This is a genomic window from Arenimonas fontis (genome assembly GCF_008386465.1).
Taxonomy (GTDB): Bacteria; Pseudomonadota; Gammaproteobacteria; order Xanthomonadales; family Xanthomonadaceae; genus Arenimonas; species Arenimonas fontis.
Map to the genome: position 1 here is coordinate 1 of NZ_VUOD01000014.1, position 41,087 is coordinate 41,087.

Here is a 41,087-nt window from a genome sequence, read left to right on the forward strand (position 1 = left end):
ATCGAAGTCCGCGCCCGTCACCTGCCACGGCGGAGAGACCCCCAAGGCAGCCTCAAACAGCTTGTCAGTCATACCCGATCCCGTACCTGCTCAGGTCCAGCTTACCCACTCGAAATTGAAAAGAGGCTGTTTCGTTTGAGGCCGTTTCGGACCTCGTGTTCACTATGGTCAGACCAGGAGATCCTGAAGACGTGGAAGCCCACGGGACTTGGTTCAAATAGCGGCGTGAGGGACCTGATCGGGCGTCGACGACGTCCGCGGTATCTTTCGCTCAAAATTTGTAGTTGACTCCAGAGTTAGCACGTTGTCGGTACGCAGGACCTGCGGCAGGCCGTGGTCGCGCTTGAGCTGCTCGAAGATGCGGACCAGGCGCGTGGACGAGATCGAGGTGTCGACCTCGATGTGCAGCGCCTCGCGGTTGAAGTCGTCGACCACGTTGAAGGTCCGGAAGCGGCGGCCACACGCCAGCGCGTCGGCCATGAAATCCGCTGACCAGACGGCATCGGGCAGCAGGGGAACGTAGAGCGGTACGCGTTCGCGCTTGGGCAGCCGCTGCTTGGCCTTGCGGCGCAGATTGAGCTTCATCGCCTTGTACACTCGGTAGATTCGCTTGTGGTTCCAGTCCGGACGCGCACGGCGCAGGACCTTGCAACACTTCCAGAAGCCGCGGCTCGGGCGATTCTCGACCACCTCGGCCAGGGCCGCGATGATCTCGGCATCCCGTACCGTCCAGTGCACCGGCGGCTGGTACCACGCTGCCCGCGACAACCCAACGCAATCACAGGACCGGCTCAGGGGCCGCGTGTGCACCTCGACCAGGTACCGCACGGCCTCGCGCTTCTGCTCCGGCCCTACAGTTTTTTTGCGATCAGATCCTTCATCGCGGCGTTGTCGAGCGCCAGCTCGGCGTACATCCGCTTGAGCCTGGCGTTCTCCGCTTCCAGGTCCTTGACACGCCGCAGCTCGGAGGCCTCCAGGCCGCCGTACTTCGACTTCCACTTGTAGTAGGTCGGAACGCTGATGCCGGCCTGCCGGCAGATGTCCTTGACCGGCACGCCGGCGTCGGCCTGCTTGAGGATCGAGACGATCTGGGTCTCGGTGAAACGGGACTTCTTCATGGAACCTCCTGGCTGGGGAAAACATGCCAGAAAGTTCTACTTATGGGGTGTCTGCGGATCGGGGAAGCTTACGCCGAACTCGGCAGTGGCGGCAGTTCGTCGCGGACGGGTTCGCCTTGTCGCTGTGCTTGTTCGTAGTCCAGGATGTCGGCGAGGCGGTAGCGCACCACTTTCGATAGCTTGATGTACCGGGGTCCACGGTTCTCGCTGCGCCAGCGCTGCAAAGTCTTGATGCTGATGGCCCATCGTTGGGCCAGCTCGATTTCGGTGAAGGCGGGGTCGTTCGACATGGTCTGCTCCGCTCGGGCTGCGGCAGACCATTACGGCGCTGTTCGCGCAACCAGCCAAGGCGACATGGCCGGTGTGGCCGCGTGCGGGCGAGTTCAGGGCGATCGGGAAGGTCGAGGAAACCCGGGTGAATCAGCGGGGCGCCTACTCGCCTCGAATTGATTGCAATACCGCCGCGCGTCGTCGAGGGTCTCTCAATACCCGGACATGGTGGGCTTCCTTTTCGTTAGCCTTCCGCCACCACTTTTCAGCGCCCAACCGGCTCCGGTTGGGCGTTTTCGTTTGTGGAATCCGCGACTCCGCCGCAGTGCGGGGTTCAGGCAGACCGCCTCGCGAGCCTCCCAACACATCTTTTCGGCCAGCCACGTCCACGGCCTGATCGTGATGCGCTGCAGCGCCGTCGAGCCGGTGCTCCGCCGCATTGCCAATCTCGCAGACTACCCGCAGAAAGCCGTGTTCCAGCGTCCTGCAGCATAGGTATTCGTCGAACTCCTCGCGCACGTGCTCAGGCAGCGCGCGGGTGCCGTGGGAATGCTCGATCTCGCCGACGATCTGCCGAACCAATGCAATGGCGGCCGCGGACAGGCCCGACGATGGACGAGAACGGTTCGGGCAGCACAGACTCCGCCAGCCCCGCATCGCGGGGCCTTCGTCGTTCCGGCAATGGCGAAAAACAGGCGCCGGTGATCAACCCTCTTCGCGGAAGAGTTCGACGGCCTCGGTCGGACCGTCCAGGCGGAACCGGGTGGAGTAGCTTACCCCCGAGGAGGAAAGCATCGTCGGGGATTCCCCCTCCAGCACCCAGGGCTGGGGCACGAAGGGGACGTCGATCACCGGCTTCCAGAAGCTCATGCCTCCAGAGCGGTCCTGTACCTGGAACGTGACGGGCACGATGCAACGACCCTGGCAGCCGCTGACGGTCCAGTGCTTCGCCGCGCGCTCGGAAGCCTGGGCGAATTCGGAAAAGGCGGAGCGCACGGTGCCGGGCTTTATGCCCTTCGCGCGGGCGTAGAGCACGCCGCCGCGGGTGGCAGCGCGGTTCACCCGGCCAGATTCGTCGGTTTCGACGAGCACTTCCACCCGTCCCCCCAAGCCCCGCCTGAGCAGCGATTCGGGGTAGGGCGGCGGATACATCCCCCAACTCTGCCCGCCCTCCTCCGGCACCGAGGCCGACGGCGACGGCGGATCGATGAACTGCACCTTGGTAATGCCGGCGGAAACCAGCGACGTTCCGCTGACGTCCATGTACAGGTCGAGTTGCATGTGGCCGAGCGCACGCACCCGTTGCCCGTCGATCTCGATGGGCTGGAAGGTCCAGCCACGGATGGCGTTTTCGTAAAGGCCGCGAAGTGGTGGCTTCAGGGCCTCCGGCAGGCTGACCTCGCTGACCCGGCCATCGGGTTCGACGGTGAATATGCCGTACGCCTGGGCCTCGAAACGCTGGGTCACCGGGCGGGCATCGGCGGAAGAAACGGCAAGGGTGGCCAGCAGGCCGGCCAGTACAAGCAGGTGTCCTCTCATCGGACTGTGCTCACTGCACGGAGGGAGCCCGGAACTTAGCGGACGGCCGGAAATGTGGCAAGCAAACCCCGGCACCGCCAGCTCACGTCGGTCCTGCGCTGGAGTCCGGCCCGCCTAATCCCCGCGCATCCTCTCCCAGCCGGAGTTTCCGCCGTAGCGCCAGGCCATGCGTCCGTGGTCGTCCAGGGCGAACAGGTGCAGCCAGCGGTTGTCGAACAGCGCGCGCACTTCCGGATGGCGGTCCAGCACCGCCGTTATCGCCTCGCGCGGCGCTTCCAGCAGGACGGACATTCGCAGGGGTTCATGCACGAGCCGCTCGCCGTCGTGCACCGATTGCCAGGGAAGCCCCCCGCGCAGCAGCCCTCCGTTGCCTTCGACGACACCGATGCCCCCGATGACGTTGTGGAGCAGCTTGTTGCCGGCGCCAAAGACGTCCGGCGCAACGGCAGAACCGTAGTACTGCAGACTGATCCAGCTGGCGACGACCACGGGCGCCGTCAGGATCAGTTCCAGTACGGCGAAGTCCTCGTCCCTGCGCCACTGGTAGTCGTGAAGGAAGATGCGCCCCTGAAGGTCGCGTCCTTCGGTGCGATACCGTGGCGCGGCGATGAAGGCCTGACAGCCGGCGAGCGCCCATTCCGGTCGCACCTCGGCCCAGTCGCGGGCACGACGGGCGATGTCGCCCGCCCCGGAAGCGCGCGGCAGGCGCCGCGCACGCTCGGCGCGCGCCAGGGCTCCGGCGGCGAGCAGCCAGGATCTGGCCTGCCGCAGGTCCTGCACATGCGATCGGGCGGAATGGTCGTCGTCGAACAAGGTCACGGCATCGGTGGTGGTGTCGTGCAGCGCGCCGAGGAAGAGGGTGTCGTCCGGCACGGCTATTCCCCTGCCGGCCAGGGCGGCGCGTACGTCAGTGTCGTTGAGCAGACCGGCAAGCAGGCGCGCGTTCACCTCACCCGAGTAGCCGCCACAGGCACCGCATTGCAGCGCGCTGGCATGCGGGTTGTTGACGACGCCGGCTCCGTGCCCGGCCAGCAGAACCAGGCGAGCAAAACCGTCGGTCAGCGACATCGCCCTGAGCACCCGCTCCGCCATGTCCACCCGTGTCCCCAGGTCGGGAACCGGATGATCGAAACGCGGAGGCGGCTCGGCAGGAGCCCGGTTTCCCGCCAGCCGCAGCCCGTCACGCAGCAGCTTCCCCACGTAAACCGGCCCCATCGCCTCCACGAAGGCGAAGGAAGAAATGGCGGCCAGCTTGAACCGCCCCCACGCGCGCCTGGCGCGGGCCGCGATTCGCGCCGCCAGATCCGCGGCCTCCACGTCCGGCGTCGGTTTCCCCGAGCAGGTGGTCAAACCCGGCTTGAGCAACACCGGCAGGCGTGACTCGACCACATCCGAGGCGAACCGGCGGTGGGCGATGCCCAAGCCGAAGAATCCGGCGAACCCCAGGGTCTGGATGCCGGCGTCCAGCCCTTCCAGGGCGCGGCGAAAGACTTCCGAACGCACGTCGATGCAGAACGCGACCTGCAGGGCCGGGCGCCTACCCGACGGGGCCGCCGGGGCCGACGGGGAGCCGGCCAGGACCTCCTGCAGCCGCCGTTGCGCCGAGCGCTCGGCTGCCTCTTGCAGCGTCGCGTCGATCTCGTCATCCGCACTCGGCGCCAGCGGCCGCGCGTACGCCGCCACCGCGGCCCGCCACCGGGGCAGGATGGCCGGCTGGTACCTTTCCAGCAAGGCCGTCTCCCAGGTCAGGCGGATGGCCAACAGGTCGGTCACGGTCGCGTCCGTCCCGCCGGCCAGCTCCGCCTGCCAGAGACGATGGCGTGCAAGCTGCGCCCATCCGCCCAGGCTCATCAACAGACGGTGGAAATAGCCCACCAGCGCCGCTTCGCCCAGGCCCAGCCGCTCCACCGCCGCCAGCGTGCCCGCCTCCGGACTTTCCGGCCAGGCTTCCACGCTAGAGGCGAAACCCTTGAGACCGGCGATCTCCGGCGTCAGGTCGTGCATGGCAACCGATCGCCACGTCGCGTAGGCGCCGCGTGCCCGCGGCATCGCCCAAAGCGCCTGCCCCTGGTCGAAATAGCTCGCGGCGAAATGTCCCACGCGCTCGTCGATCAGCCCAGGCCAATCCACGCCCGAGATGTCGGCGGCCAGCTCGGCGACGGTGGGCAAGGCCACGGGGGCGGGTCTTTCGCCCGCCGCTGCCTGCCTGAGGGATTCCACGGTCAGCGGCGACGTGCTGCGCGGCGTCGCCGCAATGGCGGCCGCGAGGTCCGCCTCGGTGATCTGTCCGCTGCGGATCCGCTCGGCGTACCACGCCCTCGGCATCGTCAGGGCAATGCCCGCCACACGCGCCAACCTAGCCGCCGCCGACGGCAGCGCTTCCCCGGCCTGGCCCAGAAAAGGATTGACCGCGACGCTCGAGGCCAGCGGCCACAGCGGCGGTATGGATCGCACGGCCTGCTCGACCGCCCGGGCGACGGTCTGCGCATCCGCCATCGGCGCCGGCGTCGCAATCATGGTCATGGGAACATCCTGGCTCATTGCCGCGTCCGCCGAACCCGCCAGCCGCCGAGCAATCGATCGACTGCGGCGTTGACGTACAAGCCGTTCGAAAGGTGGACGCGCAGGCCGGCCGCGGCCGGGTGCGCGGTCCAAAGCGGGAATAGCGCCTGTGCGATCGCCACCAGCCCGAAGCTCAGCACTGCAAGCGCCATCAGCGCCCATTCGAGCCGGCCAGGCGCGGGCGTTGCCGGCAAGGTGCCCGCGGTCGCCCATTCGGCGATGGACTGCAGGGAAAAGTAGCCGATCGCGGCCGCTGTCGAGTACAGCGCGGTCCTGCGCGTGAGCAGACGTGGCGCGGCGTCGGCGAAGCCCTGCGCCAGCAGGTATGCGACTCCGAAGATGAGGATGGCGCCGAGGGCGAATGCCTGGGGCGATTTTTGCCCGAGGCCGAACGTGAGTCCGAAGCCCGTGCCGATCGCTGCGTAAAGCGCCAGCGCGACGAGGAACGCCCGCGCCACCGCCGCCCCGTCCGGAACCGCGATCGGCCCGGGGCGCCTGATCGCCGCCACCTGTTCCACCGCGCCACCCGACGCCAGGAACGCATGTGCCTTGTACAGGGAGTGCGCCAGGATGTGCAGCAAGGCCAGCGGAAACAGCGCCAGCCCGCACTGCAGGAGCATGAAGCCCATCTGCGCGACCGTCGACCACGCCAGCGATGTCTTCACCGCCGGCTGGGTCAGCATGACCAGCGCTCCGAACAGTGCGGTGAAGCCGCCCAGCATCGCCAGGACCGCCAACACGCCAGGCGCGGCCACCATCAGGTCGGCAAAGCGGATGAGCAGGAAGCCGCCGGCGTTGATCACCCCGGCGTGCAGCAGGGCCGAAACCGGCGTCGGCGCCTCCATCACCTCCGTCAGCCAGCCGTGGGTGGGAAACTGGGCGGACTTGAGCAGTGCCGCCACGGCCAGCAGGGCGGCGGCGGCAAACGCGAGCCGGCCCATTTCGCCCGCGCGCACCTCGGCATTGATCGTGGCGATGTCCGTGGTGCCGTAGCCGATGCCCAGCAACAGCATCGCCAGGACCAGCGCGGCCGAGCCGAGGCCGGAAAACAGGGCCTTCTTTCGTGCCGCCCTCCGCGCCGCCGCCCGCTCCGGATAGAACAGCAACAACCGATGCAGGCACAGGCTGGTCGCAATCCACGCGCCGGCGAGCTGCACGAGGTTGCCGGCCTGGACCAGCATCAGGACCGCGCCGATCGCCGTGCAAAGCCAGCCCGCGAAAGCACCCTGGCGGGATTCGCCGTCGAGATAGCCACGCGCGTAGCGGACCACGATCCAGCCGACGAAGGAAACCAGCAGAAGCATGGCAGCGCTTACCACGTCGAGCCGGGACGATATCCCGATCCCGGCCAGCGCCAGCAGGGGGCTGGTGCCGGGACCGCGGTGGAGCAGCAGGCCAAGGGCGGCCAGCGCGACGATGAGGGCGGCAAGCGCCGCGCCCTCTGCCAGGACGGGCACCAGGCGCGGGCGCCGTCCCGGCCGCAGGAAGGCCAGGGCAGCGGCCAGCAGCAGCGGCACCGGTGCCAGCAGCGGGAACAGGTAAGGGATGGAATCGGTCACCGGGGATGGGGCTGTATGGAAGCCGCGCGCAGGATAGCCTCGGCCCGGACCGCTGAAAAATTCATTGTTTTTGCCATATCGTTTGGTTATATAGAACGATCATGGCAGCCATCAACTACAACCATCTGCGCTACTTCTGGGCGGTCGCCCATGACGGCAACCTGACCCGCACGGCCAAGCGGCTCAACCTCACGCAATCGGCACTGTCTGTCCAGATCCGCAAGCTCGAGGGGCGATTGGGCCATGCGCTGTTCGAGCGTCGCGGCCGCCACCTGCACCTGACCGAGGCTGGCCGGATCGTGCTCGACCATGCCGACGCGATCTTCGCGACCGGGGACGAGCTCCTGGCTACCCTGAGCCATGCGGGCTCGACGCGAAAGGCGCTGCGTGTGGGGGCGCTGGCGACGCTCTCCCGCAACTTCCTCATCACCTTCCTGCGCCCCGTCCTCGGCCGCACCGACATCGAGCTCATCCTGCGGTCGGGCAGCACTGCCGAGCTTCTGCAGTCACTCGAGGCGCTCAGCCTCGACGTCGTGCTGGTAAACCGCCCTCCCCCGCACGATGCCCTGACGCCCTTCGTCGCCCACCGCCTGGCCGAGCAGCCGGTCAGCCTGGTCGGCACCCCGACGCGCCTGGGCGGAAAGGGCGGCGGGCTTGCCGAGCGGCTGCGCACCCATCCGATCATCGTGCCGACGGCCGACAGCGGCGTGAGGACCGGATTCGATGCCCTGGCCGACCGCCTGGGAGTGCGCCCGCAGATCGCCGCCGAGGTCGAGGACATGGCAATGATGCGCCTGTTGGCCCGCAACGACGTCGGACTTGCGGTACTGCCGCCGATCGTCGTCCGGGACGAAATCGCCGCCGGCTTGCTGGTGGAAACCGATCAGCTGCCGAACATCGCGGAGACCTTCTACGCCGTCACGGTCGAGCGGCGTTTCCCGAACCCGCTGCTGCGGCCGCTTCTGCACGCCGACCTCGACGACGGTAGCGGAAGCGACGGCGGCGCGTAGGGCCGGCCCCGGGCGACCGGCCTTCCTTCCCGCGTCCACGGCAAGGGCGACGGGCCTTCGGTACGCCGACGCCGCCGCGACATCGGGGAGTCGCCGGCGGGTCCTGTCGCCTCCAGGGTCGGCCTGCTATGCTCGGCCGGCTCCATTCGCCGCCGTATCCAAGCCGCCATGTGCCGATTCCGACTGCTCCTTCCGCTGCTTTCCGCCCTGCTTCTGGTCGCCTGCGCCGGCGGCCCGCCAAAGCGGATCTTTCCGCCCCAGGTCAGCCTGCACGAGCTGAAGGTCGAGGCCGACGGGCAATGGACGGCACAACTGCGGATCCGGAACTTCAGCACCGTGCCGATGCACTTCAACCGCCTGAGCGCCACGCTGAGCATCGGCGCCGAGGTGGCCGGCCGAATCGAGGTGGACCCCGGTCTGGGCGTCGGCCCGGGTTCCTCCGAACTGGTCAGCCACCGCTTCAGCCCTTCGCCCGCCGCCCGCGCGGTGCTGGACCAGGCCCTGGCCCAGCGGCGCGGGCTGCGCTACCGGCTGGAAGGCCGGATCACCAGCAAGGATCCGGGCACCGACGACCCCTTCGACTACCAGAGCGCGCTGGACCCGGTGCCCGGGCTGAGCGGCGTGCTGCGCTGACCCAGGGAATACCGGCATGAACAGCTACAAGGCCCCCTTGCGGGACATCCGTTTCGCCCTGTTCGACGTCATCGGCGCCGACCGGCTCTATGCCCGCCTCGGCATCGAAACCGCCAGCCGCGACCTGGTGGACGCCGTGCTGGAGGAAGCCGCCCGCTTCACCGAAACCGTGCTGGCGCCGCTCAATGCCGCTGGCGACGAGCACGGCTGCGGGTTCGACCCGGCCAGCGGCGAGGTGCGCACGCCGCCCGGCTTCCGCGACGCCTACGCCCAGTACGTCGAGGCCGGCTGGGCCGGCCTGACCGCGCCCGAGGCCATGGGCGGACAGGCACTGCCCGAGAGCCTCGGCGCCGCGGTCAAGGAGATGATCGACGCCGCCTGCCTGAGCTGGGGCAACTATCCCCTGCTCTCGCACGGCGCTACCGAGCTGCTCAAGCAGTACGGCGAGGACTGGCAGAAGGAAGCCTTCCTGCGCCCGATCGTCGAAGGCCGCTGGACCGGCACCATGTGCCTGACCGAACCGCACTGCGGCTCCGACCTTGGCCTGCTGAAAACCAAGGCGGAGCCGCAGGCCGACGGCAGCTACACCGTCACCGGCACCAAGATCTTCATCACCGGCGGCGAACACGACCTGGCCGACAACATCGTCCATCTCGTGCTGGCCCGCCTGCCCGACGCTCCGCCGGGCACCAAGGGCATCTCGCTGTTCATCGTGCCCAAGTTCAAGGTCGGCAGGGACGGCCGGGCCGGCGAGCGCAATGCCGTGCGCTGCGGCTCGATCGAACACAAGATGGGCATCCACGGCTCCGTCACCTGCGTGATGAACTTCGACGGCGCCCAGGGCTGGCTGATCGGCCAGCCCAACAAGGGGCTCAATGCCATGTTCACCATGATGAACACGGCGCGTCTGGCGGTGGGCATCCAGGGGCTGGCCCTGGCCGACCGCGCCTGGCAGAACGCCCTGGCCTACAGCCGCGAGCGCCTGCAGGGCCGCGCCGCCGGCGGCCCCAGGTACCCCGACAAGCCGGCCGACCCGCTGATCGTGCACCCGGACATCCGGCGCATGCTGCTGACCTGCAAGGCGCTGGTGGAAGGCGGGCGCATGCTGGCCCTGCACGCCGCTACCCAGGTGGACATCGCCGAACGCTCGCAGGACCGGGAAGAGCGCGAGCGTGCCGAGGCGCTGCTCGGCTTCCTCACCCCGATCACCAAGGGCATGCTGACCGAGTGGGGCAACGAATGCGCCTACCACGCCCTGCAGTGCTTCGGCGGCCATGGCTACATCCGCGAATGGGGCATGGAACAGCTGGCGCGCGACGCCCGCATCACCACCATCTACGAAGGCACCACCGGCATCCAGGCGCTCGATCTGCTCGGCCGCAAGACCCTGCAGCAACAGGCCGCCGGCCTGCAGCTGTTCCTGGGCATGGTGCGGGAGTTCTGCAAGGAGAACTCGGAGAACGCCGCCCTGGCCGAGTTCGTGCTGCCGCTGGCCGAGGCGGCCAGGCAGTGGGGCGAGCTGACCATGGAACTGGGCCAGAAGGCGTCGGCCAGCGGCGAGGAGCTGGGCGCGGCGGCGGTGGACTACCTGTTCTATTCCGGCTACGTCGCCCTGGCCTACTGGTGGGCGCGCGCCGTGGCCGCCGCCGAGGCCGGCGATCACCCGGCCGGTTTCAAGGCCGCCAAGCGCGAGACAGCACGGTTCTACTTCGGCCGGCTGCTGCCGCGCACCCAGGCCCATGCCGCTGCCATCCGCAGTGGCGCGGGCAACCTGATGGACCTGGAGCCCGGGCTGTTCGACAGCTGAGCGGGAACGCCACCCCGCACGGGTTGCGCGACCCTGCACGGGTTGCGCGGGAACCGCGCGGTGGACCTCGCAAACAGGAAACCCGCCGTGAGGCGGGTTCCTTCGTTTCCGGATTGGTCGGGACGGTGAGATTCGAACTCACGACCCCTAGCACCCCATGCTAGTGCGCTACCAGGCTGCGCTACGCCCCGATCGGAATGCCCCGGCGGCTGGCGCCGGGCCCGGCATTATATACGCGGCGCCCCCGTTTGGGGCGGCCGCGTTGCCTCAACGCTTCAGCAGCTGCAACAGGTCCTCGAGTTCCATGCGCACCTGCTTGACCACCTGGGCGGTCAGGCTGGACTCGACCTTGCCGGCCTCGCCTTCCAGGCGCTGGCGGGCGCCGGAAATGGTGTAGCCCTGTTCGTACAGCAGGGCACGGATCTGCCGGATCGTCAGCACGTCGTGACGCTGGTAGTAGCGCCGGTTGCCGCGCCGCTTCACCGGCTTGAGGCTGGAGAATTCCGTTTCCCAGTAACGCAGCACGTGCGGCTTGACGTCGCACAGCTCGCTGACCTCACCGATGGTGAAGTAGCGCTTGGCCGGGATCGGCGGGAGTTCGCGGTTACTGCCTGGATCCAGCATAGGCTTCCACCCGCTCCTTCAGCTTCTGGCCTGGACGGAAGGTCACCACCGTGCGGGCGGAGATCGGAATCTCCTCGCCGGTCTTGGGATTGCGGCCCGGGCGCTGGTTCTTCCGGCGCAAATCGAAGTTGCCGAAGCCGGACAGCTTGACCTGCTGCCCACGCTCCAGCGCCTCCCTCAACACATCGAAGAAGGAGTCCACGAATTCCTTGGCCTCGCGTTTGTTCAGACCGACCTCTTCGAACAGACGCTCGGCCATTTCGGCCTTGGTCAGTGCCATATCCGCCCCTGTAAACCGCCGTTTCCGGCGCAAATCATGACCTCAAGCGCGCTCCGCAGTCCCTGGCCAGCGCCTCGAGGGCGCCGGCGACGGCCTGATCGGCGTCGCGGTCCGTCAGGGTGCGTGAAACGTCTTGGAGAATCAAGCCCATAGCCAGACTCTTTGAACCGGGCTCTAGGCCGGGGCCGACGTAGCGGTCGAACAGCACCACCTCGCGCAGCTGCGGGCCCAGGGCGGCCTTCAGGCTGTTCTCCAGGGCCGCCCAGGGGGTACTTTCCGGGACGACGAGCGCGATGTCCCGGCGGACGGACGGGAAGCGGGACAGGGTTCCGGCCTGCGGCAGGGCCCGGGCCGCCAGGGCCTCCAGGTCCAGCTCGAAGCCGACCACTTCGCCGTCCAGGTCCAGGGCTTTGGCCAGGGCCGGATGCAGATGGCCCAACCAGCCGATCTCCCGGCCGTCGCGCCAGACCGAGGCGCTGCGACCGGGATGGCCGAACGGGCGGGCATCGGGCCGGAACTCCGCCCGGGTGCCGGCCAGGGCCAGAAGGGATTCGACCACGCCCTTGACGTCGTGGAAGTCCACCGTCCGCTCGGCCTGGCCCCACTGCTCGGGGAGGTCCGGGCCGCAGGCCACGGCCGCCACGCGGGCGGTTTCCACCAGTCCCTCGTCGGACCGGCGAAACACCCGCCCCAGCTCGAACAGGCGCACCCGGCGCTGCTGGCGGGCGCGGTTGCGGCCCAGGGCGGCCACCAGACCGGGCAACAGGGTCGTGCGCATCACGGCCAGGTCGGCGCTCAGCGGGTTGGCGAGGGCGACGGCGTCCTCGGCCAGTCCCCAGGTTTCAAGCAGGCCGGCGTCGACGAAGGCGTAATTGACCGCCTCCTGGAAATCGCGCGCCACCAGCTGCCGGCGCAGGAGCGCCTCCTCCACCCGGGTTTCGCTGGGAACCGCCAAGCGGCTGGCGCCGGCCGGCAGCCTGGTCGGGATGGCATCGTAGCCATGGATGCGGGCGATCTCCTCGACCAGGTCTTCCTCGATGGCGATGTCGAAGCGGCGGCTGGGCGGCAGCACCGACCAGCCCTCCTCCGTGGCGCTGACCCGCATGCCCAGGGCACGCAGGATGCGCTCGACCTCGGCGTCGGCCACGGCCAGACCGAGTACGCGACGCAGGCGCTGGCGACGCAGCGGCACGGCCGCCGGTGCCGGCAGGTGTTCCGGCAGCACCGCCTCGGTGAGCGGGCCGGCCCGGCCGCCCATGATCTGCATGGCCAGGGCGGTGGCGCGCTCCACCGCATGCCGCGGCAGTTCCGGATCCACGCCCCTCTCGAAGCGGTGGCCGGCATCGGTATGCATGCCCAGGCGGCGGGCGCGGCCGATGATGGCGCTGGGCGCCCAGTGCGCGGCCTCGAAGAAGACGCGGGTCGTGGCGTCGGTGACGCGGGTGTCCCAGCCGCCCATTACGCCGCCCAGGGCCGCCGGGCGATCGTTGTCGGTGACCAACAGAAAGGACGGATCCAGCTCGACCTCGCGCTCGTCCAGCAGCTTCAGGCGTTCGCCGGCGCGGGCGTGGCGGACGATGACCGGGCCGCCACTGAGGGTGTCGGCATCGAAGGCATGCAGGGGCTGGCCCAGCTCCAGCATCACGTAGTTGGTGATGTCCACCAGAGGGCTGATCGGGCGCAGGCCGGCGCGGCGCAGGCGCTCGGCCATCCACAGCGGCGTGCGCGCGTTCGGATCCAGGCCATCGACGACACGACCGCAGAAACGCGGGCAATCGGCACCGGCTTGCAGGCGTACCTCGAGGCGGGCGTCGCTGCTCACCGGCGCCTCCGGGATTTCCATCGGATTGACCTGCACGCCGAAGGCGGCGGCCACATCGAAGGCGATGCCGCGCACGCCGAAACAGTCGGCGCGGTTGGGGGTGAGCTTGAGCTCGATGCTGGCGTCGGGCAGGCCCAGGTATTCGGCCAGCGGCTGGCCCACCGGCGCGTCGGCCGGCAGTTCCAGCAGGCCGGAGGCATCGGCGTCCACACCCAGTTCTTTTGCCGAGCAGAGCATGCCCTGCGACTCGACGCCGCGCAGCTTGGCCGCCTTGATGGCGATGCCGCCCGGCAGTTTGGCGCCAATGGTGGCCAGCGGTGCCTTCAGGCCGGCGCGGGCATTGGGCGCGCCGCAGACGATCTGCACGCTGCCGGCCCCGGTGGCGACCTGGCAGACCTGCAGGCGATCGGCCTCGGGATGCTTTTCGCAGGACAGGATCTCGGCCACGACCACGCCGTCCAGGCCCTCGCCCAGCACGGTCAGTTCCTCGACCTCCAGACCGATGGCGGTCAGGCGCGCGGCCAGCTCCTCGCGGGAGGCCTCGATGGTGACGTGCTCGCGCAGCCAACTCTCGGGGAATTTCATCGCTGCCCTCCCTGGCTCAGGCGAACTGCCGCAGGAAGCGGCTGTCGTTTTCGAAGAAGCTGCGCAGGTCGTCGACGCCGTAACGCAACATGGCCAGGCGCTCCACGCCCAGGCCGAAGGCGAAGCCGGTGTAGCGCTCCGGGTCTATGCCGACGTTGCGCAGCACGTTCGGATGCACCATGCCGCAGCCCAGCACCTCCAGCCAACGGGTGCTGCCGTCGGCTTGCTGCCAGGCGATGTCCACTTCGGCCGAGGGCTCGGTGAAGGGGAAGTAGCTGGGGCGGAAACGCATCTCGAAGTCGCGCTCGAAGAAGGCGCGGATGAACTCCGTCAGCGTGCCCTTGAGGTCGGCGAAGCTGGAACTCTCGTCAACCAGCAGGCCCTCGACCTGATGGAACATCGGGGTATGGGTCTGGTCGCTGTCGCTGCGGTAGACCTTGCCGGCGGCGATCATGCGCAGCGGCGGCGCGTGCTCCTTCATGAAGCGCACCTGCACGCCCGAGGTGTGGGTGCGCAGCAGCCGGCCCTCGCCGCACTGGTCGGCACGCAGGTAGAAGGTGTCGTGCATGGCCCGCGCCGGATGGTGCGGCGGGAAGTTCAGGGCCTCGAAGTTGTGCCAGTCGTCCTCGATCTCCGGCCCCTCGGCCAACTGGTAGCCCATGCGGGCGAAGATGTCGGTGATGCGTTCCAGCGCGCGGCTGACCGGGTGCAGGTTGCCCAGGCCGGGGCCCCGGCCAGGCAAGGTGACGTCCACCCGCTCGCTGGCCAAACGGGCGGCCAGCGCCGCCTGTTCCAGCGCCGAGCGGCGCGCGGCGATGGCCTCGCTGAGCGCGTCGCGGGCGCGGTTGACCGCCTCGCCGGCGGCCTTGCGCTGCTCCGGCGGCAGCTGGCCCAGCTGCTTGAGCTGGCCGGTGACCCGGCCGTGTTTGCCCAGCAGCGACACGCGCAGGCTTTCCAACGCCTCCAGGCTGGCGGCGGCTTCGACCTCGGCCAGGGCCGAGCGGGTCAGGGCTTCGATCTCGGACATGCTCGCCTCGTGGGGGGTGCTGCGAAAACGAAACGGGGAAGGACTCGCGCCCTTCCCCGTTCCGGCATTGCCTTGCCGCGGCGATCGCCGCGGGCTGTCGGCCTCAGGCCGCGAGGGCGCGCTTGGCCTGCTCGGCGACCTGGCCGAAGGCGGCGATGTCGTGCACCGCGAGGTCGGCCAGGGCCTTGCGGTCGAGCTCGATGTTGGCCTTCTTCAGGCCATTCATCAGCCGGCTGTAGCTCAGGCCGTACTGACGGGCCGCGGCGTTGATGCGCACGATCCACAGGCTGCGGAACTGGCGCTTCTTCTGCTTGCGGCCGATGTAGGCGTACTGCTGCGCCTTGGTGACCGCCTGCTTGGCGACGCGGAAAACCTTGCGACGGGCGTTGTAGTAACCCTTCGCCAGCTTGATGATCTTCTTGTGGCGGCGACGCGCCGTGACGCCACGCTTGACTCGTGCCATGACTTATCTCCTCAGAGGTACGGCAGCATGCGGTCCAGACGGCCGGCATCCTCGGCGCGGACGTGGTTCGTCTGCCGCAGGTTGCGCTTCCGCTTGGTCGCCTTCTTGGTGAGGATGTGGCTACGGTTGGCGTGGCCGGCCTTGTACTTGCCGGAAGCGGTCTTCCGGAAGCGCTTGGCGGCCGCCCGATTGGTCTTGATCTTGATCTTGGCCATGGTCGTCCCTTGAGGGTCTGTTCGTTACTGGCCCGGGCGGTGGCCGACGCCACGCTTTCCATCCTGCCCTGACCGGCTTGTAAGCCGCTGTATCCGAAGGGATTTGCGGCTGGTCCATAGCGGTTTTCGCCCGGATGACCGGGCCCGGGAACCGTACCGGGAGCCCGCCGGAAGGCCGGCGGGCCGCGGATTATGCAACAGAATCCGCCACTTGGGTAGCCACGACGGTACCGGGCGGTGCTCGCCGGCCCGGCCGCGGCTCAGCCCGGACAGGGGCATGGGCCCGGCCGCGGCTCACTTCTTCTTCGGGGCGATCATCATGATCATCTGCCGGCCCTCCAGGCGGGGGCGTTGCTCGATGATCACCTCGTCGCCCAGGTCGGCCTCGATGCGCCGGGCCATCTCCAGGCCGAGCTCCTGATGGGCCATCTCGCGACCGCGGAAGCGGATATTGACCTTGACCTTGTCGCCCTCCTCGAGGAAGCGGCGGAGGTTGCGCATCTTGATGTTGTAGTCGCCGTCGTCGGTGGTCGGGCGGAACTTCAGTTCCTTGATCTCGACCACCTTCTGCTTCTTCCTGGCCGCGCTGGCCTTCTTCTGCTGCTCGAACATGAACTTGCCGAAGTCCATGATGCGGCAGACCGGCGGGTCGGCGTTCGGCTGTATCTCGACCAGGTCCAGCCCGGCGTCCTCGGCCAGGGCCAGGGCCTCGTCGCGCGACAGGATGCCGACCATCTCGCCGTCGGAACCGATCACCCGCACGCGGGGGACGCGGATTTCCTGGTTCCTGCGGTTACGCTTTTCAGTGGCTGTGGTGTTGATTCGCGTGATTCCTGGTGGTTGCCTTGTTCCGGCCGCGCTCAGGCGGCCGGGCCGTTCTCCGCCTGCAGGCGGTCGATGAAGTCCTGTACCGGCATGGAACCCAGGTCCTCGCCCGACCGGGTGCGCACCGAGATGTGGCCGTTGTCCCGTTCGCGGTCGCCGGCCACGAGCAGGTACGGCACCTTCTGCAGCGTGTGCTCGCGGATTTTATAGCCGATCTTCTCGTTCCGCAAATCTGCTGCAACCCGGAAGCCTTGATTCGCAAGGGTTTTCCGTACCGACTCGACGTACTCGGCCTGGGCGTCGGTGATGTTCAGCACCACCGCCTGCACCGGTGCCAGCCAGACCGGGAAGGCGCCGGCGTAGTTCTCGATCAGGATGCCGATGAAGCGCTCCAGCGAGCCTACGATGGCGCGGTGCAGCATCACCGGATGCCGGCGCTGGCTGTGCTCGTCCACGTACTCGGCGCCCAGCCGGGCCGGCATCATGAAGTCCACCTGCATGGTGCCCAGCTGCCAGGTGCGGCCGATGGCGTCCTTGAGGTGGTACTCGATCTTGGGGCCGTAGAAGGCACCCTCGCCGGGCAGTTCCTCCCACTGTACGCCGGCGGCCCGCAGGGCCGAGCGCAGGGCTTCCTCGGCCCGGTCCCAGGTCGCATCGTCGCCCAGACGCGAGTCCGGGCGCAGGGCGATCTTGATCATCGGCTCGCCGAAGCCGAAGTCCCGGTAGACCTGCAGGGCCTGGCGGTGGAAGGCCGTGACTTCGGCCTCGACCTGGTCGGGAGTACAGAAGATGTGGCCGTCATCCTGGGTGAAGCCGCGCACCCGCAGAATGCCGTGCAGGGCGCCGGAAGGCTCGTTGCGGTGGCAGGCGCCGAACTCGCCGTAGCGGATCGGCAGGTCGCGGTAGCTGTGCAGGCCGGCGTTGTAGACCTGGACGTGGCCCGGGCAGTTCATCGGCTTCACCGCATAGGTCCGCTTCTCGGACTCGGTGAAGAACATGTTGTCCTTGTAGTTGTCCCAGTGGCCCGAGGCCTTCCACAACGAGACGTCGAGGATCTGCGGGCAGCGCACTTCCTGGTAGCCGCTGTCGCGGTAGACCTTGCGCATGTACTGCTCGACCACCTGCCAGACCGCCCAGCCCTTCGGGTGCCAGAACACCAGGCCCGGGCCCTCCTCCTGCAGGTGGAACAGGTCCAGCTGCCTGGCGATGCGCCGATGGTCGCGCTTTTCGGCTTCCTCGATGCGGGTCAGGTAGGCCTTGAGGTCCTTGTCGTTGGCCCAGGCGGTGCCGTAGATGCGGCTGAGCATCCGGTTGTTGTGGTCGCCGCGCCAATAGGCGCCGGCCACCTTCGTCAGCTTGAAAGCGCGCAGCCTGTCGGTGGAGGGCACGTGCGGGCCGCGGCACAGGTCGGTGAACTCGCCCTGGCTGTACAGCGACAGCTCCTCGTCGGCCGGGATGGCCTGGATGATCTCGGCCTTGTAGTGCTCGCCCAGGCCCTTGAAGAAAGCCACGGCCTCGTCGCGCGACTTGACGCTGCGGCTGACCGGCAGGGCTTCCTTGACGATCTTGTGCATCTCGGCCTCGATGGCCGGCAGGTCCTCGGGCGTGAACGGCCGCTCGTAGGCGAAGTCGTAGTAGAACCCGTCCTCGATCACCGGGCCGATGGTCACCTGCGTGCCCGGGTACAGCCGCTGCACGGCCTGGGCCAGCAGGTGGGCGGTGGAATGGCGCAGCAGGTCCAGGGCCTCGGGGCTCTTGTCGGTGACGATCTCCAGGCGGGCGTCGCGCTCGATGCGGTGGCTGGCATCCACCAGCTTGCCGTCCACCTTGCCGGCGAGGGCGGCCTTGGCCAGGCCGGGGCCGATCGAGGCGGCGACCTCGGCGACGGAGACGGGATGTTCGAAGGAGCGTTGGCTGCCGTCGGGAAGGGTGATGTTGATCATGGGTTTGCTGGGGTGGCGATGGGTGCGGGCTGGCCGCAGGCAACAAAAAAGGGCGCCAGGCGCCCTCGCGGATGCGAAGCCTGGCCGTGTCCTAGCTGGGCGTGGTAGTGCTCATGTCGCACGCTCGACGCCGGTTTCCCGGGGCCACCTCGTTCAAGCGGTTTCGCGACCAAACTTAGGGCCGGGGCCGCCGGAAGTCAATCGCGCCGGGCGGCGCGGCCCGGAAACGCGGAAGCCGCCCGGAGGCGGCTTCGGAATCCGGTCTTCGGCCCATCCCGCGGATGCCGGGATGGTGGGCGGTACAGGGTTCGAACCTGTGACCCCTACCATGTCAAGGTAGTGCTCTACCGCTGAGCTAACCGCCCGAAGGGGCGCGAAGTATAGCAATGGGTCCGAAGCCGGGACAACGGCGGGCTGCCAGCCGGCCCGGCCGGCTTCAGGCCATCAGGCCCTGGGAGCGCAGCCGGTGGATCTCGTCCCGGCACCTGGCCGCCTCCTCGAACTCCAGGTCGCGGGCGTGCCGGTGCATGCGTTCCTCCAGCTCGCGCAGGCGGGCAGCCAGCGCGGCCGGGTCCAGGGTGGCGTAGTCGAGGGCCGGCTCGGCCACCTTGCGCCCCCTGCCCCGTCCGCGGGCCTGGTCCGGCTCGGCCCGGGCGCCTTCCATCACGTCCATCACCGCCCGCCGGATCGAGGTGGGGGTGATGCCGAGGGCCTGGTTGTACTCCGCCTGCTTCTGCCGGCGCCGGGCGGTCTCCTCCATGGCCGCCTTCATCGAGTCGGTGATGCGGTCGGCATACAGGATGGCCTTGCCACGGACGTTGCGGGCGGCGCGGCCGATGGTCTGGATCAGCGAGGTGGTGGAACGCAGGAAGCCTTCCTTGTCGGCGTCCAGCACCGCCACCAGCGAGACCTCCGGCATGTCCAGGCCTTCGCGCAACAGGTTGATGCCGACCAGCACGTCGAACTTGCCCAGGCGCAGGTCGCGGATGATCTCGACCCGCTCGACCGTGTCCACATCCGAGTGCAGGTAGCGCACCCGCACGTCGTGCTCGGCCAGGTAGTCGGTCAGGTTTTCGGCCATGCGCTTGGTCAGGGTGGTCACCAGAACGCGGTCGCCCATGGCAACGCGGGCATTGATCTCCGAGAGCAGATCGTCCACCTGGGTGGCGACCGGGCGCACCTCGACCTCGGGATCCACCAGACCGGTCGGGCGAACCACCAGCTCGACCACCTGGCCGCCGGCCTTGTCCAGCTCGTAGGGACCGGGCGTGGCCGAGACGAAGATGGTGCGCGGCGATCGCCGCTCCCATTCCTCGAACTTGAGCGGCCGGTTGTCGAGGGCCGAGGGCAGGCGAAAACCGAACTCGACCAGGGTCTCCTTACGGGATCGGTCGCCCTTGAACATGGCGCCGATCTGCGGAACGGTCACATGCGACTCGTCCACCACCAGCAGCGCGTCCGGCGGCAGGTAGTCGAACAGGCAGGGCGGCGGCTCGCCGGGCATCTGCCCGGTCAGGTGCCGGCTGTAGTTCTCGATGCCCGAGCAGAAGCCAACCTCGGCCATCATCTCCAGGTCGTACATGGTGCGCTGCTGCAAGCGCTGTGCCTCGACCAGGCGGTTCTCCCGGTGCAGCACCTCCAGGCGCTCGCGCAGCTCGGCCTTGATGGTCTCGATGGCGTCCAGGACGGTGCGCCGGGTAGTGACGTAGTGCGACTTCGGGTACAGGGTGAAGCGCTGCAGCTTGCGGCTGACATGGCCGGTCAGCGGGTCGAACAGGGACAGCGCCTCGATCTCGCCGTCGAACAGCTCGATGCGCAGGGCTTCGATCTCCGACTCGGCCGGATGCACGTCCACCACCTCGCCACGCACACGGAAGGCACCGCGCACCAGCTCGGTCTCGTTGCGGCTGTACTGCATTTCGGTGAGGCGGCGGATCAGTTCGCGCTGATCGATGCGGTCGCCCTTGACCAGGTGCAGCACCATCCGGAAGTACTCGTTCGGATCGCCCAGGCCGTAGATGGCCGAGACGCTGGCCACGACGATGGAGTCGCGGCGCTCGAGCAGGGCCTTGGTGGCGGACAGGCGCATCTGCTCGATGTGCTCGTTGATGTTGCTGTCCTTCTCGATGAAGGTGTCGGTGGCGGGAATGTAGGCCTCGGGCTGGTAGTAGTCGTAGTAGCTGACGAAGTACTCGACGGCATTGTTCGGGAAGAAGGACTTGAACTCGCCGTACAATTGCGCCGCCAGGGTCTTGTTGTGGGCCAGTACCAGGGTCGGCTTCTGCACCTGCTGGATGACGTTGGCGATGGTGAAGGTCTTGCCCGAGCCGGTGACGCCCAGCAGCACCTGGTGGGCCAGGCCGGCCTGGAAACCCTGCACAAGGCGCTCGATGGCCTGCGGCTGGTCGCCGGCCGGCTGGTAAGGGGCGCTGAGCTGGAAGCGGTCGTCGGACACGGCGTCTCGCGAATTCCGGGCAAGCAGGCAGTATAGCCACGCACGGAGGACAGGTTCGGTCCCCTACCCGGGCATGCAGCACCGGCCGACGGCGGCGGTGGGGCGCCACGCGCCAGCCTGTGGCCATGCAGGTCACGGAGCCATGCCGATGCGATGCCACCACCACGGTTTCACCCTGGCCGAGCTGGTCGTCACCGTGGCCGTGCTCGGCATCACCCTCGGTCTGGCCCTGCCCTCGCTGGCCCTGTTGCGGGAACGCGCCCAGGCACTGGATGCCCTGCATGGCCTGACTGCGTCCCTGGTCATGGCACGGATGGCGGCGGTGACCCGCGGCCGACCCGTGAGTGTCTGCCCAAGTGCCGAGGGCCTGCGCTGCCGCACCGACCTGGTCTGGGACGAGGGTTGGCTGGTGTTCGTTGATGCGAACCGCAGCGGACAACCGGCGGGGCCCGAGGCCGTGCTCCGGCACGTCCAGCGCCGGCCCGGGGAGCCGCCGATACGGGCAACACCCGGGCGGCACCGGGTTCGTTACCAGCCGAGCGGCATGGCCGGGGGCAACAACATCAGCCTCAGCGTGTGCCGACGCGGCGATACCCGCCTGATCGGACGGGTGGTGGTCAACCTGGCAGGCCGCGTCCGCAGCGAAAGCGGCCTGGGCCGGGATCTGCCCTGCCCCTTCCAGCCCTGAAACACCGACGAAACCCCGCCTGATCAGGACTTGACCCCGGGGGGTGGTGGTTTAAAATGCGCGTCCCCGCCCGAATAGCTCAGCCGGTTAGAGCACTTGACTGTTAATCAGGGGGTCGTTGGTTCGAGTCCAACTTCGGGCGCCAGATGTCTGAGATGAAAAGGGCCCGCAGCGATGCGGGCCCTTTTCCTTGCCTCGGTGAACCTTGCCTCGGTGAACCGATCGCCTACCAGCACTCGCTGGCATCGGCGGCGGTACCCGATTCGGTCCGAGCTCCCCTCTGGTCCAGGCCGATCGTGCCGCACTTGGTGTCGCGCAGCTGCGCGCCCTGCGGGGTTGCCTGGATCGTGTAGGTGCTGGCCGTGACGCCCGAAAGGGCAAAGGTGTAGAAGGGCGCGAGATCCGCCTGACAGGCGGTACCGGCCGGCAAGGCGGCGCCCGTGTAGGTCAACTCTGTCGTGTAGTAGCGCTCCATGAACTGGCTGAGCTCGATCAGGCACCCCGCCGCGGCAGCCCTGCGCGAATTGGTGGTGTGGTTGATGTAGGCCGGGTAGGCGATCGCGGCCAGTATGGCCAGGATCGCCACCACGATCATCAACTCGATCAGGGTGAAACCGCGGCTCTGCTTGCTGCTGCTCATCGCTCAGTCTCCGAAGATCTCTCGCCAGGACGTGCGGCGCGGTTGCCCCACCCCGGTCGCGCCCGGCGCGGCCGGCACTTCTTCGCAGGTACCGTCGGAACCGCAGACCAGCACCAGATCCTCGATCTGGCTCGATTCGGTCGGCATGCCGATACCCAGGTCGATGGAACCGATCGGCAGGGTATTGCCGTCGCCATCGGTAATGGTGTCGTCCGCGCCGGTGCCGGAACCGTCCACGTCGAAGAAGGAAGCGGAGCCACCACCCTCCGAACCCTCTGCGCTGGTGCCGGTGAACATGTCTATGGCATTCAGGTAGCCGCCGCCGCCGGCTTCGCAGCCGTCGCCGGCCGAGGGTATGACGCTGGACACGAAGGCTGCCCGGCCGCTGACCCGGGCGCCGCTGACCACGCGCTCGCCCGGTGTCGGTTCGTCCAGATCCACGTACCAGCCCATCGAGCCATCCGGCAACTCGGAGAACTCCTCGAAGGCCCGCACAGGACGGCCGTCGGCATTCGTGCCGACGATGGCGATCTCGCGGGCGGTCAGGTCGTCACGGCCAATGGCCGCGTCATCGTCAATGATGCCGTACCAGGTCTGGATGTCGGTCGAAGAAAGGTCGCTGATGGTGATCAGCTTGCCGGTACCGAAGGTGAGCCAGATCTTGTTCGTCCCCGGTTCCCGCGCCAGGGCGATACCGCCGGTGATCGGCTGCCGGTCGCCGTTGGCGTCGGTTGCGACGAACAGGGGGCCGCCGACGTCGGCATCCACACCCCAACTGTTGGGATTGTTGGAGGTGAAGTCGAACTTCCAGACATTGCCCCTCAGGTCGCCGGCGTAGATGTAATCCGCCTTGCCGTCGCCATCGAGGTCGGCCGCGCGCGGCGAAGCCAACCCGTTGCCGCCCGAGCTGTCGGCGACGATCTTCGCCAGCTGGTTGCCGTTGGTGACGTTGTAGACGTACAACGTGGCGCTGCCGTTGGCGCTGTCTATGCCGTTGGGGACGATGGCCAGGACGACGTCGTTGTTGCCGCGCACGATCAGCGGCAAGCCCGTGACGTAACCCATGTCGGCGTCGGTCGTGGCCGTGTGATCCCAAAGCACGTGGCTGTTGGTGAACCGGCTGTTGGCGTTGTTGTGCCTGACGTCGCTTACGTCGAGCGCGAAGGCGCCCTTGCCGCCACGCCCCAGGGTGCCGACCAGATAGTTCTTGCCGGACTGCACCCGGTAGCTGGACACCGTCACCGGACCGTCCACGAAGAAGCCGTGGGTGTAGGCCGGATCGCTGAGCGTGGCAAGCTTGGCGAAGTTCACGCCCGCCGGCACGTACGAGAACAGGACGTTGCCGTTGAGCGCATCTATGCCGTGCAGCATGCCGTCGTTGGCGCCGACGTAGATGGTTTCGGTATCGCGGATGTAGAAGGGCGAGGAGTTGATGATGTCGCCCAGGACCGTGGTGCGGTTGCGCAGCACTCCGCCGCGGGCCAGTTCCAGGGACTGGTCGCCCTTGATGTAGGCGGCGTTGTTCGCGCCGGTGACGGGCGCCGGCCCGGTCGAACGGGTCAGCAGGGTGCTCTGGGCGGCGGTCGGGAAGGCCGCGCCGCCGCCCGCCCCGGAGGTATCCCAGGTGCGCACGACCCGGTTGTGGAAGTCGTTGCCGGACTGGTTGTCGGCATAGGTGGCGGCGATGCGGTCGGTCACGCGCCAATCGGGCGTGCTGGCGATGCCGCCCGAGCGGGTCACGCTGTAGGCCGACAACTCGCCGGTCCAGGACCCGGTCCGGTAGGTGGCCTGGAAGGCCCGGGTGTCGGACTGGAAGGTGGTGCTGTTGGTGGCGACGTTGGAGCCGGAGGCCAGGCGCGACTGGATCTGGCCCAGGACGGCGGTCAGGGAGTCGCGGAACTGCTCCGCGCTGGTGGCGGCGATGAACTCGCCATGGCCGTTGACCGCGGCATGCAGCAGATCGTCGATGCGCTCGGCGTTCTCGGCATCGGTCGGATCGGGCCAGTCAACATCGTTACCGTTACGGCGCGGACGGCCGTCCTGCAGCACCTGGGCCACCGAGCCCTGGTCGAGGGTGCCCTTCAGGCCGATCGAGATGCCGAAGGTGACCATGTGCTGCCAGAACGCCGGGTTCTGCGCGCCGGGCGGGACGATGTTGTCCAGGTCCGGCCGCAGGTCGGTCTTCCAGTACTTCATCGCCACGTCTGCCAGGGTATTGCTGTAGTTGGTGCTGCTGCCGGTGTCCTGGTAGGGGTGGGACCGGCTGTACCTGACCGCCGTGGTATCGTCTTCGGGGTTGTAGATCGCCGAGCCGCTCGTGCCGTCCTGGTCACCGATGGAACGCGAGCCGATGCTGCCGTTCCAGAAGCCGTCGGTGGTCAGGATGGCGAAGTTCTGCCTGCACGCCAACTGGTCGCCGGCGCTGGCCGGGCCGTATGGCCCGGTGGCGGAAGAGTCGCTGAAATACTCGCCGACATCGTAAAGCGAGGCCCGCAACGGCGTGTTGCTTCTTCCGAGAGCGCCGAAAAGACGTCCGAACCAGGTGCCGCGTGAGCTCCCCTCGAAGATGCCGTCATTGCCGTCATCGACGGGGATGTTGAAGGTGTTCCGGTTGTGGATTGTGCGGAAACCGACCCGGACGTTGTTGCCCAGCTGCGCGAAGGCGGCGCTGGCGCCCGACTTGGCCACCTTCATGCGGGTACGGTGGTAGGAGAACCAGGTGGCGTAGTTGGTGAATTCGTCGGCCTCGCTGCGGCCACTCGGCGTGGCATAGGTGCAGCCACCCCAGCCGTAACTGCTGCTCGACACCGGCGCGCAACCGAAATCGCCCTGGGAAACCATCGCCGTGACGGTCAGCGACACGTTGTTGAAGGTGGAATCTGCGAAGACCCGAACACGGTACGACCCGGGCTGGGGGTTGGACACATCGCAGGTTTCGTTGCTGCTGTTACCGGTCGCGCTGCAAACGGTATCCCAGCTGTTCCAGCCGGTCTGACGCTGGATGTAGATGTCCGCATCGGGATCATTGCCGACCGTCTGCGCCCTCAGCAGAACCGTGTCCGCAGGAACGGTGAACGTGTAATAGAGGTTGTTGTTGTTGTTCAGGTCGATATCGTTGTCGCTGACCAGCACGTTGGCGACCGGCGGGAAATCGCCGTAGCCGCCGCCAAGCACCAGCTCGCTGCGGACCATCCTGGGCACCCCACCGATCATGCGGATCTGGTAGCGGTAGTAATTGCGGGTCTCGCGCAGATAGGTGCTGCCGGTCTGGCTCGTATCCTTGGGCACGTAGAAGGTCTGAACCCCGCCGCACACCGTGGTGTTGGAGCCGTTGCGGTCATAGGTCTCGCAGCTTCCCGTGTCGGTCAGGTCGATGGTGTCGCTTTCGCCGCCATGACCGCTTCCGGCATGGTTGAAGGAGCCGTACACGGCCTGCAGCGTAGTGCCGCCCGTCATCTGGCTGCCGTCAGTGGTAACCCAGGGGTCGTAATCCGCTGCCGGATCGTAGTAGATGGTGTTGCTCGTATAGGTGAAGTCTGTGATGGTGTTGCCGGCGCAGCCGCCGCTGTTGTTGCGCCGGCACACGGACGACAGGTCCGGATTGGGCATGTCCTCGAAGGACATCGAGCCGGAATCGTCGAGGATGAACATGATGTTCGGTTCGATGTTCCCGGCGCCCGTCTGCAAGGGAAAATCCGGGAAGCTCTGCGCCAGGGCCGAACTGACCGGCAGCGCCAGCAGGGTGGCGCCGAAGGCGAGGGCGGCTGCCAAGGCCTGCTTGCGGACGGAGCGGTTACGCTTGCTGTTCATGGAAGTACCCACCTGCCTTACGGCACCTGGTAGCCGGATTGGAGCACCACCTCGGCGCCATCTCCCAGGCGCGCGTAGGCGGTGATGCGGTAGTTCTGGGCATTGGAGCTGCCGCCGCCGCAGCCGGGGGCGGACATGTCGATGTCGCTGGTGCACCCCGCCGAGGGCGCATTGCCCTCGCCCATGTCCTCGATCACGTAGCGGGCGACGAGGTTGAATTCGGTGTCCTGGAGCTCCTGGCCGGAAACGCGGTAGCCGGCGCCGGCGGTCGTCCAGAAGGTCGGCGACTCCCAGGGCGGCGTAGCGGTGGGCGCCACCATCGCGCAAACACCGTCCACGCAACCGGAAGCCGGGATGGGCGGCCTGGATGCCGCCACCACCTCCGCCTCCCGGAGCACCGCCTCCGCGAACTGGAAGGCCTTGGCGCGGGCGTTGGCATTGCCGCTCATGCGCTCCTGCATCACCGTGCCCCTCATGGCCGCCAGTCCGAGCACGGTGACGACGAGCAACAGAAGCAAGACCACGATCAGGGCGACGCCGGACTGCCGGCCAGCCGCGGCATGGTTCATTCGGCTCACAGTACCGCCTCCCGGTTGCGCAGCTGCACCACGTGGGTCAGGGTCCTGCCCAGGACCTGGCCGTCGGTGCCCTGGATCTCGCTTGCGGTAAGCGCGCCTTCGGTGCCCACCATGTCCAGTCGAATGCGGACGGCCACCACCTGTCCCCAGTCGGCGACCCCGGCCGGAGCGGTGTAGGTGTTCTCGCCGGCTTCCAGGTAGGTCACCGTCAGGTCCTCGATCCCTTCGACGACTTCATAGACCTCGTGCAGGGTATCCGGCGTGTTGGTATTCGAGCGGTTGGAGATGGTTGCCCGGTAGAGGGACCGGCCGCCACGGGCATTGTTGCCGACGTACCAGCGCACCGAACCCACCCTGGCCACGTAGGCAGGCCCGCGCCCGAAGCCGTCGCACTGGGCGCTGGGCGTGGCACCGGGGACGAAGCAGTAGCCGAAGGCGCCGCTGGCACCGGTCCCGGTGCAGGGATTTTCGTACTGGAACTCCTGGGCACAGTTGAGGCTGGTGCCGCTGTTGTGCTGGATCTGGTTGGAGCTCGGCAACGCGGTGACCTGAAAGATGAACGAATAGTCCATGTTGCAGATCACCAGAATGTCGTCCTCCTGTATGTCGCCCTGGTTGGTCACCTGGACCACCGCGCTGGGCTGGGCGTGGTCCACGACCCGGATCCCGCCGCCCAGGGCGGAATTGATCTCGACGGCATCGGTACCGGCGACGCGCTGGCCGACGCCGGTGCCGAACACGCCCATGCCCGCCACCGTTCCCGGCATGGCGTCGGCTCCGGAATAACCGCGGATCCCGTCGCCCCAGTTGGCCCACCAGTCATTGCCGCCGGAAGTCATCTGGTTGATCACGGGCGCCGACGCCGAACAGGGGTTGCCGCCCGCCTCACGGATATCGCGCGACATGAGCTCGAAACCGACCCTGATGCCTTCCTGGATACGGTTGACCGTCTCGGAGGCGTTGTAGACGCGCTTGTTGGAGATGAACACGCCACCCGCGGCCGCCACCACCAGCAGGCCGATCAGCAGTGCGATCATCAGCTCGATCAGGGAGAAGCCGGCCTGGACGGCCCGCGTGATCGTCGGTTGCTTGCGATGGATGCGCATGGTCAGAGCCTGGTCCTGGTACTGATTTCCTGTTCGGCGCTGCCGCCGGTGGCGCGCTCGTCATTCCAACGGATATCCACGGCGCAATCGTTGGCGTTGCAGGCGATGCGGGCACAGGCGGTCGGGCCCACGCTCTGCTGCAGCTGGGCGATCCAGAGCGCCCGGTCGGCGTTGACCCGGGTACTAGTGTCGGCCGGCGGCGAGCACCGATAGCCCTCGTTGTAGCGGCCGGCGAGCGCGTCATCCCGGTTGGCCCGCATCATGTCCAGGATGGCGTAGCTCTGGATGATGGCGGCCGTCCGTTCGGAGGCGCTCTGGGTGTTCTTCAGGGTGAGCGATTGCAGGGCGGCAATGCCGAGCAGGCCGATGGCCAGCACCAGCACCGCCACCAGCACCTCGATCAGGCTGGTGCCGCGCTGGCGGCCGACTCCGGGGGTGTGGTCGAGACGGTTCATCGGCTACCTCAGTCCTGGACCTGTGCGGACGCGCAGCCGGCACCGCCGTCGCGCACTTCGACGCTGACCCGGCTGACGGCGATCTGCACGTCGCGGGTGTTCTCCGCCTGGGTGACCCGGCTGGAGCAGACCGACAGCACGCCGCTGGTATCGTTGCCGCCGCCGACCCGTACCAGGCCGTTCGGGTTGAAGGCGATCTGGCTATTGGCGGCGACGTTGGCGCTGCCGGTGATCGAGATGCCGCTGCCGGTGACCAGGAACTCGCGCACCACCTCGTTGCTCGAGGGCACCCTGACGATGGTGCGCATCCAGTTGCTGCCGCTGCAGGCGGCCCCGTCCAGCGTCGGACAGAGCACGACCTGGCGGTTGCGGCGGATGGCCTCGGCGCGGGCCAGCTGCACGGCCGCGACCAGCTCGTTGGCCGCGGCGGTCAGGCGGTTGCGCTGGATGATGCCCTGGAAGCTGGGCACGGCCAGCCCCAGCACCACCGCCAGCACGGCCACCGTGACCAGCAATTCGATCAGGGTGAAGCCCCCGGAGCGGGAAGCACCCGAGCAACCGGGTTCGACGACGGACGACATGGTCCCCTCCCATCAGGCCATTGCCGGCAACTTAGGCCGGTCCGACCGGGGAATGCCACGGCAGGCCGACGAGCGGCCGGGACGCCGGGCCAGGCGGTAGGCACCGGCGTCCGATACCGGCATTTGCGGGCATCATGTCGGCGCCGTCCGACACCAGGGACCTTGCATGCCGCCCTCCCCCCTCCATGCTGCCGCCCGCCCGCTGGACGTGCTCTGGCAGGCCCGGGCCCTGCTCTGGATCATGCTCGGCGGGGAGGGCCTGGCGGCCGTGCTGGCCCTGGCCCCCGGCCTTCCGGAAGATCGCTGGGTGTATTTCGGCCTCGCCTCGCTGTGGATCCAGTGGACCAGCCTGCTCACTCTCGGCGTGCTGTATCTGGCCCGGCGGCGATTGAATCGCCTGCCACCGCAGAGGGTCGCCGCCGTCGCCCTGGCGGTCGGCCTGGCCGTGTGCTGGCTGCTGACCCTGCTGATCAGCCTGATGCTGGGCCCCGGAGACCCGGCCCGGCCGGTTGACTGGGTAGACCTGGGCCTGCAGGTGTCGGGCATCACCCTGACCGTGGGCCTGCTGGGGCTGGCCGCCTTCGACAACCATTGGCGTGGCCGCCTGGCCGCGGTCCGGGCCAAGCAGGCCGAACTGGAGGCCTTGCAGGCCCGCATCCGGCCGCATTTCCTGTTCAACACGCTCAACACGGGAGCGGCGCTGGTTCATGCCAGACCGGGCGAGGCGGAACGCCTGCTGCTGGATCTGTCGGACCTGTTCCGCGCGGCCCTGGCCGGGCCCGGCGAGTTGCCGCTGGAAGACGAGCTGGGGCTGGCCCGGCGTTATCTGGAAATCGAAGCCCTGCGATTCGGGCCGCGCCTGCAGGTGGCCTGGCAGCTGCCCGAGCCGCTGCCACCGGTGCGGGTGCCGACGCTGTCCATCCAGCCGCTGGTCGAGAACGCCATCCGCCACGGCATCGAGCCCTCGCCGCAGGGCGGGCGCCTGGACATCGAGGTCGAGCAGGACGCGGCCGAGGTCCGGATCATGGTGCGCAACGACCTGCCCGCCCCCGGCACGCGGCCGGCGCCCGGCCACCAGGTCGGCCTGGCCTCGGCGCGCGAGCGCGTCGAGGCCCTGAGCGGCGGCCAGGGCCGGCTGGAGACGCGGGTGGAGGACGGGCGCTACGTCGCCGTCATCCGCCTGCCGCGGACGGCCGCCTAGCCGACCACCCGGTAGCAGGGTTCGTAGCGGCCGGAGATCTTCATGCGCCGCTGCTCCACGAAGGCGGCCAGCAGCTGGTCGAGGGCGCGCATGATGTCCTTGTCGCCATCGATCTGGAACGGCCCGTGCTTCTCGATCTGCCGCATGCCGATTTCCTTGACGTTGCCGGCGACTATGCCGGAGAAGGCCCGGCGCAGGTCGGCCGCCAGCAGGTGCAGCGGCTGGTCGCGGTGCAGGTTCAGCGCGCCCATGGCGGCATGGGTCGGCTCGAACGGCTGCTGGAACTCGAAGGGCACGTGCAGCGACCAGTTGAAGAAGAAGGCGTCCTTGCCGTCCAGCCGGTGCTCGCGCACCTTGCGCAGGCCTTCCTTCATCAGCCGGGCCACCCTGGCAGGGTCGTCCACGACGATCTGGTAGCGGCTGGTCGCCGCCTCGCCCAGGCTGAGGCGCAGGAACTGGTCTATCTGCTCGAAGTAGGCCGCCGATTCGGCCGGGCCGGTCAGGATCAGCGGGAAAGGCAGAGTCTCGTTCTCGGGGTGCAGCAGCAGGCCGAGCAGGTAGAGGATCTCTTCGGCCGTGCCGACGCCGCCCGGGAACACGATGATGCCATGACCGAGCCGGACGAAGGCCTCCAGGCGCTTCTCGATGTCCGGCATGATCACCAGGTGGTTGACTATCGGGTTGGGCGACTCGGCGGCAATGATGCCTGGCTCGGTGATGCCGATGTAGCGTGGCTTCCAGTGCCGCTGCTTGGCATGGGCGATGGTGGCGCCCTTCATCGGCCCCTTCATGGCGCCCGGGCCGCAGCCGGTGCAGATGTCCAGGCCGCGCAGGCCCAGCTCGTAGCCCACCTTCTTGGTGTACAGGTACTCGGCGCGGTTGATCGAATGGCCGCCCCAGCAAACCACCAGGTTCGGATCCTGGAAGGACTTCATTACCCTGGCGTTGCGCAGGATTTCGAACACGGCTTCGGTGATGCCAACGCCGGTGCCCAGGTCGAAACGCGGACTGGCGGCGATCTCGTTGGCGTTGTAGACGATGTCGCGGACCACCGCGAACAGGTTCTCGGCGATGCCGCGGATGATCTCACCGTCCACGAAGGCGGTGGCCGGGGCGTTGCGCAGCTCGATCTTGATGCCGCGGTCCTGCTGCTGCACCTCGATGGCGAAATCCGGGTACCGCTGCGAAGCCTCGCGCGGGTCGTCGGAATCACTGCCGGTGGTCAGCACCGCCAGGGCGCAGCGGCGCAACAGTTCGCCCAGGCCGCCCTGACTGGCATCGCGCAGGCGGGCCACTTCGACCCGCGACAGGATGTCCAGGCCGCCGCGGGGGGAGATGCGTGCATTGACCGTGGCATCGGTGGAGGGATGGTCCATCTTCGGGTTTCCGTGCTTGCTCTCAATGTGTCTCGGCCGCCCACTGTAGCGGAAAAGAAAACGGCCGGCGTTGCCGCCGGCCGTTCTGGACCTGAAACCCCGCTCCGGCTTCAGAACCGGTAGCGGAAGCCCACCTGAACCGACCAGCGGGACTCGCCGGCGTTGTCACGAACGAAGGTGCCGTCGGGCGTGTTGAACCGGTACACGTACTTGCCGGTAACCGGATCGATGCCGCCGTACTCGACGATACCCCGGTTCAGGGGGAAACCGACCTCTTCGATGCGGCCCCAGTCGTCGTTGATCAGGTTGCCGACGTTCAGGACGTCCAGCCAGATCTCCGACTTGTGGCCTTCGAAAAAGCCCGGCAGCTCCTGGGATATACGCACGTCGAAAGTGTTCACCCAAGGCGCGCGCTCGCCGTTACGCTCCGCCACCCGGCCGCGGTACCTGGCCAGTTCCGGATTGGCATCGAGGTAGGCGAAGAAAGCCGCTTCCTCGGCCGCCGAACCGAACAGGACGTCGCCAGGGCCAGTCGGCACGTACAGCAGATCGTTGCCGAAGATGCCGTCGCCGTTGGCATCGTTGTCGAAGGTGTAGCTGAACGGCTTGCCGGAACGGCCCTCGAAGAAGACCGAGAACTCGGTCTTGTAGTTGTCGAAGAAGAAATGCCGGTAGGTCATCGCCGCGGTGAAGCGGTCGCGGACCGTGTAGTTCGAACGGGATGCCACTTCCTCGTTGGGGTTGAAGATGGCCCGGCCGTTCCAGTTGGAGATGGCGCGGCTGGAGGTCAACGGGCTCACTTCAGTGGCGTTGTTGAACGAGTAGCCGACCTGCCAGAACAGGTTGCTGTCGTTGGTGAACGGCTTGGTCAGCGAAACCGTCAGGCTCTGGCCGTTGCCCTTGCCAGTGGGACGGGCGAGGACCACGTCGCGATAGGCGGAATCGCGATTGGCGCGGTTCAGCACTCCGCTGCCGCTCGGGTTGGAACCGAACTGGGTCCAGTTGGCGGGATCGTAACCGGCGGCGTTCCAGTACATCAGACGGCCATCCGGCCCGACGCCGGTGGGCGCGCCCAGATTCAGGTGCTCGTAGAAGATCGCCTGTTCCACCTCGGTGAACAGCAGTTCGGCGGTGGCGACCAGCCCCCAGAAGGGGAGCTCGTGGTCGAATGCCAGGTTCGCCTTCCACACCGACGGCTGCTCCAGGTCCGGATGGATCAGGTCGACGTCGGCCGCCGGGGGAACCGAGACCGGGGTCGGCTGGTTGTCGGGATCTGGCTCGAAGACGCCCACGCCCAGACGGTCCTCGTACACGGCGATGGTGAGGCCGTTATTCGTGTAGGGGTTGGCCAGCCACACGTTGGCGGCGGAGCCCTGGAACAGGCCGAAACCGCCGCGCAACTGGGTCGGACGCTCGGTGTCGAACGTGTAGTTGAAGCCGAAGCGCGGCTGGATCAACTCATTGCCGTCGATGGTGGCGGTGTTGTCGTAACCAAAGGTGGAAAGCACGTCGGCGTTGAACGGCGGACGATCGTCCACGGACGGCACGTCCAGGCGCAGGCCGAACTGCAGCGTCAGGTTGTAGTTGACCGACCAGGTGTCCTGAACGAACAAACCGAGGTTGTCGAGGGTGAAGTCCGCGGCGGCGTCGTTGACGTTGCCCGTCGTCGAGGTGCGGTACAGGTAACTGTCGTAGGCGCCGGTCTCGAAGTCGGCCAGGCTGGTGAAGCGGTAGTTGCCCAGCGACGACTCCAGGAACAGGTTGAAGATGTCGTTGGACTCGTAGTCGGCGCCGAATTTCACCTGATGGTCACCGATGAACCAATCGGCAGCGAAATAGGCGTTGAAAGTTTCGGTCTGCAGCAGATTCGCGTGACGGAACTGCTCGGTGCCGCCGGCGATTTCAGCGGGCCCGAGATCGATGATGACCTGCGGCAGGCGGGAGAAGGTCTGCGGCGCGGACTCGTACTCGCGGTAACTCAGCTTGACCTCGGTCGACAGGTTGTCACTCCAGTCGCTGTACAGCTGGGCGACATAGGTATCGAAAGTCTTGACCTGGTCGTACCAGTGGCTGGAAAGGGAGAACTCGTCGCTGTCGAGGTTCGGCGTGATCAGCTGGTTCTGCTCCACCGAGGTGTAGCGGAAGCTGGCGCGGTGGTTTTCGTTGATGTTCCAGTCGAACTTGACCAGGACGTTCTCGGTTTCGTTCTTGAGATCGCCGATGCTCGTTCCGCCGATGTCGAAGCCCCAGACATCGCGGGCGATACGCTGGGCCTCGGCCACGTCGGCGGAGGTCAGGCCGCTGATCGGGTTCGAGCAGGCCACGTCGGACGGGCAGAAGTCGGGACGCGGCGAGGAGCGGGTGAACTTCTCGTAGTTCAGGAAGAAGAACAGCGTGTCCTTGATCAGCGGGCCGCCGAAGGTTCCACCGTAGGTCTCTTCGTCAATGAACCCGTTGAACTCGTTGCCGTCCGGGTCGTCGCCGACCATGTCGGAATCGCGATAGATGTAATACAGCGAACCACTGAACTCGTTGGTGCCCGACTTGGTTACGGCGTTGATGTTGGCGCCGGTGTACCTGGTCTGGGTGACGTCGTAGTTCGCGACGTTGACCTGGACCGCCTCGATGGTGTCGATCGAGATCGGCTGCCGTTCCGTCGGCAGGTTGTTCGATTCCAGGCCGAAGGTATCGTTGGTGGTGACGCCGTCGATGGTGATCGAGTTGTACCGGGTGTTCTGGCCGCCGGCGGAGATCTCGCCGCGCTCCTTGTCGGTCTGGGAGATGCGTGGATCCAGACGGACGTAGTCCTGGAGGTCGCGGCGGATGGACGGGAAGCCTTCCAGCTGGTCGGAGGTGAGGTCGGTGCCGGTGCCGAACTTGGTCGGGCTGAACACGGTGGAGCCCAGCTCCCCGGTCACCGTGATGGCCTCGAGTTCGGTGGCCTGGGCCGCGGCCAGGTCCACGTTCACCGAGGAGGATTCGCCCAGTACCAGGTACACGTTCTCCTGCACCTCGCTCTGGAAGCCGTCGCGGATCACGGTGACGGTATACGGGCCGCCCACGCGCAGGCCGCGGGCGCTGTAACGGCCGCTGGCATCGGTGGTGGCGCGGGAGGTGGTACCCGAGGGAGTGTGGACGATGATCACCTCGGCGCCGGCGATCGGCTGACCCTGTTCGGAGGTCACGACGCCGCCGAGGGCAGCGGAGGTCTGCTGCGCGAAGGCCGGAGCGGCGGCCAGCGCGAAGGCCAGGCCGAGGGAAAGCTTCGAAAGCCGTACCCGGTTGCGATTGGTCATGGTGTGAACCCTGGTTTTGGGATGACGAGAAGAATCCTGATGACGCGGCTTCCAGCCGCCGCACCCGTTCGGGCGGGTGTCGTGGTTCCTTGATATCTGCCGGCGGGATGCCCCCTGCTGCCCGGTCAATAACAAGAGTTTAACACGGTAATCCGGTTACTTGTCATTCATGTGACAGCGCCGGGACCCCTGAAGACCCGGCCGCCAGCGCCCCTCCCGGCGCCTTGGGCGGCCACGCCGGACGCTCAGGCCGCCAGGTAGGCCTTGACGCCATCGAGCAGCATCTGCACCGAAATGGCCACCAACAGCATACCCATGAGCCGTTCGACCGCCACCAGCACCCGCTTGCCCAGCACCTTGTACAGGTAGGTCGCGGAGAACAGGATGGCCGCCGTGGCCGCCCAGGCCAGAACCAGGGCCAGGCTCCAGTCCAGCATCCGGCCGGGGTACTGGCTGCCCAGAAGCATCACCGCCGCCATCCCGGAAGGACCCGCCACCAGGGGGATGGCCAAGGGCACGATGAAGGGCTCGCCCTCCGGGGCGTCGCCGAACAGCCCTTCCGGACTGGGGAAGATCATCCGCAGGCCGATCAGGAACAGCACGATGCCGCCGGCGATGGCCACCGACTGCTGGCGCAGGTGCATCAGCTCCAGTACGTGCCTGCCCACCCACAGGAAAACGAACAGCACCACCAGGGCGATCAGCAGTTCGCGCGCCAGCACCACCCGTCGGCGCCTGGCCGGCAAGGGCTTGAGCAGGCCCAGGAACACCGGGATGTTGCCCAGGGGATCCAGGATCAGGAACAGCAGCAGGGCCGCCGAGAGCGTGGTCATGCCGGCACCCGCGGCGTCCAGACCCGGCCACGGAAAGCGGCGCCGGCCGGGGAAAGCAGATGCACGCAGGCCGGGGCATAGGCCGCCGGCGCGGGTACCCGCAGCCGGGCTTCGTCGGCATAGGCGCGCGCGCGCAGGTCGGTGCGCATCGGCCCGGGCTCCAGCCCGCTGACCCGGACGCTGCCGGTGTCGGTCTCGGCGCTGAGCTGGCGGACCAAGGCGGCCAGGGCCTGCTTGGCCAGGCCGTACGCGCCCCAGTAGGCCCCGCCTACCCTGGCCGGGTCGTCGGTGACGAAGACGACGGCACTGTCGGACTCCTTCTCCAGATGCGGCAGGCAGGCCTGGGTCAGCAGCCAGGGCGCGCTCAGGTTCACATGCAGGCAACGCACGAAGGCCTCCGGATCGACGGTGGCCAGAGGTGCCAGACCGGTGAACTCGGCCGCGCAGTGCAGCAGGCCGTGCAGGCCGCCCAGCTCGCCCGCGACCCTGGCCGCAAGCTCGGCGAAGTCGGCAGGGTCGGCGCCGGCCAGGTCCATCGGATAGATGGCCGGCTCCGGCCCCAGGGTCTTGAGCGCGTCATAGACCCGATTGAGCTTGGGCACGCGCCGGCCCAGCAGCACGACGGTGGCGCCGGCGCGGGCGCAGGCCTTTGCTGCCTCCGCGCCCAAGCCGCCGTGGGCGCCGGTGACGACCACCACCCGCCCGGCCAGGGCATCGGCGGCGACCTCCGGCGGCGGCGCGTGGGTCGCGCTCATGCGCCCTTCTGCGCCTCGGCGACCATGCGGGCCAGCTCGCCGCTCTCGTACAGTTCGACGGTGATGTCGCAGCCCCCGATCAGCTCGCCGTTGATGAACAGCTGCGGGAAGGTGGGCCAATCGGAATAGCGCGGCAGGTTGGCGCGGACCTCCGGGTCCTCCAGCACGTTGACGGTGTGGTAGCCGACGGCGCCGGCTGCCTTCAGGGCCTGTACCGCGCGGCTGGAAAAGCCGCACATCGGAAACTGCGGCGTACCTTTCATGAAAAGCACGATGGGATGGGACTCGACCACCGTCTTGATGCGGTCCATGACGCTCATGCGAAGCTCCGTTGCGTGGGCGCCCGTCCGGGCCGGGGCGCGATGGGGCTAGAATTATACGGCTCGGGCGCCGCCCGAAGGCGCCATCAACGGAACGAACCGGAGACAGCCATGGCCATCGAACTGCCCGCCCTGCCCTACGACCGCACTGCCCTGGAGCCGCACATCTCGGCCGAGACCATCGATTACCACTACGGCAAGCACCACCAGGCCTACGTCACCAACCTCAACAACCAGATCAAGGGCACCGAGTTCGAGAACCTCGATCTGGAAGCCATCGTCCGCAAGGCCCAGGGAGGCATGTTCAACAACGCCGCCCAGGTCTGGAACCACACCTTCTACTGGAACTGCCTAAAGCCGGGCGGCGGCGGCGAACCGGGCGGCAAGCTCGCCGACGCCATCAACAAGGCGTTCGGCTCCTTCGCGGCCTTCAAGGAACAGTTCACCCAGACCGCGGTCACCACATTCGGCTCCGGCTGGGCCTGGCTGGTGCAGCGCCCGGACGGTGCCCTGGCGCTGGTCAGCACGCCCAACGCCGCCACGCCGATCACCGGCAACGACAAGCCCCTGCTGACCTGCGACGTGTGGGAGCACGCCTATTACATCGATTACCGCAATGCCCGGCCGAAGTACGTCGAGGCGTTCTGGAACCTGGTGAACTGGGACTTCGTCGAGAGCCAGATGGCCTGATGCCCACTCCCGGGCTCCTGCTCGAAGCCGACCGGCTGTCCTGCGACTACGCGGGGCGGCCGGCCGTCCGCGAGTTGAGCCTGGACCTGCGGCCGGGCGAGCTGGGCTGCCTGCTCGGACCCAGCGGCTGCGGCAAGACCACCCTGCTGCGGGCCATCGCCGGCCTGCATCCGCCTGCGTCCGGCGCCCTGCGCCTGCGCGGCCGCGACGCCCTCCCGCTGCCGCCCGAGCAGCGCGGGCTGGGCTTCGTTTTCCAGGATCTGGCGCTGTTCCCGCATCTTAGCGTGGCGGGCAACGTCGGCTTCGGCCTGCACCGGCTGCAGCCGGCTGCACGCCGCGAACGCGTCGCCGCAACCCTGGCCCTGCTCGGCCTGGACGGTCTGGGCGGCCGTTACCCGCACGAGCTGTCCGGCGGCCAGCAACAACGCGTCGCCCTTGCCCGCTCGCTGGCGCCGCGCCCCGACCTGCTGCTGCTGGACGAGCCCTTCTCCAGCCTGGACGCCGACCTGCGCGGTCGGCTGCGCGACGAACTGCGCATTCTGCTCAAACAGCTGGGCATCGCCGCCCTGCTGGTCACCCACGACCAGGAAGAGGCCTTCGCCTTCGCCGACCGGGTCGGGGTGATGCAGGGCGGTCGGCTGCTGCAATGGGCCCCCGGCTTCGAGCTCTATCACCGGCCGGCCACCCCGTTCGTGGCCTCCTTCGTCGGCGAGGGCCGGCTGCTGCCGGCACGGGTGGCGGCCAACCGCCGCCTGCGCACTCCGCTTGGCGAACTCGATCTGCCGGCAGGCCTGGAATGCGCCGAAGGTAGCCGCGTACAGGTGCTTCTGCGACCCGACGATCTGGTGCTGAGCGAACACGAAGGCATCGAGGCGGAGGTCGGCGCGGTCGCCTTCCGCGGAGCGGAGTCGCTGCACACGCTGGTGCTGGCCGACGGTACCGCATTGGCGGCGCTGTTTCCCAGCCACCAGCAGAAACGCGTGGGCGAGCGGGTCCGGGTCCGACCGGACCTGGCGCACGTCGTGGTATTCCCCGCAGCCGCGGACGGCTGATTCAGGCTCCGCGCAGGCGCGCGGCCACCGGCGCCACCTGGGCTTGCCGGCCCAGGGCCCGACCCACGCGCTCCAGCGCTGCCGCCAGTTCCTGCGGATCGTCGGCGCGCAGCGTGGCATGACCGACCTTGCGGCCGGCCCGCGGGGACTTGCCGTAGTCGTGCCAGTGTCCGCCGGGCTCGGCCAGCACCGGCGCTGCCGGTGGCAACTCGCCGATCCAGTTGAGCATGCAGCTGTGACCTAGCGGCCGCACCTCGCCCAGGGGCAGGCCCAGTACCGCGCGCAGATGGTTCTGGAACTGGGAGGTCTCGGCACCCTCGATGGTCCAGTGCCCGGAGTTGTGCACGCGTGGCGCCATCTCGTTGGCCAGCAGCACGCCGTCACGCAGGAACAGCTCCAGGGCGAAAACGCCGACATAGTCCAGGGCCGCGGCCACCTTGCCCGCCGCCTCCAGGGCCTGGCGCTGCAGGCCGGGCTCGGCGCTTGCCGGCGCCAGGCTGGCCGAGAGAATGCCGTCCACATGCCAGTTCTCGGTCAGCGGCCAGGCGCGCAATTCACCCTCCCGACTGCGCACCGCCACCACCGACAGTTCGCGCTGGAAGGCCACGAAACCCTCGAGGATCAGGCCGACCGTACCGGCCTGCGCGCCCAGCGCCGCCCAGGCCGCGTCGGCGTCCGCGGGCCCGCGCAGGCGGAACTGGCCCTTGCCGTCGTAGCCCAGGCGACGGGTCTTGAGGATGCAGGGTGTGCCGATGGCGGCCAGGGCCGCGTCCAGCGTTTCGCGCGAATCCACCGCGGCAAACGGCGGCACCGGAATGCCCAGGTCGCGGAACAGGGTTTTTTCCGCCATCCGGTCCTGGGCCACCGCCAGCGCGCGCGGACTGGGGAACACCGGCACCCGCTCCGCCAACCAGCCGGCGCTTTCGGCCGGTACGTTCTCGAAATCGAAGGTGACCACGTCCACGCGCGCGGCGAATTCGGCCAGGGCGGCCTGGTCGCGGTAGTCCGCCTGCAGCAGGGGGGCGAACTGGGCGGCGCAGGCGTCGGCCACCGAGTCCAGCACCAGGAAGCGCAGGCCCAGCGGCGCACCGGAAAGCGCCAGCATGCGGGCCAGCTGCCCGCCCCCCAGGATGCCGACGGTGGTCACGGCTGCCGCGGGTCCGGCTTGTCCAGCACCTCGGCGGTCTGCCGGGCGCGGAAGTCGTCCAGGGCCCGGCGGATGCCGGCGTGCTCGGCTGCCAGCAGGGCGGCGGCGAACAGGCCGGCGTTGGCGGCGCCGGCCGCGCCGATGGCAAAGGTGGCCACCGGCACGCCGGCCGGCATCTGCACGATGGAAAGCAGGGAGTCCAGGCCGTTGAGCGCCTTGCTCTGCACCGGCACGCCCAGCACCGGCAGCGACGTCATGGCCGCCAGCATGCCGGGCAGATGGGCCGCCCCGCCGGCGCCGGCGATGATGGCGCGCAGGCCACGCTCGCGGGCGGTCCTCGCGTACTGCACCAGCAAATCAGGGGTGCGGTGCGCCGACACCACCCGCACTTCGTGCGGCACGCCGAGCTGGTCCAGCCGGGAAACGGCATGCTGCATCGTCTCCCAGTCGGAACGGGAACCCATGACTACCCCGACCAGCGGGGCGGAGGCGGCTTGGTTCATGGCGGTCGCCTGCGGCAAAAGGCTATTCTAGACGGCATTCCCGCCCACGGACACCAAGCCCCATGGACCGCAAGCTGCTCGACATCCTCTGCTGCCCGACCAGCCGCCAGCCGCTGGCGCTGCTCAGCGGCGCCGAGCGCGACGCCATCAATGCCGCCATTGCCGCCGGCGGCATCCGGCGTGCCGATGGCAGCCCCCAGACCGAGCCGCTGGCCGAGGGCCTGATCACCCGCGACCGCCGCACCGTCTACCGGATCGACGACGGCATCCCGGTGCTGCTGGCCGACGAGGCGCTGGACACGGCCCAGGTGGACGGCTTCCCGCGCTGATGGCGAGTCGCCCACCTCCCTCGCCACCCCCGGCCGAGACGGTGGCGGCGGATGTCGCCCGTGCCCTGGCCGAGGATCTGGGCCCGGGCGATGCCACCGCCGAGCTGCTGCCCGACCGACCGGCGATCGCCCATGTCATCGCCAGGGAGCCGGGCGTGATCGCCGGCCGTCCCTGGTTCGACGCCTGCTTCCGTAGCCTCGACCCTGGAGTGGAGATCCACTGGCGGGTGGACGAAGGCCAGGCGGTCGGCGCCGGCGCGGTGCTGGTAGAACTGTCGGGACGCGCCCGGGCCCTGGTCAGCGCCGAGCGGCCGGCGCTGAACTTCCTACAGACCCTCAGCGGCACCGCCACTGCCACCGCCGATTGCGTGGCCCGGGTGGCCGGCAGCCGGACCCGCATCCTGGACACGCGCAAGACCCTGCCCGGACTGCGCCAGGCACAGAAGTACGCTGTGCGCTGCGGAGGCGGCGCCAACCACCGGATGGGTCTGTACGACGCGGTGATGCTCAAGGAAAACCACATCCATGCCGCCGGTTCGATCGCAGCGGCTGCGGCCGCGGCCCGTGCCCGGCACCCGGCACTGCCGCTGATCATCGAAGTGGAAACGCTGGACGAACTGGACCAGGCCCTGGCCACCGGCTGCGACCGCATCCTCGTGGACGAGTTCTCCGACCGGGATCTGCGCGAAGCCCTGCGCCGGGCAGCCGGGCGGATTCCACTGGAGGTTTCGGGCGGCGTCACCGCGGAACGCCTGACGGCGCTGGCGGCGATCGGGGTGGACTACGTCTCCATCGGCGCGCTGACCAAACATGTCCGCGCCCTGGACCTCTCGCTCCGCTTCGGTCCGCCGCCCTCCGACCCCTGATCTGACCCTTTGATCTGACCCTTTGATCTGACCCTTTGATCTGACCCTTTGATCTGACCCTTTGATCTGACCCTTTGATCTGACCCTTTGATCTGACCCTTTGATCTGACCCTTTGATCTGACC

Annotated in this window: 35 protein-coding genes, 3 tRNA genes and 1 pseudogene; 10 read left to right on the plus strand and 29 right to left on the minus strand. The window is 68.1% G+C overall.

Translation table 11 applies throughout. From position 1 onward, the window contains the following. Positions 1–301 precede the first annotated feature (301 nt). From F0415_RS11770 to F0415_RS11795, 5 genes and pseudogenes are all read right to left on the minus strand, one after another. A pseudogene (locus F0415_RS11770) lies at positions 302–1,118 on the minus strand (transposase); the annotation flags it as partial. A gap of 68 nt (positions 1,119–1,186) precedes the next feature. After that, positions 1,187–1,408: a helix-turn-helix transcriptional regulator gene (locus F0415_RS11775; protein ID WP_149861422.1), complete on the minus strand. Its 222-nt coding sequence runs from the start codon at positions 1,406–1,408 to the stop codon at positions 1,187–1,189. Between the two features lie 685 nt (positions 1,409–2,093). Beyond that, a complete protein-coding gene (locus F0415_RS11785; protein ID WP_149861424.1) occupies positions 2,094–2,927 on the minus strand; it encodes an energy transducer TonB in 834 nt (277 codons plus the stop codon). Between the two features lie 114 nt (positions 2,928–3,041). Further along, positions 3,042–5,450, minus strand: coding sequence for a YbcC family protein (locus F0415_RS11790; RefSeq protein ID WP_149861425.1), 2,409 nt, complete (start codon positions 5,448–5,450; stop codon positions 3,042–3,044). A gap of 14 nt (positions 5,451–5,464) precedes the next feature. Continuing rightward, entirely contained in the window at positions 5,465–7,048 is a 1,584-nt protein-coding gene (locus F0415_RS11795) for a proton-conducting transporter transmembrane domain-containing protein (RefSeq protein ID WP_246149957.1), read from the minus strand. A gap of 101 nt (positions 7,049–7,149) precedes the next feature. Between F0415_RS11795 and F0415_RS11800 the strand changes: the two genes are divergently transcribed. The 3 genes from F0415_RS11800 (at position 7,150) to F0415_RS11810 (ending at position 10,498) form a co-directional block, all read left to right on the plus strand. Continuing rightward, complete coding sequence (locus F0415_RS11800) at positions 7,150–8,058, plus strand: LysR family transcriptional regulator (protein WP_149861426.1); 909 nt, start codon at positions 7,150–7,152, stop codon at positions 8,056–8,058. Between the two features lie 168 nt (positions 8,059–8,226). Then, the gene (locus F0415_RS11805) at positions 8,227–8,691 is read left to right on the plus strand and encodes an LEA/WHy family protein (RefSeq protein ID WP_149861427.1); all 465 of its coding nucleotides are present in this window, start codon (positions 8,227–8,229) and stop codon (positions 8,689–8,691) included. Positions 8,692–8,707: 16 nt separating this feature from the next. After that, positions 8,708–10,498, plus strand: a complete 1,791-nt coding sequence (locus tag F0415_RS11810; RefSeq protein WP_149861428.1) for an acyl-CoA dehydrogenase C-terminal domain-containing protein — start codon at positions 8,708–8,710, stop codon at positions 10,496–10,498. Between the two features lie 114 nt (positions 10,499–10,612). On the opposite strand, the gene F0415_RS11815 is transcribed toward F0415_RS11810, so the two are convergent. The 11 genes from F0415_RS11815 to uvrB form a co-directional block, all read right to left on the minus strand. After that, a tRNA-Pro gene (locus F0415_RS11815) sits at positions 10,613–10,689 on the minus strand. A gap of 76 nt (positions 10,690–10,765) precedes the next feature. Then, entirely contained in the window at positions 10,766–11,122 is a 357-nt protein-coding gene (locus tag F0415_RS11820) for a MerR family transcriptional regulator (protein ID WP_149861429.1), read from the minus strand. Beyond that, complete coding sequence (locus F0415_RS11825; RefSeq protein WP_149861430.1) at positions 11,103–11,402, minus strand: integration host factor subunit alpha; 300 nt, start codon at positions 11,400–11,402, stop codon at positions 11,103–11,105. The genes F0415_RS11820 and F0415_RS11825 overlap by 20 nt, the downstream gene beginning before the upstream one ends. Before the next feature lie 34 nt (positions 11,403–11,436). Further along, complete coding sequence (gene pheT / locus F0415_RS11830) at positions 11,437–13,809, minus strand: phenylalanine--tRNA ligase subunit beta (RefSeq protein ID WP_149861431.1); 2,373 nt, start codon at positions 13,807–13,809, stop codon at positions 11,437–11,439. 16 nt (positions 13,810–13,825) lie between these two features. Beyond that, entirely contained in the window at positions 13,826–14,836 is a 1,011-nt protein-coding gene (gene pheS / locus F0415_RS11835) for a phenylalanine--tRNA ligase subunit alpha (protein ID WP_149861432.1), read from the minus strand. 103 nt (positions 14,837–14,939) lie between these two features. Then, positions 14,940–15,299, minus strand: coding sequence for a 50S ribosomal protein L20 (rplT, locus tag F0415_RS11840; RefSeq protein ID WP_149861433.1), 360 nt, complete (start codon positions 15,297–15,299; stop codon positions 14,940–14,942). A gap of 11 nt (positions 15,300–15,310) precedes the next feature. Next, positions 15,311–15,514, minus strand: a complete 204-nt coding sequence (gene rpmI / locus F0415_RS11845; protein ID WP_026816738.1) for a 50S ribosomal protein L35 — start codon at positions 15,512–15,514, stop codon at positions 15,311–15,313. A gap of 294 nt (positions 15,515–15,808) precedes the next feature. After that, positions 15,809–16,336: a translation initiation factor IF-3 gene (gene infC, locus F0415_RS11850; protein ID WP_210244190.1), complete on the minus strand. Its 528-nt coding sequence runs from the start codon at positions 16,334–16,336 to the stop codon at positions 15,809–15,811. Positions 16,337–16,374: 38 nt separating this feature from the next. Further along, on the minus strand, positions 16,375–18,282 hold the full coding sequence (thrS, locus tag F0415_RS11855; RefSeq protein WP_149861435.1) for a threonine--tRNA ligase: 1,908 nt from the start codon (positions 18,280–18,282) through the stop codon (positions 16,375–16,377). 290 nt (positions 18,283–18,572) lie between these two features. After that, positions 18,573–18,647, minus strand: a tRNA-Val gene (locus F0415_RS11860). Between the two features lie 71 nt (positions 18,648–18,718). After that, on the minus strand, positions 18,719–20,737 hold the full coding sequence (uvrB, locus tag F0415_RS11865) for an excinuclease ABC subunit UvrB (RefSeq protein WP_149861436.1): 2,019 nt from the start codon (positions 20,735–20,737) through the stop codon (positions 18,719–18,721). Positions 20,738–20,885: 148 nt separating this feature from the next. On the opposite strand from uvrB, the gene F0415_RS11870 reads away from it, so the two are divergent. Next, positions 20,886–21,425 (plus strand): GspH/FimT family pseudopilin, encoded by a 540-nt coding sequence (locus tag F0415_RS11870; RefSeq protein WP_188310382.1) that lies wholly within the window; start codon positions 20,886–20,888, stop codon positions 21,423–21,425. A 68-nt stretch (positions 21,426–21,493) separates the two neighbouring features. Continuing rightward, positions 21,494–21,570, plus strand: a tRNA-Asn gene (locus F0415_RS11875). An 81-nt stretch (positions 21,571–21,651) separates the two neighbouring features. Here the strand turns inward: F0415_RS11875 and F0415_RS11880 are convergent. The 6 genes from F0415_RS11880 to F0415_RS11905 are packed head-to-tail and all read right to left on the minus strand — an operon-like array spanning position 21,652 to position 28,595. Continuing rightward, positions 21,652–22,065, minus strand: a complete 414-nt coding sequence (locus F0415_RS11880; RefSeq protein WP_149861438.1) for a type IV pilin protein — start codon at positions 22,063–22,065, stop codon at positions 21,652–21,654. Between the two features lie 3 nt (positions 22,066–22,068). After that, complete coding sequence (locus tag F0415_RS11885) at positions 22,069–25,875, minus strand: PilC/PilY family type IV pilus protein (RefSeq protein WP_149861439.1); 3,807 nt, start codon at positions 25,873–25,875, stop codon at positions 22,069–22,071. A gap of 17 nt (positions 25,876–25,892) precedes the next feature. Continuing rightward, on the minus strand, positions 25,893–26,444 hold the full coding sequence (locus F0415_RS11890; protein ID WP_188310383.1) for a pilus assembly PilX family protein: 552 nt from the start codon (positions 26,442–26,444) through the stop codon (positions 25,893–25,895). Positions 26,445–26,449: 5 nt separating this feature from the next. Next, entirely contained in the window at positions 26,450–27,559 is a 1,110-nt protein-coding gene (locus F0415_RS11895) for a PilW family protein (protein WP_149861441.1), read from the minus strand. 2 nt (positions 27,560–27,561) lie between these two features. Then, positions 27,562–28,014 carry a type IV pilus modification protein PilV gene (gene pilV, locus F0415_RS11900; protein WP_149861442.1) on the minus strand — a complete coding sequence of 151 codons (453 nt, stop codon included), beginning with the start codon at positions 28,012–28,014 and terminating at the stop codon, positions 27,562–27,564. An 8-nt stretch (positions 28,015–28,022) separates the two neighbouring features. Beyond that, complete coding sequence (locus tag F0415_RS11905; RefSeq protein ID WP_149861443.1) at positions 28,023–28,595, minus strand: GspH/FimT family pseudopilin; 573 nt, start codon at positions 28,593–28,595, stop codon at positions 28,023–28,025. Positions 28,596–28,761: 166 nt separating this feature from the next. Between F0415_RS11905 and F0415_RS11910 the strand changes: the two genes are divergently transcribed. Further along, positions 28,762–29,796 carry a sensor histidine kinase gene (locus F0415_RS11910; RefSeq protein ID WP_149861444.1) on the plus strand — a complete coding sequence of 345 codons (1,035 nt, stop codon included), beginning with the start codon at positions 28,762–28,764 and terminating at the stop codon, positions 29,794–29,796. On the opposite strand, the gene ppnN is transcribed toward F0415_RS11910, so the two are convergent. The 5 genes from ppnN to grxD all read right to left on the minus strand — a co-directional run bounded on the left by ppnN (position 29,793) and on the right by grxD (position 36,376). Then, a complete protein-coding gene (gene ppnN / locus F0415_RS11915; protein ID WP_149861445.1) occupies positions 29,793–31,172 on the minus strand; it encodes a nucleotide 5'-monophosphate nucleosidase PpnN in 1,380 nt (459 codons plus the stop codon). The two genes, F0415_RS11910 and ppnN, sit on opposite strands and share 4 nt — an antisense overlap. 110 nt (positions 31,173–31,282) lie before the next feature. Then, entirely contained in the window at positions 31,283–34,468 is a 3,186-nt protein-coding gene (locus tag F0415_RS11920) for a TonB-dependent receptor (protein WP_149861446.1), read from the minus strand. A 245-nt stretch (positions 34,469–34,713) separates the two neighbouring features. Next, complete coding sequence (locus tag F0415_RS11925) at positions 34,714–35,301, minus strand: YhgN family NAAT transporter (RefSeq protein ID WP_149861447.1); 588 nt, start codon at positions 35,299–35,301, stop codon at positions 34,714–34,716. After that, positions 35,298–36,056 (minus strand): SDR family NAD(P)-dependent oxidoreductase, encoded by a 759-nt coding sequence (locus F0415_RS11930; RefSeq protein ID WP_149861448.1) that lies wholly within the window; start codon positions 36,054–36,056, stop codon positions 35,298–35,300. Before F0415_RS11930 ends, F0415_RS11925 begins: the two co-directional genes overlap by 4 nt. Continuing rightward, complete coding sequence (gene grxD, locus F0415_RS11935) at positions 36,053–36,376, minus strand: Grx4 family monothiol glutaredoxin (protein WP_149861449.1); 324 nt, start codon at positions 36,374–36,376, stop codon at positions 36,053–36,055. The genes F0415_RS11930 and grxD overlap by 4 nt, the downstream gene beginning before the upstream one ends. A gap of 111 nt (positions 36,377–36,487) precedes the next feature. Here grxD and F0415_RS11940 point away from each other — a divergent pair, with 111 nt between their 5' ends. Continuing rightward, positions 36,488–37,066 carry a superoxide dismutase gene (locus F0415_RS11940; protein ID WP_149861450.1) on the plus strand — a complete coding sequence of 193 codons (579 nt, stop codon included), beginning with the start codon at positions 36,488–36,490 and terminating at the stop codon, positions 37,064–37,066. Next, positions 37,066–38,118 carry an ABC transporter ATP-binding protein gene (locus tag F0415_RS11945; RefSeq protein WP_149861451.1) on the plus strand — a complete coding sequence of 351 codons (1,053 nt, stop codon included), beginning with the start codon at positions 37,066–37,068 and terminating at the stop codon, positions 38,116–38,118. The genes F0415_RS11940 and F0415_RS11945 overlap by 1 nt, the downstream gene beginning before the upstream one ends. Position 38,119: 1 nt before the next feature. Here the strand turns inward: F0415_RS11945 and F0415_RS11950 are convergent, their stop codons facing one another. Both F0415_RS11950 and purE read right to left on the minus strand, forming a co-directional pair. Then, positions 38,120–39,265: a 5-(carboxyamino)imidazole ribonucleotide synthase gene (locus F0415_RS11950; RefSeq protein WP_149861452.1), complete on the minus strand. Its 1,146-nt coding sequence runs from the start codon at positions 39,263–39,265 to the stop codon at positions 38,120–38,122. Next, on the minus strand, positions 39,262–39,768 hold the full coding sequence (gene purE, locus F0415_RS11955; RefSeq protein ID WP_149861453.1) for a 5-(carboxyamino)imidazole ribonucleotide mutase: 507 nt from the start codon (positions 39,766–39,768) through the stop codon (positions 39,262–39,264). The genes F0415_RS11950 and purE overlap by 4 nt, the downstream gene beginning before the upstream one ends. Positions 39,769–39,830: 62 nt before the next feature. Here purE and F0415_RS11960 point away from each other — a divergent pair, with 62 nt between their 5' ends. Next, the gene (locus F0415_RS11960) at positions 39,831–40,097 is read left to right on the plus strand and encodes a Trm112 family protein (RefSeq protein ID WP_149861454.1); all 267 of its coding nucleotides are present in this window, start codon (positions 39,831–39,833) and stop codon (positions 40,095–40,097) included. Continuing rightward, entirely contained in the window at positions 40,097–40,963 is an 867-nt protein-coding gene (nadC, locus tag F0415_RS11965; RefSeq protein ID WP_149861455.1) for a carboxylating nicotinate-nucleotide diphosphorylase, read from the plus strand. Before F0415_RS11960 ends, nadC begins: the two co-directional genes overlap by 1 nt. Positions 40,964–41,087: the final 124 nt, after the last annotated feature.

Coding starts and splice junctions, on each gene's coding strand:
- F0415_RS11940 (WP_149861450.1), top strand. CDS start 36,488: ATGGCCATCGAACTGCCCGCCCTGCCCTACGACCGCACTGCCCTGGAG.
- F0415_RS11905 (WP_149861443.1), bottom strand. CDS start 28,595: ATGTCGTCCGTCGTCGAACCCGGTTGCTCGGGTGCTTCCCGCTCCGGG.
- F0415_RS11800 (WP_149861426.1), top strand. CDS start 7,150: ATGGCAGCCATCAACTACAACCATCTGCGCTACTTCTGGGCGGTCGCC.
- F0415_RS11790 (WP_149861425.1), bottom strand. CDS start 5,450: ATGACCATGATTGCGACGCCGGCGCCGATGGCGGATGCGCAGACCGTC.
- F0415_RS11805 (WP_149861427.1), top strand. CDS start 8,227: ATGTGCCGATTCCGACTGCTCCTTCCGCTGCTTTCCGCCCTGCTTCTG.
- rplT (WP_149861433.1), bottom strand. CDS start 15,299: ATGGCACGAGTCAAGCGTGGCGTCACGGCGCGTCGCCGCCACAAGAAG.
- F0415_RS11890 (WP_188310383.1), bottom strand. CDS start 26,444: ATGAACCATGCCGCGGCTGGCCGGCAGTCCGGCGTCGCCCTGATCGTG.
- F0415_RS11820 (WP_149861429.1), bottom strand. CDS start 11,122: ATGCTGGATCCAGGCAGTAACCGCGAACTCCCGCCGATCCCGGCCAAG.
- nadC (WP_149861455.1), top strand. CDS start 40,097: ATGGCGAGTCGCCCACCTCCCTCGCCACCCCCGGCCGAGACGGTGGCG.
- F0415_RS11810 (WP_149861428.1), top strand. CDS start 8,708: ATGAACAGCTACAAGGCCCCCTTGCGGGACATCCGTTTCGCCCTGTTC.
- purE (WP_149861453.1), bottom strand. CDS start 39,768: ATGAACCAAGCCGCCTCCGCCCCGCTGGTCGGGGTAGTCATGGGTTCC.
- rpmI (WP_026816738.1), bottom strand. CDS start 15,514: ATGGCCAAGATCAAGATCAAGACCAATCGGGCGGCCGCCAAGCGCTTC.
- F0415_RS11885 (WP_149861439.1), bottom strand. CDS start 25,875: ATGAACAGCAAGCGTAACCGCTCCGTCCGCAAGCAGGCCTTGGCAGCC.
- F0415_RS11910 (WP_149861444.1), top strand. CDS start 28,762: ATGCCGCCCTCCCCCCTCCATGCTGCCGCCCGCCCGCTGGACGTGCTC.
- F0415_RS11880 (WP_149861438.1), bottom strand. CDS start 22,065: ATGAGCAGCAGCAAGCAGAGCCGCGGTTTCACCCTGATCGAGTTGATG.
- F0415_RS11895 (WP_149861441.1), bottom strand. CDS start 27,559: ATGCGCATCCATCGCAAGCAACCGACGATCACGCGGGCCGTCCAGGCC.
- thrS (WP_149861435.1), bottom strand. CDS start 18,282: ATGATCAACATCACCCTTCCCGACGGCAGCCAACGCTCCTTCGAACAT.
- F0415_RS11785 (WP_149861424.1), bottom strand. CDS start 2,927: ATGAGAGGACACCTGCTTGTACTGGCCGGCCTGCTGGCCACCCTTGCC.
- F0415_RS11960 (WP_149861454.1), top strand. CDS start 39,831: ATGGACCGCAAGCTGCTCGACATCCTCTGCTGCCCGACCAGCCGCCAG.
- F0415_RS11930 (WP_149861448.1), bottom strand. CDS start 36,056: ATGAGCGCGACCCACGCGCCGCCGCCGGAGGTCGCCGCCGATGCCCTG.
- F0415_RS11870 (WP_188310382.1), top strand. CDS start 20,886: ATGCGATGCCACCACCACGGTTTCACCCTGGCCGAGCTGGTCGTCACC.
- F0415_RS11920 (WP_149861446.1), bottom strand. CDS start 34,468: ATGACCAATCGCAACCGGGTACGGCTTTCGAAGCTTTCCCTCGGCCTG.
- pheS (WP_149861432.1), bottom strand. CDS start 14,836: ATGTCCGAGATCGAAGCCCTGACCCGCTCGGCCCTGGCCGAGGTCGAA.
- F0415_RS11945 (WP_149861451.1), top strand. CDS start 37,066: ATGCCCACTCCCGGGCTCCTGCTCGAAGCCGACCGGCTGTCCTGCGAC.
- F0415_RS11775 (WP_149861422.1), bottom strand. CDS start 1,408: ATGTCGAACGACCCCGCCTTCACCGAAATCGAGCTGGCCCAACGATGG.
- F0415_RS11925 (WP_149861447.1), bottom strand. CDS start 35,301: ATGACCACGCTCTCGGCGGCCCTGCTGCTGTTCCTGATCCTGGATCCC.
- pilV (WP_149861442.1), bottom strand. CDS start 28,014: ATGAACCGTCTCGACCACACCCCCGGAGTCGGCCGCCAGCGCGGCACC.
- ppnN (WP_149861445.1), bottom strand. CDS start 31,172: ATGGACCATCCCTCCACCGATGCCACGGTCAATGCACGCATCTCCCCC.
- grxD (WP_149861449.1), bottom strand. CDS start 36,376: ATGAGCGTCATGGACCGCATCAAGACGGTGGTCGAGTCCCATCCCATC.
- pheT (WP_149861431.1), bottom strand. CDS start 13,809: ATGAAATTCCCCGAGAGTTGGCTGCGCGAGCACGTCACCATCGAGGCC.
- F0415_RS11825 (WP_149861430.1), bottom strand. CDS start 11,402: ATGGCACTGACCAAGGCCGAAATGGCCGAGCGTCTGTTCGAAGAGGTC.